37 protein-coding genes are annotated in these 42,106 nt (G+C 73.5%); 24 read left to right on the top strand and 13 right to left on the bottom strand.

What is annotated here, in order from left to right; genetic code table 11:
* Positions 1-299, top strand: a 299-nt coding sequence (locus tag ABD466_RS40655) for a BON domain-containing protein (protein ID WP_344662643.1), incomplete at its 5' end; no start/stop codon positions are given.
* A gap of 96 nt (positions 300-395) precedes the next feature.
* On the opposite strand, the gene ABD466_RS40650 is transcribed toward ABD466_RS40655, so the two are convergent.
* Positions 396-884, bottom strand: coding sequence for an Hsp20/alpha crystallin family protein (locus ABD466_RS40650; RefSeq protein ID WP_344662642.1), 489 nt, complete (start codon positions 882-884; stop codon positions 396-398).
* A gap of 141 nt (positions 885-1,025) precedes the next feature.
* Here ABD466_RS40650 and ppdK point away from each other — a divergent pair, with 141 nt between their 5' ends.
* Complete coding sequence (gene ppdK, locus ABD466_RS40645; RefSeq protein ID WP_344662641.1) at positions 1,026-3,761, top strand: pyruvate, phosphate dikinase; 2,736 nt, start codon at positions 1,026-1,028, stop codon at positions 3,759-3,761.
* A 4-nt stretch (positions 3,762-3,765) separates the two neighbouring features.
* On the opposite strand, the gene ABD466_RS40640 is transcribed toward ppdK, so the two are convergent.
* The 8 genes from ABD466_RS40640 to ABD466_RS40605 form a co-directional block, all read right to left on the bottom strand.
* On the bottom strand, positions 3,766-3,984 hold the full coding sequence (locus ABD466_RS40640) for a ferredoxin (RefSeq protein ID WP_344662640.1): 219 nt from the start codon (positions 3,982-3,984) through the stop codon (positions 3,766-3,768).
* Between the two features lie 2 nt (positions 3,985-3,986).
* Entirely contained in the window at positions 3,987-5,258 is a 1,272-nt protein-coding gene (locus tag ABD466_RS40635; RefSeq protein ID WP_344662639.1) for an NADH-ubiquinone oxidoreductase-F iron-sulfur binding region domain-containing protein, read from the bottom strand.
* Positions 5,255-6,343 (bottom strand): ferric reductase-like transmembrane domain-containing protein, encoded by a 1,089-nt coding sequence (locus ABD466_RS40630; protein WP_344662638.1) that lies wholly within the window; start codon positions 6,341-6,343, stop codon positions 5,255-5,257. The genes ABD466_RS40635 and ABD466_RS40630 overlap by 4 nt, the downstream gene beginning before the upstream one ends.
* On the bottom strand, positions 6,340-7,569 hold the full coding sequence (locus tag ABD466_RS40625; RefSeq protein ID WP_344662637.1) for an FAD:protein FMN transferase: 1,230 nt from the start codon (positions 7,567-7,569) through the stop codon (positions 6,340-6,342). Before ABD466_RS40625 ends, ABD466_RS40630 begins: the two co-directional genes overlap by 4 nt.
* Positions 7,570-7,573: 4 nt before the next feature.
* The gene (locus ABD466_RS40620) at positions 7,574-7,855 is read right to left on the bottom strand and encodes a hypothetical protein (RefSeq protein WP_344662636.1); all 282 of its coding nucleotides are present in this window, start codon (positions 7,853-7,855) and stop codon (positions 7,574-7,576) included.
* A gap of 127 nt (positions 7,856-7,982) precedes the next feature.
* A complete protein-coding gene (locus ABD466_RS40615; protein WP_344662635.1) occupies positions 7,983-8,612 on the bottom strand; it encodes a hypothetical protein in 630 nt (209 codons plus the stop codon).
* A 106-nt stretch (positions 8,613-8,718) separates the two neighbouring features.
* Positions 8,719-10,185 carry a HAMP domain-containing sensor histidine kinase gene (locus tag ABD466_RS40610; RefSeq protein WP_344662634.1) on the bottom strand — a complete coding sequence of 489 codons (1,467 nt, stop codon included), beginning with the start codon at positions 10,183-10,185 and terminating at the stop codon, positions 8,719-8,721.
* A 5-nt stretch (positions 10,186-10,190) separates the two neighbouring features.
* Positions 10,191-10,919 carry a response regulator transcription factor gene (locus tag ABD466_RS40605; RefSeq protein ID WP_344662633.1) on the bottom strand — a complete coding sequence of 243 codons (729 nt, stop codon included), beginning with the start codon at positions 10,917-10,919 and terminating at the stop codon, positions 10,191-10,193.
* Between the two features lie 359 nt (positions 10,920-11,278).
* On the opposite strand from ABD466_RS40605, the gene ABD466_RS40600 reads away from it, so the two are divergent.
* The 15 genes from ABD466_RS40600 (at position 11,279) to ABD466_RS40530 (ending at position 27,037) form a co-directional block, all read left to right on the top strand.
* Positions 11,279-11,488 (top strand): hypothetical protein, encoded by a 210-nt coding sequence (locus tag ABD466_RS40600; protein ID WP_344662632.1) that lies wholly within the window; start codon positions 11,279-11,281, stop codon positions 11,486-11,488.
* Entirely contained in the window at positions 11,485-12,171 is a 687-nt protein-coding gene (locus ABD466_RS40595) for a cytochrome b N-terminal domain-containing protein (protein ID WP_344662631.1), read from the top strand. Before ABD466_RS40600 ends, ABD466_RS40595 begins: the two co-directional genes overlap by 4 nt.
* Complete coding sequence (locus tag ABD466_RS40590; RefSeq protein ID WP_344662630.1) at positions 12,168-13,124, top strand: hypothetical protein; 957 nt, start codon at positions 12,168-12,170, stop codon at positions 13,122-13,124. Before ABD466_RS40595 ends, ABD466_RS40590 begins: the two co-directional genes overlap by 4 nt.
* Positions 13,125-13,288: 164 nt before the next feature.
* Positions 13,289-14,452 (top strand): 4Fe-4S dicluster domain-containing protein, encoded by a 1,164-nt coding sequence (locus ABD466_RS40585; protein WP_344662629.1) that lies wholly within the window; start codon positions 13,289-13,291, stop codon positions 14,450-14,452.
* A complete protein-coding gene (locus ABD466_RS40580) occupies positions 14,449-15,306 on the top strand; it encodes an FAD/NAD(P)-binding protein (protein WP_344662628.1) in 858 nt (285 codons plus the stop codon). Before ABD466_RS40585 ends, ABD466_RS40580 begins: the two co-directional genes overlap by 4 nt.
* Before the next feature lie 6 nt (positions 15,307-15,312).
* On the top strand, positions 15,313-16,128 hold the full coding sequence (locus ABD466_RS40575) for an NADH-quinone oxidoreductase subunit B family protein (protein ID WP_425558863.1): 816 nt from the start codon (positions 15,313-15,315) through the stop codon (positions 16,126-16,128).
* Positions 16,112-17,416, top strand: a complete 1,305-nt coding sequence (locus ABD466_RS40570; protein WP_344662627.1) for a Ni/Fe hydrogenase subunit alpha — start codon at positions 16,112-16,114, stop codon at positions 17,414-17,416. Before ABD466_RS40575 ends, ABD466_RS40570 begins: the two co-directional genes overlap by 17 nt.
* On the top strand, positions 17,413-18,204 hold the full coding sequence (locus ABD466_RS40565; protein ID WP_344662626.1) for a hypothetical protein: 792 nt from the start codon (positions 17,413-17,415) through the stop codon (positions 18,202-18,204). The genes ABD466_RS40570 and ABD466_RS40565 overlap by 4 nt, the downstream gene beginning before the upstream one ends.
* Positions 18,201-20,603 carry a carbamoyltransferase HypF gene (hypF, locus tag ABD466_RS40560; RefSeq protein WP_344662625.1) on the top strand — a complete coding sequence of 801 codons (2,403 nt, stop codon included), beginning with the start codon at positions 18,201-18,203 and terminating at the stop codon, positions 20,601-20,603. Before ABD466_RS40565 ends, hypF begins: the two co-directional genes overlap by 4 nt.
* A 10-nt stretch (positions 20,604-20,613) precedes the next feature.
* Positions 20,614-20,871 carry a HypC/HybG/HupF family hydrogenase formation chaperone gene (locus ABD466_RS40555; protein ID WP_344662624.1) on the top strand — a complete coding sequence of 86 codons (258 nt, stop codon included), beginning with the start codon at positions 20,614-20,616 and terminating at the stop codon, positions 20,869-20,871.
* A complete protein-coding gene (hypD, locus tag ABD466_RS40550) occupies positions 20,868-21,992 on the top strand; it encodes a hydrogenase formation protein HypD (RefSeq protein WP_344662623.1) in 1,125 nt (374 codons plus the stop codon). The genes ABD466_RS40555 and hypD overlap by 4 nt, the downstream gene beginning before the upstream one ends.
* On the top strand, positions 21,989-23,050 hold the full coding sequence (gene hypE, locus ABD466_RS40545; RefSeq protein WP_344662622.1) for a hydrogenase expression/formation protein HypE: 1,062 nt from the start codon (positions 21,989-21,991) through the stop codon (positions 23,048-23,050). The genes hypD and hypE overlap by 4 nt, the downstream gene beginning before the upstream one ends.
* Before the next feature lie 138 nt (positions 23,051-23,188).
* Positions 23,189-25,603 (top strand): phosphoketolase family protein, encoded by a 2,415-nt coding sequence (locus tag ABD466_RS40540; protein WP_344662621.1) that lies wholly within the window; start codon positions 23,189-23,191, stop codon positions 25,601-25,603.
* Positions 25,604-25,813: 210 nt separating this feature from the next.
* The gene (locus ABD466_RS40535) at positions 25,814-26,575 is read left to right on the top strand and encodes a sigma 54 modulation/S30EA ribosomal C-terminal domain-containing protein (protein WP_344662620.1); all 762 of its coding nucleotides are present in this window, start codon (positions 25,814-25,816) and stop codon (positions 26,573-26,575) included.
* 192 nt (positions 26,576-26,767) lie between these two features.
* Positions 26,768-27,037 (top strand): hypothetical protein, encoded by a 270-nt coding sequence (locus tag ABD466_RS40530; RefSeq protein ID WP_344662619.1) that lies wholly within the window; start codon positions 26,768-26,770, stop codon positions 27,035-27,037.
* Positions 27,038-27,126: 89 nt separating this feature from the next.
* On the opposite strand, the gene mgtA is transcribed toward ABD466_RS40530, so the two are convergent.
* Entirely contained in the window at positions 27,127-29,802 is a 2,676-nt protein-coding gene (gene mgtA, locus ABD466_RS40525; RefSeq protein ID WP_425558862.1) for a magnesium-translocating P-type ATPase, read from the bottom strand.
* Between the two features lie 212 nt (positions 29,803-30,014).
* Here mgtA and ABD466_RS40520 point away from each other — a divergent pair, with 212 nt between their 5' ends.
* A complete protein-coding gene (locus ABD466_RS40520; protein ID WP_344662618.1) occupies positions 30,015-30,347 on the top strand; it encodes a hypothetical protein in 333 nt (110 codons plus the stop codon).
* A gap of 27 nt (positions 30,348-30,374) precedes the next feature.
* Complete coding sequence (locus ABD466_RS40515) at positions 30,375-31,034, top strand: response regulator (RefSeq protein WP_344662617.1); 660 nt, start codon at positions 30,375-30,377, stop codon at positions 31,032-31,034.
* An 18-nt stretch (positions 31,035-31,052) separates the two neighbouring features.
* On the opposite strand, the gene ABD466_RS40510 is transcribed toward ABD466_RS40515, so the two are convergent.
* Entirely contained in the window at positions 31,053-32,768 is a 1,716-nt protein-coding gene (locus ABD466_RS40510; RefSeq protein WP_344662616.1) for a sensor histidine kinase, read from the bottom strand.
* Positions 32,769-33,023: 255 nt separating this feature from the next.
* On the opposite strand from ABD466_RS40510, the gene ABD466_RS40505 reads away from it, so the two are divergent.
* From ABD466_RS40505 to ABD466_RS40490, 4 genes are all read left to right on the top strand, one after another.
* Entirely contained in the window at positions 33,024-35,723 is a 2,700-nt protein-coding gene (locus ABD466_RS40505) for a cation-translocating P-type ATPase (RefSeq protein ID WP_344662615.1), read from the top strand.
* 69 nt (positions 35,724-35,792) lie between these two features.
* On the top strand, positions 35,793-38,045 hold the full coding sequence (gene pflB, locus ABD466_RS40500) for a formate C-acetyltransferase (RefSeq protein WP_344662614.1): 2,253 nt from the start codon (positions 35,793-35,795) through the stop codon (positions 38,043-38,045).
* Positions 38,046-38,798 (top strand): pyruvate formate-lyase-activating protein, encoded by a 753-nt coding sequence (pflA, locus tag ABD466_RS40495; protein ID WP_344662613.1) that lies wholly within the window; start codon positions 38,046-38,048, stop codon positions 38,796-38,798.
* 190 nt (positions 38,799-38,988) lie between these two features.
* Positions 38,989-39,867, top strand: a complete 879-nt coding sequence (locus tag ABD466_RS40490; RefSeq protein WP_344662612.1) for a universal stress protein — start codon at positions 38,989-38,991, stop codon at positions 39,865-39,867.
* Positions 39,868-40,128: 261 nt separating this feature from the next.
* On the opposite strand, the gene ABD466_RS40485 is transcribed toward ABD466_RS40490, so the two are convergent.
* Both ABD466_RS40485 and ABD466_RS40480 read right to left on the bottom strand, forming a co-directional pair.
* Entirely contained in the window at positions 40,129-40,386 is a 258-nt protein-coding gene (locus ABD466_RS40485; protein ID WP_344662611.1) for an SHOCT domain-containing protein, read from the bottom strand.
* 17 nt (positions 40,387-40,403) lie between these two features.
* Positions 40,404-40,754: a hypothetical protein gene (locus ABD466_RS40480; protein ID WP_344662610.1), complete on the bottom strand. Its 351-nt coding sequence runs from the start codon at positions 40,752-40,754 to the stop codon at positions 40,404-40,406.
* A gap of 235 nt (positions 40,755-40,989) precedes the next feature.
* Between ABD466_RS40480 and ABD466_RS40475 the strand changes: the two genes are divergently transcribed.
* Positions 40,990-41,892 (top strand): universal stress protein, encoded by a 903-nt coding sequence (locus ABD466_RS40475; protein ID WP_344662609.1) that lies wholly within the window; start codon positions 40,990-40,992, stop codon positions 41,890-41,892.
* Positions 41,893-42,106 lie beyond the last annotated feature (214 nt).

Raw genomic sequence — 42,106 nt, 5'->3', positions numbered from 1 at the left:
GCCTGTTCACCCGCCCGGACGCCGAGATCCGCACGGAGATCCTCGACGACGTCCTCCTCAGGACACTGTGGATCGATCCGCGCGAGATGGACGTCTCAGTGGCCGACGGAGTGGTGCGGATGCGCGGCACGGTCGAGGCGCGCAGCGTCGCCGAGTTGGTCGAGCGTGTGGTGCGGGTCACCGACGGCGTCGTGGACGTCGTCAACGAGCTCGGCTACGAGCGGGACGACACCGGTGACAAGCCGTCGCCGGGACCGCTGCACGGCGTGTTCGGGCACCGCCGGCCGCCGGGCGTGTGATCCTCCGGGCGCGCCCAGCGCCCCCAGCGCCCGCGACGCCCGGCGACAACGTGGCGGCGGCCCCCGCTCCCGGAGGCCGCCGCCACGTTCCGCGCGTCAGCTCTTCTTCGCCTTCGCCCCGTCGGTCTTCGGCCCTTCGGCACCGGCGGCGCCGTGGTGCTCGGCGGCGACGTTGATCTTCCGGGCGGCGGCCTTGGGCGGTAGGACCACCGGCACCCGCACGGTGAGGATGCCGCCGCGGTAGTTCGCGGTGATCTCCTCTTCCTTGGCGTTGGCCGGCAGCCGCACCGCGCGGCTGAACGCGCCGTAGCGGAACTCGCTGTGCCGCTTGTCGTGCTGCTCGGAGGAACGCTCGGCCAGGATGGTCAGCGTGCCCTCGGACACCACCAGCTCGACGTCGTGCTCGGGGTCGATGCCGGGCATCTCGGCGGACAGCACGTAGGTGCCGTCCTCCTCGAACCGGTCCTCGACCCGGATCGGGTGGAAGTCCAGCTTCGGACGCCACTCCAGCATCCCGAACGGGTCGAACCAGTCCCGCAGGTCCGGCAGCGGCACGATCTGGTGGCGGCGACTGATCTCGTTCATCGACGGTCCTCGCTTTCCGCGGGAGTAGGGACGGTTCCCAGACAACCCCCGCGAACAGGAGCGCATCAGGGCCGAACGGCCCGAATCGTCAGGCCCCTGCGGCCCTGGGCCGCGACCCCCGCGGAGCGTGACCGTGGCCGTATGGACAGATACGTGTACGGATTCGCCGACGGAGGTCGGCACATGGCGAACCTGCTCGGCGGCAAGGGCGCGGGCCTGGCCGAGATGACGCGGATGGAGCTGCCGGTCCCCCCGGGCTTCACCATCACCACCGAGGCCTGCCGCGCCTATCTGGAGCACGGCCGGGAACCGGACCGGCTGGCCGACGAGATCACCAGGGAGTGGGACCGGTTCGAGACCGAGGTCCACAAGCGGTTCGGGGCGGACCGGCCGCTGCTGGTCGCCGTCCGCTCCGGCGCGGAGATCTCGATGCCCGGCATGATGGACACGGTGCTGAACGTCGGGCTCGGCGACGAGGCGGTGCTGCGGCTGGCCGAGTGGTCCGGCGACGAGCGCTTCGCGTGGGACGCGTACAGCCGCTTCGTGCGCTCGTTCGGCGAGACCGTCCTGCGGCTGCCGGAGCAGCTGTTCCAGGAGGCCGAGACGCGGGTGTGCGACGCCTTCGGCGCCGGACGGAAGAACGTTCTGGACGCCGCGCAGCTCAAGGTTCTGACCTCCGCGTACCAGGAGGTGGTGAACGCCGAAACCGGAGAGGGCATCCCCGGCGACCCGCGGCGGCAGCTGGATCTGGCCGTGCGCGCCGTCTTCGACTCCTGGAACGGCGAGCGCGCCCGCGCGTACCGGCGGCGCGAGGACATCTCGGAGGACCTCGGCACCGCGGTGAACGTCTGCCTGATGGTGTTCGGGAACCTGGGACCCGATTCGGGGACCGGCGTCGCGTTCACCCGCGACCCGGCCACCGGTGCCCCGGGCGCGTACGGCGACTACCTGCAACGGGCCGTGGGCGAGGACATCGTGGCCGGGATCCGCAACACCGTGCCGCTGGCGGAGCTGGAGCGCCTCGATCCGGCCTCCTACGCGCGGCTGCGCGCGAACCTGCGGGCGCTGGAGGCCCACTACCGCGACATGTGCGACATCGAGTTCACCGTCGAACGCGGCACTCTGTGGATGTTGCAGACGCGGATCGGCGAGCGCGGCGCCGAGGCCACGTTCCGGATCGCCTCCGACCTCGTCGACGAGGGCGTCATCACCCCGGACGAGGCGTTGGGGCGGGGCACCGGGGAGCGGCTGGCCAGACTGCTGTTCCCGCGGTTCGCCGAGTCCGGGACCGACCGGCCCGCCGCGCGCGGCGTGGCCGCGTCGCCGGGGGCCGCCGTCGGCCAGATCGTGTTCGACTCCCGCAAGGCGGTCGAGCGCAGGGAGGACGGGCGGCACGTGGTGCTCGTCCGGCCGCAGACCCGGCCCGAGGACCTGCCGGGGATGCTGGCCTCGGTCGGGCTGCTCACCACCTCCGGCGGCAAGACCTCGCACGCCGCGGTGGTGGCGCGCGGGCTCGGCATCCCGTGCGTGTGCGGTGCCGACCAGCTGGACCTGGACGTCGAGGGCGGCGTGCTGACCCTGCCGGACGGGACGCGGCTGCGCGACGGCGACTTCGTGTCCTTGGACGGCTCCACCGGCGACGTGTACGCCGGCCGGATCCCGCTGGTGCCCTCGCCGGTGGCGCGCGACTTCGTGGCGCCGGCGCCGGAGTCCGGGCAGTCGCCCGCCCAACAGGATGCGGAGACGGTGCACGATGAGGCAGTGCGCGACGAGGCGGTCGTGCGCGCGGTCCGGCGGGCCCTGGACTGGGCCGACGGACACCGCCGCCTGCGGGTGCGGGCCAACGCCGACACGCCGGACGAAGCCGTGCAGGCGCGGCGGCTCGGCGCCGAGGGCATCGGGCTGTGCCGCACCGAGCACATGTTCCTCGGGGACCGGCAGCCGATCGTGGAGCGGCTGATCCTCGCCGAGACGCCCGCCGAACGCGGGACGGCCCTGGCCGAACTGCTGACGGTGCAGCGCGAGGACTTCCGCGGGATCCTGCGGGCCATGGACGGCCTGCCGGTGGTCGTGCGGCTGCTGGACCCGCCCCTGCACGAGTTCCTGCCGGACCTGACCGAGCTCTCGGTGCGCCACGCCACCGGGGACTACCGCGGCGAGGACCGGCACCACCTGCAGCGGGTGCTGGACGCGGTGCGCCGGACGCACGAACAGAACCCGATGCTGGGCCTGCGCGGCGTCCGTCTGGGCCTGACCGTGCCCGGGCTCTACGCGAACCAGGTACGCGCGCTGGCCGAGGCCGCCGCGGGCCTGAAGGCCGAAGGGCTGGACCCGCGCCCGGAGATCATGGTGCCGCTGGTCGGTGACGTCAGCGAACTGCGGCTGGTCAAGCAGGAGGCCGAACAGGTGCTGGCCGAGGTGCGGCTGGCGACCGGGACGGCGGTCGACTGCCCGGTCGGCACCATGATCGAGCTGCCGCGGGCCGCGCTGACCGCCGGCGACCTGGCGGCCGAGGCGGCGTTCTTCTCCTTCGGCACCAACGACCTGACCCAGACCACGTGGGGCTTCTCGCGGGACGACGTGGAAGGGTCCTTCTTCCCGGCGTACCTGGAGCACAAGATCTTCGCCGTGTCGCCGTTCCAGACCATCGACCCGGCCGTCGGCTCCCTGATCACGACGGCCCTGGCCGGCGGCCGGGCGGCGCGGCCGGGGCTGGAGACCGGAGTGTGCGGCGAGCACGGCGGCGATCCGGAGTCGATCCGGTTCTTCGACCGGGCGAGGCTGGACTACGTGTCCTGCTCGCCGTTCCGGGTGCCGGTCGCGCGGCTGGAGGCGGGCAGGGCGGTGGTCGAGGGGGCGGTGGTCGAGGGGGCGTGACCTTTCAGTCCTTGGCCATCCGCAGCGCGAGCACCGGACACAGTGCCACCGCTCGCTCGGCGTGCCGCAGGAGATGGGGCGGGACCGGGTTCGGGGACAGCACGGGAAATCCCCACGGGTCGCGCCCCACCATCTCCGGGAACGCCTCGATGCACAGCCCGTGCCCCTGGCAGGCGATCGGATCCACACGGAGCCGGGGGGCGGGCGAGTCGTTCCTCCTCATGATCACACCTTCTCCGGAACTCGTGCCGCGCCGGCCGGAATCGGCAGGATCGGCGCTCTGCGCAAGCCGGCACACGGCCCCTGGCCTGTGTGCCGGCGCAGGTCGTCGCCGAACTCGGTCAACGCGCTGGCGATGAGGCGCACCGCGCCGTCGGGATGGCGGCAGGCACCGCGCCCCGCGACGTACGGCATCAAGGACGCGATGACGGCGGCGGACTCACGGTCGCCTCGCAGGGAGAGGTCTGTCAGGGCGTCGGCAAGCGCTGGAAGCCCGTTGAGACAGGGCCCGCACTGTGCGGCGCTCTGTCCCGCCAAGTACGTCGCGACGCGCGCCGTCTCCGCCAGCCCGCAGGAAGTCGCCGGCAGCGCCAGGAAGACACCCGCTCCCATGGCCGCGCCCACGGACTGCAGTCCTCCCGGAGTGATCCGCGCCGAGGCGAACCGGTGGGCACGCATCCAGGCTCCGAAGTAGCCGCCGCACAGCACGGCCTGCAGGGGTTCGGCGGGACCGCCCGCCACGGCCAGGAGCTCCGCACCCGACAGGCCCAGTTCGACCTCGTACACGCCCGGGACCGCGACGGCGCCGTCCAGGGTCACCAGTGTGGTGCCCGGGGCGTCCGGTGTGCCGAGGGTGCGGAACCAGGCGGCACCGTGGCGGACGATCAGGGCCAGGTGCGCGAGGGTCTCGACGTTGTCGACCAGCGTCGGCCGCCCGCGCACGCCCTTCTCGAACGGCCTGGGAGGGGTGAAGGTCGGCAGCGCCGGGCCGCCGTTGAGCTGGTGCACCAGCGCGCTCTCCTCGCTGGCGACGTAGCGGTCCGGGACGGTGACGATCTCGATTTCCGGGCCGGGGAGACCGGCGCCGCGCCGTTCGGTCAGGGCGTGGCGCAAAGTGCTGATCACGGCGTCCTGGTTCTCGTGCACGCACAGGTACGCGTTCCGTGCCCCGACCGCCCGGGCGGCGAGGGCGATGCCGTCGAGGATCAGATGCGGCGCTTTCACCAGCAGGGTGCGGTCCTTGGTGCTCGCGGGCTCTCCTTCGCAGCCGTTGGCCACCACGACCGGTGCGCCGGACCGGCGGGATCCGGCCGCCACCGTGCGCAGCTTCCGGCCGGTCGGGAACGCCGCACCGCCCCGCCCGGTGAGGCCGGCGCGCTCGACGGCTTCCATGATCGCGACCGGATCGGCGACGGGCAGCGGGCCGTGGCAGCGCTGATGCGCGGCCAGATCGGCGGGCGAGGAGCCGGTCGCGGTGAGACGGTGTGCGGTGGTCATGCCGCACCCGCCGACAACGTGCCGGTCATCGCCGTACCGGACAGCGAGAGGTCGAAGTCCAGCGCGACGGCCTCCCCGGCCGCGTCGCGCACCGAGGCCTGGATCGTGCCGCCGTTCAGCTTGGTGACCTGGCCGGTGTAGCGCTGCGGCTGTGCGGTCGGGCCGAAGAAGACCTGGCTGCTGTCCATCGCCACGCCGCCGCCGGAGGCCGCCGTGCCCCTGATGACGATCTTGAAGGCGACGGGATCGGCACCGGTGCCGGTGACGGTCACGCTCACGGCGTCCTCCTCGGATCCGGAGTTGCTCACCGTGCCGGAGACCGGGGTCCGGAACGGGAGCGACGGAATCGTGCTGGAAACGGCCGGCCCGGCCGGGTTCGCGGTCGCCGTGGCGGACTGCGCCCGCGCCAGCAGGGCGGCGGGCGTTCCGGCCCGGGCCGCCCAGCCGGGGCGCAGCGGGCCGGTCACCGCCCACGCGCCCGCCGCCAGGACGACGACGGCGCCGGTCGCCGCCGCGACCAGCCGGGTCCGAGCGTGGTCGGGCCATCCGACCGCCAGCCGCCAGACCCCGGCGCCCAGCACGGCGGCCACGCAGACGATGGTGAGGCCCAGCACCACGGGCTGCCTGGGGTCCGAGCCCGTTCCGAGCCCGTGCACGACCGCGGCGGGCCAGCACGCGTAGGCGGCCCAGTGCACGGCGCGCCATACCCGCACGCTGATCCGCCTTCGCAGAAGGCTGGTGATGGTGACGGCCAGGAGCAGGTCGAACGCCACCGTTCCCAGACCCAGCCACAACGGCCGGTAGGAGGAGGCGAAGGGGACGACGAGCGAGAGCCAGCCGACCGGTGCGTAGGAGTCGACGACGGCCGTGCCGATGTGCAGAGCCAGGAAGGCGAGCACCAGCAGCGAGAGATTGCGGTGCACGCCGAGGGTGACCAGGCGCGGCCAGCGGTCGGAGGCCGCGCGGACCTGGACGACGATGCCGAGCACCACGCTCGCGGTGAGCAGGATCAGGGCTATGACGCCGGTGGCCCGGGTGGCGTACCACAGGGGTGCGGTCGACGTGACGACGGCGGCGGAGGTCATGGCCGACCGCCGGGGTGATCGGCGTCGTCCGGGGCCGGCGGATCGGTATGGGGGGCGGAGGCTGCCGGAGCAACGGGAACTGCTCGATCAGCGGGGGCAGCGGGGGCAGCCGGAGCAACGGGAGCAGCCGGGCCGACGCCATCGATCACGCCGACCGACCCGAGCGACGCGGCCCCGCCTCCAGCCGCCCGAGCGCCGGCCGGATCGGCGGGCCAGCCTCCGAACACCGCCACCGCTCCATCGCGGCGCACCAGGCGCGCCGGTACGTCGATCTCCCGCAGCCAGCGCGCGGCGCGCTCGCCCCGGACGATCGCGGCGGTGGCGACCGTGTTGGCTTCCAGACAGGACGCCGCGGCGACGGTCGCCGTGCGCCAGCACCCGTCGGTCGGCCGGCCGGTCCGCGGATCGACGATGTGGTGCACGACGATCCGGCCGGCGTGTCCCGGGACCGGGACCGGCCACGTGCGCACCGTCGTGCTGGAGGTCGCGAGCCCGCCGTCGCGCACGGCGACCGTCTGCCCGGGGGCGTCGTCCCCGCTGCGGTGGTCCTCGGCCACCCGCACCCGCCACCCGTCGTCCGGCGCCGGGCCGCGTACGGCGAGGTCGCCGCTCAGGCTCACCAGGACGCCACAGCCCGCCGCGGCCGCGGCGTGGTCGGCCGCACGGTCCGTCGCCAGCGCCTTGGCCGTCGCGCCGAAGTCGAGCGCGATGCCCTGCGGCACCCGGACCCGGCGGCGGTCCCGGTCCCACGTGATGGTCCGCCAGTTCGTCTGGTTCAGCCGGCCCGTGCGGTTCAGCCGGCCCGTCCGGTCAGGGCGATCCGAATGGTCGGTCGGATCCGGCCGGTCCGTCGCCGCCCGGCTCGCCGAGCCGGTCACGACCGTGTCGGCGAGCTCTGCGAAATCCCGGTCGTAACCCAGCGCCCGCAGCGCCGCACCGCAGGCCGGGTCCACATCGCCGTCCGTCGCCCCGGCCGCCCACAGCGCCGCCTCCAGCGCCTCGGCGAACAGCGGTCCCACGGCGACGAAGGCGCCCGCCGCGGCGTTGACCCGCGAGAGCTCGGAGTCCTCGCGGAACCGGCTGCACGCGGCGTCGATCGCGGCGATCTCGCGCCGGACCGCCGCCGCGGCCCGCTCGAGCGCGCCGGGATCCGTGGTCAGCACGACCGCGAGCCCGCCGAGCGCGGGGAACTCCGCACGGCCCACCGGTGCCACATCCGTGTCCATGGGCTCAGGACCCTCCTGACGTCACGTGGCTCCCGCCGCCGGTGGTCCCCGGCGCCGTCGCCGGCCCCTGGATCCCGCCGCCGGTCGACGGCGAGTTGTCGTCTCCGGTCGAGGAGCCGCCGCCGAGGGCGGGATGCGGCAGGTGCGTGGGCAGCAGGTGGGCGAACCCCGCTCCCAGGAGCACGGCGCCGGCCGCCGCGAGCGTCCCGGCTCTCCAGGTGAGGTGGTTGACCCGGGTCAGAGCACGGTCCCGGGCGGCTGTCGCGTGGCGAGTTCTGGTATCCATGGCACCGCTCCGACGTCGCTGGTCCTGTACCTTCCAGCTTGATCGGGAGGTCCTGAGGAACCGGTGAGGAACTCCTTCAGGAACGGTAAAGATCTTCGGATCGTCCGGATGGCGGCCGACGGGCCGCTCAGCGCCAGGACGACGCCAGGTGTGCCGCCAGCATGGCGAACACCAGGCCGCCGGCCAGGCCCACGGCGGTCAGCGCCCACCGCAGTCCGCTTCCCCCGATCGCCGTGGCCGTCCGGCGCACCCGCGTCAGCGGCACGTCCGCGGCCACGAGGCGCGGCAGTCGCCACAGGTAGGCCAGGACGTGGATCGTCATCGCCCCGGCCCACAGGACGAAGAACCCCTTGTGGAGCAGGAGCATCGGCAGCCCCGCCACCCGGGTGGACTTTCCGAACCCCAGGGCGATGCCGGTCGCCATCACCGCGCACGACGTCAGCATCACGAAGGGCCCCAGGACCCGCAGCACGATCATCGGCGGCCCCTTACGCACGTAGGCGGGGTGGCCGGTGTAGTACCGCGCGAACCGGTAGCAGGTGGACACGATCTTGACGCACACCGGTCCGACCAGCAGGAAGCCGATGAAGTAGTGCCAGTAGAGCAGGTTCTCGAGGCCGAGGATGGTGACGCCCTCGGCCGCGAACAGCACCAGCAGGACCGTCCCGGTGATCGCCGTCAGCCGCTCGTTCCCCTCGGGTCCGGCGCCGCCGGCGCGGGACCGTCGCCGGGGGCCGATGCTCGCTGACGTGCTCACTGGCGGGTCCTTCCGGTCATGCTTCCGAGGCCTGTGCGGCCCCAGGATGCCGGATCGACTCTTCAGAAAAGGCAAAGACGCCTCGCGAGCGGCGGCCGGGCGGCCGTCAGGGGTTCGGGCCCGCGGCGGGAAGCTCGATCTCGACGGTGAGTCCGCCGCCGGCGGTGTCCGTCAGCCGGACCTCGCCGCCGTTCGCGGTGACCAGCCGGTGCACGATGGCCAGGCCGAGCCCGCTGCCGGCGCCGCCGCTGGTCCCGAACCGCCGGAAAGCGGCCTGTTTGGCCGGCTCGCCCATCCCGGGTCCGTCGTCGGCGACCCGGATCCGCACCCGGTCCCGGCCGGCGGCGGACGCCACCACCCGCACGTGCCCGCCGGCCGGGACCGCGGCCAGCGCGTTGGCGATGAGGTTGTCGAGGATCTGCTCCAGGTCGCCCGGCGCCAGCAGGGCCCGGACCGGCCCGGCGGCGACCGCGGCCAGGGCCTGGCCGTTCTCCCGCGCCACCGGCTCCCACGCGGCCACCCGCTCGGCCGCGACGGCGTCCGCCGGCACCGGTTCCCGGCGCGGCACCGCCGCCTCGGCCCTGGCCACGGCGAGCAGGCCGTCGACGAGGCGGGACAGGCGCCCGATCTCCTCCTGCACCCCGGCGAGCTCGGCCGCGAGATCAGGGCCCTGCCACGCCGCGGCGGTCGCGGCGCCGCCCGGTCCGGTCGGCGGGCGGGTGGACGCGCCCTCGCCACCCGGCTCCCGGGCGCCCTGCTCGGAGGGCTCCGCGGCCTCCGCCGCCGCGACCTCCCCGGCCAGCACGTCCAGCCGCAGCCGCAGCGCGGTCAGCGGGGTCCGCAGCTGGTGCGACACGTCGGCGACCCATCCCCGATGCGCGTCGACCAGCGTCTGGGTGCGCTCGGCCATGCGGTTGAACGTCGCGGCCAGCCTGCGCACCTCCGCCGGTCCGGCCCCGGTCGCGGCCCGGACGTCGAGCTCACCGTCGCCGAGGCGCGCGGCGGCCGCGTCGAGCCCGCGCAGGGGACGGCCGACCCAGCGCGCCAGAGCGGCCGCGAGCACGACGCCGAGCGCCAGGCAGCCGGCGCCGGTCAGGGCCAGCCAGGTCCACATCGCCTCGACCCGGTCGTCCAGCGGGTCGGCCGAGCGGGCCAGGACCACGACCCCGGCGTCGCCGTTGTCGCCGACCGGGATCGCGGCCCGCAGCCAGTCCCCGTCCCGCCCGACCACCTGGTTCCGCTCCGACCTGGCGCGCGCGGCCAGGGCGACGGCGGCGGTGTCGCCGGCCACGACGCAGTTCGTGCCCGCCACCTCCACGCCCCCGGGGTCGTACACCGCGGCGCAGTCGCCGCGCCGCGCCGCCTCGGCCACCGCCTGGTTCATCGCGTCCGGGGGATGGTGGTCGGCCAGTGTCTCCTCGGCCGCCGCGGTGATCTGGCGCGCGGCCGAGACGGTGGTGAACCGGAACGACTCCTCCTCGCGGGACTGCATGGCCGCGCCCAGCGGGATCACGGCCGCCACCAGCAGGACCGCGACCAGGGCCGCGAAGGCCAGGGCGATGCGCCGGGACACGGCGGTCAGTCCCGCGGCGGCGCGGGCGGCGCCGCCGCGGCCCCGGGCACCGGCCCCAGCCGGAACCCGCGTCCGTAGACCGTCTCGACCAGCCCTTCGACGCCGAGCTTGCGGCGCAGCGCGGCGATGTGGACGTCGAGGACCTTGGTCGGGCCGTACCAGTTGGCGTCCCAGGCCCGTTCCAGCAGCTCCTGGCGCGACACCACCCGGCCCGGGTCGGCGGCCAGGCATTCGATGATGTCGAACTCCTTCGGGGTCAGCGCGACCTCGACGCCGGAGACGGTGACCCGCCGGGTGCGCGGGTCGACGGTCAGCGGACCGTACGCGTACGCCCCCGAGCCGGCCGGCCGGGTCCGGCGCAGCACGGCGCGGACCCGGGCCTGCAGCTCGGCCAGCCCGAACGGCTTGACGAGATAGTCGTCGGCGCCGGAGTCCAGGGTGGCGACCCGGTCGCGTTCCTCGCTCCGCGCGGTGACGACGATGATCGCCGCGTCCCCGCGCCGGTGCAGAGTGCGGCACACCTCGATCCCGTCGAGGTCCGGCAGGCCGAGGTCGAGCAGCACGACGTCGGCCGGCGGGGCGGCGAGCGCGTCGGCGCCGGTGGCCGCGGTGTCCACGGTGTAGCCGGCCCGGGCCAGGCCGCGCACCAGCGACTGCGCGATGCCGGCGTCGTCCTCGACCACGAGGACCCGGATGCCGAGTCCGAACCCGTTCGCTGCGGTGCCTGCGTCCACGGGTCCAGCCTAGAACCGCGCGGGCGCCGATCCCGCCTTCACCCCCGGCGCGTCCCGTGGCGGATCCCCCACGGGACGCGCCGGGAGCGCCACTGTCCCGAACTACGTCAGAACCCGTAGATACCCGGGGACGCCGCCACCGCCGCCCGGTCCGGCCGGGTGGCCATCAGCCGTGTGACGGATCAAACACTCTACGCGTCCGATCGTACTAGGCACAGTCGGACGGCCCGATGGCGTGGTTGTTCGCCACCATGGCGTTGACATGCGGGTTTTGTTTCATCAGACTCTCGCGGCGACGGCCGTCTTCACCTCCCCGGACCACTGTCCGGGGTGCCACCCGCCATCCGATGAGGACAGACGTGACCATCGCTCTCGCCGCACCACCCGCCACCGTCCCCCGTCCCGCCTTCGCCCCGCCGGTGAACCTCAGCGGCCAGGGCCACTACCTGCACTGGGGCTTCGTCCAGGTCTCGGTCGCCAACGTCGTCGTGATCGCGGCGATCGCGGTCGCGTTCGTGGTGGCGCTGTTCGTGCCCTTCCCCGGGTCGAAGGGACGCGACGGACGATGACCGACCAGCTCGTCGACACCACGGCGCGCCCGGAGCCGCTGCCGGAACCGGAGGCCGGCGGCTGGACCGGCGCTCTGCGCCGCCGGATCTTCGACACCATGCCCCCGGAGCGGCTGCTCCCCGACACCCAGCCCTCGTACGTGGCCTCGTGGATCTACGTCTTCGGGGTGCTGTCCCTCACCGCGCTGCTCACCGTGATCGCCACCGGGACGATCCTCGCCCTCAAGGGCGCGGCCTGGTGGCACGTGTCGGGCACCGGACACTTCGTCAACAGTCTGCACCTGTGGTCGGTGGAGCTGTTCATGACGTTCATGTCGATCCACCTGATCGCCAAGTTCTTCATGGCGGCCTGGCGCGGCCGGCGGCTCATGACCTGGATCACCGGGGTCGTGGCCTTCGGGTGCTCGGCGTTCACCGCGCTGACCGGATACCTCGTCCAGCAGAATTTCGACGCGCAGTGGATCGCGGTCCAGGCCAAGGACGGGCTCAACGCGATCGGCGTCGGCGCCTACTTCAACACGATGGACTTCGGGCAGATGCTCATCTGGCACGTGGCCCTGCTGCCGCTGGTGATCTCCGTCATCGTGGCCTGGCACATCCTGCTGGTCCGGCGCCGCGGGGTGGTCCCGCCCCTCCCCCTGCCGGGAACGGAAGCGCAGCGGGAAACGGAGGCGCAGGCATGATCCGCCGCCCGCGCGGCCCGCGCCGCCCGCACACCGAACCGGACCCGTACTCCTTCGGCTCCCGGCCGTACGACCTCGTCAAGGAGTTCGTGCTGGCCCTGGTGGCGGTCGTCGTGCTGACCCTCGTGCTCGCCGCCGCCTTCTCCTCCCCCGACGTGAAGCCGATGACCGTCGCCTCCTGGGCGAAGGCCGACCCCGGCGACTTCGCCGCCACCGCCGTGGCCGAACTCGACGGCTCCAGCGACACCGCCGGCTACGGGCCGCCCTACAACACCGCCGCGGACGGCCAGAAGCTCGGCCCGCTGGCCCTGGCCAAGGCCGCCGGCGTCACCCACCCGATCGACAGCGCCGAGGCCTTCGTGCTCAAGCCGCTGGCCGCGATCCCGCAGAACCCTGACGTCGACGCCGCGGTCGGCGCCTGGAAGTCCGCGAGCCCGGACCAGCGGTCCGGATGGACGGGCGCCTACGCCGACGCGCTGACCAAGGCCGGCGGTGATCCGGCGAAGATGCCGGCCGGCGACTACGGGCCGGTGCCCGTCCTGATCGCCCAGCTCACCCGCCAGGCCCAGTCCGGCGCCCTGGACGGCGAACTGCTCTCCGAAGGAGGCTTCTACCACTCCGACTACACCCTGCCCCTGATGTTCATGGCCGACGGCAGCGACCTGACCGCCGAAGCCCAGAGCCAGCATCTGACCGGCACCCAGTGGGGCATGATGAACGAGGCCGGCGACTTCCCCGGCCAGGTGTGGCTGGCGCCGTTCACGTTCTGGTACCAGATCTCCCCCTACAAGACGTCCGGCAACGGCGACGCGCTGGTCTGGGGCACCATGGCCGTCGTCAGCGGGATCCTGTTGTTCCTGCCGCTGATCCCGGGCCTGCGCTCGATCCCGCGGTACGTCCCGGTCTACCGGCTCATCTGGCGGCAGCACTACCGGTCCCGGGCGAGGTCCTGACCCGGAACCGTCGCACGGCTCCTCCGGCCGCCCCGGCGCAGCGAGCGCCGAGGCGGCCGGTAGGGGACTGGTAGGCGGCCGGTAGGGGGCTGGGACCTTCGGCCCTGGGGACGCCGGGTCCATGTGCTCTGACCGGTCACCCGGGACCGCGTCACGCTGCTGATATGGGCACCGCGACGAGCGCACCGACCGTCCCTCCACCGCCCCGGCGCGCGGTGATCTCCGCCGACGCGCTGGACGACCTGCTCGCGGCGCTGCGCGCGGCGGGTTTCCGGCCCGTCGGCCCGACCGTCGGCGCCGGCGCGATCGTCCTGGACGAGCTGGCCTCGGCCGCCGATCTGCCGCACGGGCGCGGGTCCGCGACGGCGCCCGGGAGCTACCGGCTCACCGAGCGCGGCGACCGCGCGGTGTTCGGGCATTCGGCCGGACCGCAGTCCTGGAAGCGGTTCCTGCATCCGGCCCGGCGGCGGCTGCTCACCGCCGACCGCGATCCGCGGACCGGCGAGACGAGCCTGCGGGCCGACGCCGAGATCCCGGTCCCCTACGCCTTCGTCGGGGTGCGGCCGTGCGACCTGGCCGCGATCAAGATCCTGAACCGGGCACTGCGCCGGGCGCCGGAAGGGGACCGCGGGCCGTTCATCGTCACCGTCGAGTGCACCGAGCCCGGCGCCGCCTGCTTCTGCGCCTCGGCCGGGACCGGTCCGGGCTGTGCCGACCGGATCGGCGACTTCGATCTGGCGCTGCTGGAGACGGACGACGAGAACGGGCACCGCTTCCTGGTCACCGTCGGCAGTGAGCGGGGGGACGCGGTCCTGGACGCGGTGCCGCGCGATCCGGTCCCGGACGGGATGCTGGAAGCGGCGCGCGCGGCGGTCGCCGCGGCCGCGGGCCGGATGGGCCGGGCCCTGCCGCCGACCGATCTGCGGGTGCTGCTGGCCCGCTCGGCCGACGCCGGTCACTGGGCCGACGTCGCCGACCGGTGCCTGGCCTGCGGCAACTGCACCATGGTGTGCCCCACGTGCTTCTGCACCTCGGTCGAGGACACCACCGATCTGACCGGCGATCACGCCGAGCGCTGGGAGTCCTGGGACTCCTGCTTCGACATCGACTTCTCGTACCTGCACGGCGGGTCGGTCCGGACCTCCACGCGCAGCCGCTACCGGCAGTGGCTGACGCACAAGTTCGGGACCTGGCACGACCAGTTCGGCACCTCGGGCTGCGTGGGCTGCGGGCGCTGCGTCGCCTGGTGCCCGGTCGGCATCGACGTCACCGCCGAACTGGCGGCCCTGGACGCCGAAGCCGCGACGGAGTCCGGGGACGCGCGATGACCGCCTCCCTGTTCTCCCTGGTGCCGGCGCGGTACCGCGTGACCGAGAACCGGCGCGAGAGCGGCGACACCCGCACCCTGAGCCTGGCCCCGCTGGACCGGCCGCTCCCCCGCCCCCGCCCGGGCCAGTTCACGATGGTCTACGTCTTCGGGGTCGGCGAGATCCCGCTGTCGGTCAGCGGCCACGCGGTGAACGGCGACCGGAGCCTCACGCACACCGTCCGCGCGGTCGGGGCCGTGTCGGCCGCGCTGTGCCGGGCCGAGCCGGGGACCGTGGTCGGTGTGCGCGGCCCGTTCGGGACCGGCTGGGAGGTGTCCCGCTCGCGCGGCCGGGACCTCTTGTTCGTCGCCGGGGGCATCGGCTTGGCGCCGCTGCGCCCGCCGCTGCTGGAAGTGCTCGGCGCGCGCCGCGAGTACGGGTTCGTCACCGTCGTCGCCGGCGCCCGGACCCCGGCGGACCACCTCTACGGCGTCGAGGACGAGTGCTGGCGCGCCCACGGGGTGACGGTGCTGCGCATCGTCGACCGGGTTCCGGAGGAACCCGGCCCGCGGGGGCCGACGGTGTGGCCGGGCCCGGTGGGACTGGTCACCGACCTGTTGCCGGAAATCCGGCTCCGCCCTGAGCGGACCACCGCCTACCTGTGCGGGCCCGAGGCGATGATGACGCACACCGGGGCCGCGCTCACCGGTCTCGGGATGGGTCCGGCCGCCATCGAGGTGTCGCTGGAGCGGAACATGCGCTGCGGCGTGGGGGTGTGCGGACACTGCCAGCTCGGTCCGGACTTCGTCTGCCTGGACGGGCCGGTGACCACCCTGGAGCACGCCGCACCGCTGCTCGCCGTCCGAGAGCTGTGAGAGGGGATGGGGAAGATGGCGTCCGGCCGCAAACGGCTCGCCGTGTTCAAGTTCGCTTCCTGCGACGGGTGCCAGCTCACCCTGCTGGACTGCGAGGACGAGCTGCTCGCTCTGGCCGGCACGGTGGAGATCGCACATTTCACCGAGGCCACGCGGACCTCGCTGCCGGGGCCGTACGACCTGGCGCTGGTCGAGGGATCGATCACCACGGCCGAGGATGCCGAGCGGATCCGCCGGGTCCGGGCGGACTCCCGGTTCCTGGTGGTGCTCGGCGCCTGTGCCACCGCCGGCGGGATCCAGGCGCTGCGGGACTTCGGGGATGTCCGCGAGTTCACCGAGGCCGTCTACGCGCGCCCGGAGTACATCAGCACCCTGGAGCGCTCCACGCCGATCGCCGACCACGTCCCGGTCGACTTCGAGCTGCGCGGCTGCCCGATCGACCGGGGCCAGCTGCTGGAGGTCGTCACCGCGTACCTGGCCGGCCGCAAGCCGCGGATCCCGGACCGCAGCGTCTGCTTCGAGTGCAAGGCCCGCGGCACCGTGTGCGTGACCGTCGCCGACGGCACGCCGTGCCTGGGACCGGTGACCCACGCCGGCTGCGGCGCGATCTGCCCGGCCTTCCGGCGCGGTTGTTACGGCTGCTTCGGCCCGGTGCGCGACCCCAACACCGCGGCGCAGATCCGGCTGCTGCGCACGCAGGGCGAGAGCCCGGAGCAGATCGCCCGGGTCTTCCGCACGTTCAACGCGGCCAGTCCCGCGTTCCGGGCGGCCGCGCGGAGTCTCGAGGAAGAAGAGGAGGGCGGTCATGACGCATCGTCATGAACGCACGCTGCGCGTGGGGTCCCTGGCCCGCGTGGAGGGCGAGGGCGCCATGCACATCCGGCTCGACAAGGGCGGCCGGGTGGAGCAGGCCAGGTTGGAGATCTACGAGCCGCCGCGTTTCTTCGAGGCCTTCCTGCGCGGCCGGGCCCACACCGAGGCGCCGGACATCACCGCGCGGGTGTGCGGCATCTGCCCGGTGGCGTACCAGATCAGCGCGTGCCGGGCGATGGAGGACGCCTGCGGCGTGACCGTCGACGGGCAGCTGGCCGAGCTGCGGCGGCTGTTGTACTGCGGCGAGTGGATCGAGAGCCACGCGTTGCACGTCCACCTGCTCCACGCCCCGGACTTCCTGGGCTACGCCTCGGGGATCGAGATGGCGCGCGACCACCGGGCGGACGTCGAGCGCGGACTGGAGATCAAGAAGGTCGGCAACGCTCTGATGGCCCTGGTCGGCGGACGGGCGATCCACCCGGTGAACGTCCGGCTCGGCGGCTTCCACCGGGTGCCGACGCGCCGGGAGCTGACGCGGTTCGCGCCGGAGCTGCGGCGGGCCCTGGACCTGGCGCTGCGGACGGTGATCTGGGTGGCGGGCTTCGACTTCCCCGACGTCGAGGCCAGGCACCGGCTCGTGGCCGTCGACGCCGGGGACCGGTACCCGATCGACGGTGGCACGCGGATCGGGACCGATGCCGGATACGGCTTCTGGACCAGCCACTTCGAGGATTACGTGTTCGAACGCCAGGTCCCCCACTCCACAGCGCTGTACGCCGAGCTCGCCGACGGCAGCACCTACCTGACCGGCCCTCTCGCGCGCTACAGCCTGCACTCGGCGACGTTGTCCGAGCAGGCCGCGACCGCGGCGCGCGCGGCCGGTCTGGGTGCCGAGTGCCGGAACCCGTTCCGGAGCATCGTCGTGCGCGCGGTGGAGACGGTCTACGCGCTCGAGGAGGCGCTGCGGATCATCGAGGCCTACGAGCCGCCGGACCGGGCCTGGGTGGCGGTGCCGCCGCGCGCCGGGCGCGGAACGGGTGTCAGCGAGGCTCCCCGGGGGCTGCTGTACCACCGGTACGACCTCGCCGCCGACGGGACCGTCCACCAGGCCCGGATCGTGCCGCCGACCTCCCAGAACCAGGCCGCGATCGAGGCCGAGCTGTGCGCGCTGGTGGAGGCGCACCGGGACCTGGACGACGCGGCGCTGACGGAGCTGTGCGAACAGGCCATCCGCAACTTCGACCCCTGCATCTCGTGCTCGGCGCACTTCCTCGACCTGCACCTGGAGCGGTCGTGACGGCCGCCGGACCGCCGGTGGTGATCGGGGTCGGCGAGGAGTTCCGGCACGACGACGCGGTCGGGCCGGCGGTGGTCGCCGAGCTGCGCCGGTCGGCGGTGGCCGGAACGCTGCCGCCCGGCACGCGGCTGGAGGTCTGCTTCGGCGAGCCGACGGAATTGATCGAGCTGTGGCGCGGGGCCGGGCTCGCGATCGTGGTCGACGCGGCCGCCGCCGATCCACGGGCCGGGCTCGCGGCGGGGGACGCGGTGCGGTGGGAGGTGTGCGGCCGGGGCCGGGAGCACCGGGAGCACCGGGAGCCGAACCGCGACCGGAGCGGGAAGCCCGCCGCGCGTCGCGACGCGTCCGCCGGGGCCGGGCGGCTGGCCGCCGGTCGCGGGTCTGGGCCCGGGTCCGGGTCCCAGCCCGGGTCCGGGTCCGAGTCCGGGTCCGAGTCCGGGTCCGGGTCCGAACCCGGGTCCGAACCCGGGTCCGAGTCCGGGTCCGGGTCCGAGCCCGGGTCCGTGGCGGTATGCCCCGGCCCCGCCGCCACCCACGGCCTCGGCCCCGGCGCGGCGATCGCGCTGGCCGAGATCCTGGACCGGCTCCCCGGCCGGCTGGTGCTGTTCGCCGTCGCGGGTGCCGACTTCGCGCCGGGTCCCGGGCTGTCGCCCGAGGTGGCGGAGGCGGTGCGGCGGGTGGCCGGGGACATCGCCGCGGAGCTGCGGGGGGAGGGTCTTTCGGCCCGGTCCGACGGGGACCTCCTGTCCTGGTCCGAAGCCGGCGCGCGGCCCAGGCTGGTCCCATGAGCAGCGATGTCGAAGAGGTCGCGCGGCACTGGCAGGTGCGCGGCACGGTGCAGGGCGTCGGCTTCCGGCCGTTCGCGTACCGGCTCGCCACCGAGCTGGGGCTGTCCGGCTCGGTCCGCAATCGGGCCGGCGTCGTCGAGATCGACGTCGTGGGCACGCCGGCGGCCCTGGCGGAGTACCGGGCCCGGCTGCTGGCCGACGCCCCGCCGCTGGCCGCGATCAGCGAGATCACCGAGATCACTGAGATCCCTGAGATCACCGAGATCCCCGAGGGCGGGCGCGGGACCGGGACCGGGGCACCGGTGCCCGACGGCACCGGGTTCCTGATCCTGGCCAGCAGCGACGACCCCGCCTCGGGACCCGCCCTCACGCCCTTCCCCGAAGTCCCGCCGGACGCGGGCATGTGCGATGCCTGCCGCGCCGAGGTGCTGGACCCCGCCGACCGGCGCCACGACTACCCCTTCACCAACTGCACCGACTGCGGCCCGCGCGCCACGATCATCGACGACCTCCCCTATGACCGGGCCCGCACCTCCATGGCCGGTTTCCCGCTGTGTTCGCGCTGCCGCGCCGAGTACCTCGACCCGGCCGACCGCCGCTTCCACGCCGAGCCGGTCGCCTGCCCGGACTGCGGTCCGCAGCTGGTCTGGCGGACCGGCCCTTGTCTGCCGGACCGGGCCGAGGCGGTCGGGCCGCAGGCTCTGGAGTTCGCGGTGCGACGGCTCGAGGACGGCGGCGTCATCGCCCTCAAGGGTCTGGGCGGCTACCAGCTGGTGTGCGACGCCACCGACGGCGAGGCGGTGGCCCGGCTGCGGACGGTCAAGCGCCGCCCGCACAAGCCGTTCGCCGTCATGGTCGAGGACCTCGCGGCGGTCCGGGCCCTGGCCTGCGTCACCGGAGCTGAGGAACGCCTGCTGTCCGGGTCCGCGCGGCCCATCGTGCTGGTCCGGCCGTGGCCCGCCGGCCGTCCCCTTCTCGCGCCCGGCGTCGCGCCGGACGCCCCGCGCCTGGGCCTGTTCCTCCCGACCACCCCGCTGCACCTGCTCCTGCTGCGCGCCGCGGGCCGGCCGCTGATCGTCACCAGCGGCAACGTCGCCGACACGCCGATCGTCATCGACGACGAGGAGGCCGCCGAGACCCTGGGCCGGCTCAGCGACGGGATCCTGGCCCACGACCGCCCGATCCGCGCCCGCTACGACGACTCGGTCGCGCGGGTCGTCCACGGCCGTCCCACGGTGCTGCGGCGCGCCCGGGGGTACGCGCCGGGGGCCCTCGACCTCCCGATCGCCGCGCCCCGGCCGCTGCTGGCCATGGGCGCCCAGCTCAAGCACACCTTCACACTGGCCGTGGGCGGCCACGCGGTGGTCGGCCCGCACACCGGCGACCTGTCCCACCTCGCCGCGCTGGAGGCCTTCGACGAGGCCGCGCGGCGCATGCAGCGCGTCCACCGGGTCCAGGCCGAGGTCGCCGTCCACGATCTGCACCCCGACTACCTGTCCACCAAGGCGGCGACCGCGTGGGAACCCGCCCGGCGTATGGCCGTGCAGCACCACCACGCGCACATCGCCTCCTGCGCGGCCGAGCACGGGATCACCGAGCCGGTCCTCGGCGTCGCCTACGACGGCCTGGGCCTCGGCGCGGACGGCACGCTGTGGGGCGGCGAAGTGCTCCTGGCGGATCTGAGCTCCTTCCGCCGCCTGGCCCGCTTCGGCACGGCGCCGATGCCGGGCGGCGAGGCGGCGGTGCGGCATCCGCTGCGCATGGCGCTGAGCTACCTGGCCGCGGGCGAGGAACTGGGCGGCCGGCGGCCGGACCGGGAACTCTTCGCCGACGTCCTGGCCGGGATCGGCGACCGGGAGCCCGAGTACGACAGGGTTCTGCGGCTGGCCCGGACCGGCACGCGGTCGCCGCTGGTCTCCAGCGCCGGCCGGCTCTTCGACGCGGCCGCCGCGCTGCTCGGGCTCTGCGACCACGCCGACTACGAGGGCCAGGCTGCGGTCCGCCTGGAGGCCGCGTCCCAGGGAGTCCTCGCCGAGCCGCTGCCCTGGCGGATCGCCGAGCGCTCGGGGCTGCGGGTGCTGGACGGCCTGACCACGCTGACCGCCCTGCTCACGCACCGCCGCGACGGCGTCCCGGTCCCGGAACTCGCCGCCGCTTTCCACGAGGCGCTCGCCCGGGCCACCGGGGAACTGGTGCGGACCTGCGCGGCCGACACCGGCGTCCGCACCGTCTGCCTGTCCGGCGGGGTGTGGCAGAACCAGCGCCTGACCGAGGCCGTGGCCGGTGAACTCGAGGACGACGGATTCCGGGTCCTGATCAACGAACGGGTGCCGACGAACGACGGCGGCATCAGCTTCGGGCAGGCCGCGGTCGCCGCGGCGCGGCTGGCGACGGGCTGAGGGGCGGACCATGTGCCTGGCGATCCCGGGACGGCTGGAGAGCGTCGAGCCGGCCGATCCCTTCCCGGTGGGGACCGCCGACTTCGGCGGCGTCCGCAAGCAGGTCTGTCTGGCGTTCGTGCCGGAGGCGGCGGTCGGCGACTACGTGCTCGTGCACGTCGGGTTCGCCATCGGCGTCATCGACGAGCAGGAGGCGCTGCGCACGCTCACGGTGCTGCGCGCGATGGGGGACGTCATCGAGACCGAGCTGGCCGGAGGCCCGTCGTGAAGTACCTGGAGGAGTACCGCGATCCGACGCTGGCCCGCCGCCTGCTGGCCGAGCTCGCCGCGGTCGCGACCCGGCCGTGGCACCTGATGGAGGTCTGCGGCGGGCAGACGCACACCCTGGTCCGGCAGGGCATCGACGAGCTGCTTCCGGCCGGGATCCGGATGATCCACGGCCCCGGCTGCCCGGTGTGCGTGACCCCGGTCGGGGTGATCGACCGGGCGCTGGAGCTGGCCGCCCGGCCCGGCCTGGTGTTCACCAGCTTCGGCGACATGCTGCGGGTGCCCGGCACGTCCACCAGCCTGCTGCGGATCAAGGCTTCCGGCGGCGACGTGCGGGTGGTCTACTCCCCCGCCGACGCGGTGCGGATGGCGGCCGCCGAACCGGACCGCCAGGTGGTGTTCCTGGCGGTCGGCTTCGAGACCACGGCCCCGGCGAACGCCGCCGCGGTGCTGCTGGCGGAGTCCCTGGGCCTGGCCAACTTCAGCATGCTGGTGAGCCACGTGCTGGTGCCCCCGGCGATCACGGCGATCCTGGAGGACCCGGAGTGCCTGATCGACGGCTTCCTCGCCGCCGGACACGTCTGCGCGGTCATGGGCTACACCGAGTACGAACCCCTCGCCGCGCGCTACCGGGTGCCGCTGGTGGTCACCGGCTTCGAGCCGCTGGACCTGCTGGAGGGCATCCTGATGGCGGTGCGCCAGCTGGAGTCCGGGCGGCACGAGGTGGAGAACCAGTACGCGCGCGCCGTCCGGCGCGACGGCAACAAGGCCGCGCAGGACACGATCCGCCGCGTCTTCCGGGTCGCCGACAAGGACTGGCGCGGGATCGGCACGATCCCGGACAGCGGCCTGGTCCTCGCTCCGGAATACGAGCGCTTCGACGCCTGGAAACGCTTCCCGGCCGGGCCCCGCCCGCCGGAGCCGGCGTCGGAGTGCGTCGCCGGGCAGATCCTCACCGGGCTGAAGGTCCCGACCGGCTGCCCGGCCTACGGCACCCGCTGCACACCGCGACATCCGCTGGGCGCGCCGATGGTGTCCTCGGAGGGCACGTGCGCGGCGTTCCACTCGGCGGGCCGGATCGCGCCACCGCTGATGACGTCGACGGAAGGACCCTTGTCATGACCGCCAGCCCGCTGTCCGTCTCGTGTCCCGCGCCGGTCGCCGAGACCGAGCACGTCCTGCTCGGCCACGGATCCGGTGGTCTGCTGTCCGCCGAACTGCTGCGGGACGTGATCCTGCCGGCGTTCGGCCCGGCCGCCGAACCGGACCGGCCGTTGGAGGACGCCGCCGTGGTGCGGCTGCCCGCCGCCGAGGTCGTCATGAGCACCGACTCGTTCGTCGTCGACCCCTTGTTCTTCCCCGGCGGGGACATCGGGTCGCTGGCCGTCCACGGCACGGTCAACGACCTGGCCATGATGGGCGCCGTGCCCAGGGCGCTCGCGGTGGCGTTCATCGTCGAGGAGGGCTTCGGACTGGACGAGCTGGCCCGGGTGTCCCGGTCGCTGGGCCGGGCCGCCGACGCCGCCGGGGTGCGGGTGGTCACCGGCGACACCAAGGTCGTCGGCCGCGGCGCCGCCGACCGGCTGTTCATCACGACGACCGGACTGGGCGTGCGCCTGCCGGCCGCGCGGCCGTCGGCGGGACGGGTGCGGCCCGGCGACGTGCTGCTGCTGTCCGGGCCCATCGGCCTGCACGGGGTCACGATCATGTCCACGCGGTCCGGGCTGGGATTCGAGACCGAGGTCGGCTCGGACTCGCAGCCGCTGCACCACGTGGTCGCCGCGGCGGTGGCGGCGGGCGGGGACGCGGTGCACGCGCTGCGCGACCCGACCCGCGGCGGGGTCGCCTCCGCGCTGAACGAGCTCGCCGCCGCCTCCGGTGCCGGCGTGGTGGTGGAGGAGACGGCGCTCCCGGTGCCGGAGCCGGTGGCCGCGGCCTGCGATCTGCTGGGGCTGGACGTGCTGCACGTCGCCAACGAGGGCTGCCTGCTGGCGTTCGTCGCGCCCGAGCGGGCCGACGCCGTGCTGGCGGCCATGCGGTCCTGTCCCGAGTCCGCGGGCGCGGTCCGGATCGGCCGGGCGGTGGCCGAGCACCCGGGGCGCGTGGTGGTGCGCACCGGGATCGGGGCGGAGCGGGTCCTGGACATGCTGGTCGGCGAGCAGCTGCCGCGGATCTGCTGACGGCCGGTTCACAGGGGCGGTAGGGACCAAGGACCCGGTACTCCGGGACCACTGCCCCATGCCGTGGGCGACTCAGGCACCGGATACTCGGGAGAGACGAAAGACTCGTATTTTCTCCCTGAAGGGCATGTGCCTGAGATGACCGATGCCGCCCTGTCCCCTTCCGCCCCGCTCTCCCGCGCCGACCTGGACCTGATCGACGGGTACTGGCGGGCTGCGAACTTCCTGTCGGTGGGCCAGATCTACCTGCTGGCCAACCCCTTGCTGCGAGAGCCGCTGCGCAAGGAGCATGTCAAGACCCGATTGCTCGGCCACTGGGGCACGACGCCGGGCCTGAACCTGATCTACGCGCACATGAACCGCGCGATCAAGGCCAGGGACCTGAACGCGATCTACATCGCAGGGCCCGGCCACGGCGGGCCCGGCCTGGTGGCCAACACGTATCTGGAAGGCACCTACAGCGAGTTCTACCCCGCGATCGGCCGGGACGAGGACGGTCTGCGCAAGCTGTTCCGCCAGTTCTCCTTCCCCGGCGGCATACCGAGCCACGTGGCGCCGGAGACTCCCGGGTCCATCCACGAGGGCGGCGAGCTGGGCTACTCGCTGTCGCACGCGTTCGGGGCCGCGTTCGACAACCCCGACCTGCTGGTGTGCTGCGTCGTGGGCGACGGCGAGGCCGAGACCGGTCCGCTGGCCGCGTCGTGGCACTCCACCAAGTTCCTGAACCCGGCGCGCGACGGCGCGGTGCTGCCGATCCTGCAACTGAACGGCTTCAAGATCGCCAACCCGACGGTCCTGGCCCGGATCCCGCGCGAGGAACTGGACCGGTTGTTCGAAGGGTACGGATACCGCCCGATCACGGTCGAGGTCACCGACCCCGAGGACCACGACGCCGCGCACCAGGCCTTCGCCGCGGCGCTGGACGACGCGCTGGACGACATCAAGCGCATCCAGGCGGAGGCCCGGGCCGGCTCCGGCGACGACGGCGCGGCCACCGCCGAACGCCCCCGCTGGCCGATGATCATCCTGCGCTCCCCGAAGGGCTGGACCGGCCCCAAGACGGTGGACGGCAAGCGCACCGAAGGCAGCTGGCGCTCGCACCAGGTGCCGTTGAGCAACCTGCACGAGGACCCGGAGCACCTGCGGCAGCTGGAGGAGTGGCTGCGCTCCTACGACCCGGACAGCCTGTTCGACGCCCGCGGCGCGCTGCGCCCGGAGCTGGCCGCGCTGGCCCCGGAGGCCGAGCGGCGCATGGGCGCCAACCCGCACGCCAACGGCGGCATCCTGCTGCGCGAGCTGGACCTGCCGGACTTCCAGGACTACGCGGTGGAGGTCAAGCAGCACGGCAGGGAGTCCAGCGAGGCCTGCCGGGTCCTCGGCGGTTTCCTGCGCGACGTGATGGCCGACAACGAGGAGCACGCGAACTTCCGCGTCTTCGGCCCGGACGAGACCGCCTCCAACCGGCTCGGCGCCGTCCTGGAGGCCACCGGCCGCACCTGGCTCGCCGACGCCGAACCGGGCGACGACGCGGACCTGGCCCCGGACGGACGCGTCATGGAGATCCTGTCCGAGCACACCTGCCAGGGCTGGCTGGAGGGCTACCTGCTGACCGGCCGCCACGGCTTCTTCTCCTGCTACGAGGCCTTCATCCACCTGGTCGACTCGATGTTCAACCAGCACGCCAAGTGGCTGAAGACGACCCGCCAGATCCCGTGGCGCCGGCCGATCGCGTCGCTGAACTACCTGCTCACGTCGCACGTCTGGCGCCAGGATCACAACGGCTTCTCGCACCAGGACCCGGGCTTCATCGACCACGTGGTGAACAAGAAGGCCGACATCATCCGGGTCTACCTGCCGCCGGACACCAACACCCTGCTGTCCGTCGCCGACCACTGCCTGCGGTCCAAGCACTACGTCAACGTCGTCGTGGCCGGCAAGCAGCCCGCGCTGAACTGGCTGTCGATGGACGAGGCGATCACCCACTGCACCCGCGGCATCGGCATCTGGGACTGGGCCAGCACCGACACCGGCGGCGAGCCGGACCTGGTCCTCGCCTGCGCCGGCGACATCCCCACCCTGGAGACCCTGGCCGCCACGGCCATCCTGCGCGAGGCCTTCCCCGAGTTGCGGATCCGCGTGGTCAACGTCGTCGACCTGATGCGTCTGCAGCCGTCGTCCGAGCACCCCCACGGTCTGTCCGACCGCGAGTTCGACGCCCTGTTCACCCGCGACAAGCCGGTGGTCTTCGCCTACCACGGCTACCCGTGGCTGATCCACCGGCTGACGTATCGCCGTACCAACCACCACAACATCCACGTCCGCGGGTACAAGGAGGAGGGCACCACCACCACGCCGTTCGACATGGTGATGCTCAACGATCTGGACCGCTACCACCTGGTCATCGACGCCATCGACCGGGTGCCCGGTCTGGCCGACCGGGGCGCGCACCTGCGGCAGCAGATGGTCGACGCGCGGCTGCGGGCGCGGGCGCACACTCGGGAGACCGGGGACGACCTGCCGGAGATCCGGGACTGGGTCTGGCCCTTCGACTGAGCCGACCGTGGCGGCGGCGCCGACCACTGCCGAGTACCGCTGAACGCAATCTCACTGAATACCGCTGAGCACTGCTGCCCCGATCGTCTCTCCGGAGACGACGGGGCAGCAGTGCTTTCGACCCGGGCGACGGGGGCCGCATGGCCCTGGGGCGGCGTGCCGTCGCTTGAAACGGTGGAGATATCCAAACAACCCGCCGGCAAGGAGTACATGGTGATCCACACAACGGTCGATACGGAGCCGGTCCAGATCCACCTCGTTCTGCGGGGCGACGTCTCGGCCGCGGACGGCGAGTACGCCCGGACCAAGGTCGCCGCGCTCACGGCCAAGTTCCGCGTCCCGATCCTGTTCGCCCGCCTGAAGCTGACCCGCGGCACCAACCCGCCCGGGCGCCGCCCGGCGCTGGCCCAGGTGAACGTGGAGGTGAACGGCCGCCCCGTGCGGGCCCAGGTGGCGGCCGAGGGCATGCGCGAGGCCATCGACCTGCTCATAGCCCGGCTGCAGACGGGACTGCACCACGCCGTCGAGGGCCGGGGCGTCCACCACGGCGGCGGCCTGCGCGACCGGGCCGCCAAGGGCGGCACCGACCACCGTTCCGCCCGGCCGTCGGAAGACCGCGAGGTGGTACGGCACAAGACCTACTCGGGGACGAGCACGACGCCGGACGACGCGGCGTTCGAAATGGAGCTGATGGACTACGACTTCCACCTGTTCACCGACTCGGCTACGGGCCGCGAGAGCGTGGTCTACCGGACCGAGGACGGCGGTCATCAGCTGGCCAGGATGGAGGGCGACGAGGCGTCCGATGTGCCACCGGCGCCGGAGCTGAGCCTCGCTGAGGCGCGGGAGCGGCTGGACGCGGGCGGTGCGCCGTTCGTGTTCTACGCCGATCGGACGACCGGGCGTGGCAACGTCCTGTATCGGCGGTTCGACGGCGACTATGGGCTGATCACACCCACGACCTCCGCCTGACGCCGCGCAAGCTGCGGGAAGCCGACAAGCCTTCGCCCTGTGTCGTCTTGGACGACACAGGGCGAATCGCTTGCCTGGTTGTAGTCCGCGCGCGTCGGTCTTTCCGGGTTGGGCGCGAGGGTCCTCCTCGCTATGAAGTTGTAATGTTGCAGGTGGCGGCATGGATGCACAAAGCACGTAGCATGATCGGCTGTGGCCGACGAAGACCTTCCCGACGACCTGATCGAGCTCAAGCTCGCGTTCTGGGCCGCCGACAGACTCTGTGCAGACATCGCCGAACGGGCTGTGCCCTCAGATCCGGGCCTGGCTGCCCAGCAGGATGCGGAACTGCACATGGCCCGCACGAAACGGGCCGCGATCGTCAGCAAGCTGTACGCCCACAAGTGGTGGGGCCAACAGCCGAACCGCCAAGCAGCCGACCAGAAGATCACTGCGGCGGCGAAGGCCCGCACCGCCACCTGATCCGCTACCGGCCGGTCAGCGTGATCTGACTGCCGACCGCGGCTGCCGCCCCGAAGGAGTCACCCCCGAGGAGGCGGCGCCTCGGCCTTCTAAGCCCTACGAACCTTCCGCGCACTGAACCAAGCAACCCGACGCCGCACATGCCGCGTCACCAGGTCCCGCCGACGGCGATGCGGCGGTGCGGTCTCGAGTCCGTAGAAGATCCTTTTGCCCATCTCGATGAGCACCAGGTAGCCCACGATCATCACGACCAGCACGGCGAAGAACCCCACGGGCAGTGCCTCGAAGCCGAGGACCGGACCGAGCGGTGAGCCCGGTAGAGCGGTGCCGACCACCACCACGCCCAGCACGGACAGGATCAGGGGCCTGCTGGCGCGGCTGTGGAAGAACGGGACGCGGCGGGTGCGGATGGCGAAGATGACCAGGGTCTGGGTGGCCAGTGACTCGACGAACCAGCCGGAGCGGAAGAGTTCGGGGCCGGCGTGGAAGACCCCCAGCATGACGGCGAAGGTCAGGAAGTCGAACAGGGAGCTCAGGGGGCCGAAGGCGAGCATGAAGCGGCGGATGAAGCCGATGTCCCAGTGCGAGGGCCGGCGCAGTTGCTCCTCGTCGACGTTGTCGGTGGGGATGGCCAGCTGGCTGGTGTCGTAAAGCAGGTTGTTGAGCAGGATCTGCGACGGCAGCATCGGCAGGAAGGACAGGAACAGGGACGCGCCGGCCGCCGAGAACATGTTCCCGAAGTTGCTCGAGGTGCCCATCAGCACGTACTTGATCGTGTTGGCGAAGATGCGGCGGCCCTCCGCGACGCCGTCGGCGAGGACGCCGAGGTCCTTCTCCAGGAGGATCACATCGGCGGCGTCCTTGGCGACGTCGGTGGCCGAGTCGACGGAGATGCCGACGTCGGCGGCGTGCAGGGCCAGCGCGTCGTTGACGCCGTCGCCGAGGAACGCGACCCCTCCGCCGGCCCGGCGCCGGACCCGGACGATGCGCGCCTTGTGCTCCGGGGTGACGCGGGCGAACACCACGGTCCGCGGCAGAGCGGCGGCCAGGGCGTCGTCGTCGAGGTCGTCGAGGTCGGCGCCGGTCAGCACGGCGACACCGTCGCCGCCGCCGCCGTCCCCCAGTCCCAGATCCCGGCACACCTTCGCCGCCACGACCGGGTTGTCGCCGGTGACCACCTTCACGGCGATCCCGAGGCCGGCCAGCCGCCGCAGCGACTCGGCCGCGTCCGGCTTGGGCGGGTCGTGGAACACCAGAAGCCCGACCAGGGTGAGCCCGGCCTCGTCCTCCGGACGCGGAGTCCGCGCCTCCTCGGCCGGACGGACGGCGACGGCGACCACCCGGTTGCCGGCGGCGAACTCCGCGTCCAGCGCGACGCGGGCCTGCGGCGGCACGTTCCGGCACCGGTCCAGAACGCGTTCGGGCTCGCCCTTGACGACCAGCGCCAGCGTTCCGGCCGCGTCGCGGGTCAGGACCGACACCAGGCGGCGCTCGTGATCGAAGGGCAGGGTGCCGATCCGGTCCAGGCCGCGGAGCCCCTCCAGCACGGACACGACCGCCGCGGACCGCCACAGCGCCTGGTCGAGCGGGTTCCCCCCGACCGCCGGCCCGCCGTCCGTCGCGTTCTCGGTGCACAGCAGGCCCCATCGCATGACGTCGTCGCGGTCGTGGCCGTCGGCCGGGACGGCGCGGGCGAAGTCGATGCGGCCCAGGGTGAGGGTGCCGGTCTTGTCGGTGAAGAGGGTGTCGACGTCGCCGAGGTCCTCGATGCACACCAGACGCTTGACCAGGACCTTGCGCCGCGTCATCCGCCGTGAACCGGCGGCCAGGCTCGTCGACACCACGGCGGGCAGCAGCTGGGGGGTGATGCCCACGGCGATCGCCAGGGAGAACAGCAGCGCGTCGATGACCGGCTTGTGGAGCAGCACGTTCATCACGAAGATCGAGGTGGTCAGCGTCCCGGCGACCCAGACCAGCAGCATCGAGAACTTCCGCAGGCCGATCTGGAACTCGGTGTCCAGCGGATGGGTGTCCAGGCCGGCGGCGATCGTGCCGAACTCGGTCCGGGCGCCGGTCGCGACCACGACGCCGGACCCGCTGCCGGCGTGGACCACCGTGCCCATCAGCGCGCACCCGGCCAGTTCGGCCAGGGGGGTCCTGGCCGGGGTCGCGGCGACCCGCTTGTCGACCGGCATCGACTCCCCGGTCAGCACGGACTCGTCGCAGGCCAGCCCGGTGACCCCGAGCAGGCGGACGTCGGCCGGCACGATGTCGCCCAGCCGGAGCTCGACCAGGTCGCCGGGGACGAGGGTGGTGACGTCCACCGGGATCCGGCGGCCGCCGCGGGTGACGACGGCCTGGTGGTGGATCTGCGAGTGCAGCGCCTCGGCCGCCTTCTCCGCCCGGTACTCGTTCACGAACCCGAGCCCCACCGACAGCACGACGATGACCCCGATGATGACGGCGTCGCCGCGCTCGCCGACGAAGAAGGAGGCGAGCGCCGCGGCCATCAGCAGACCGAGCAGAGGCGAGCGCAGCTGGTGCCACAGGACGGTGAACGGCCGGGCGTGGTGCGAGGAGACGGCGTTGGGACCGTGGCGCTCCAGGCGCCGGGCGGCCTCGTCGTCCGACAGGCCGGTCGCGGGGTCGACGGCGAGGGCGGCCAGCAGGTCGGCCTCGGAACGGGACGCCGCCGAGACGATGTCCGTCGGTGCTTCCGCCGGCGGAGGACCTGGCGAGGCGGCCGTCTCCGTCATGGTCGCCATTCTCGTCTCCTCATCCGCTCACCGACACCGACTCTCCCATCGCATCGCGTCCACGATCGCGGTGACAGAGTCCAAAGGCCCGGAGCCGGCGCCGGTCTCGGGCCGTTCGGCCCGGATCAATCGGGCGTAAAGACTCTGAATAGGGACAAAACGTGGCGGGACTCTGGAGGTGAGAACAGCACCTCCCGCAAGCCTCCCGAAAGCGACGGACCATGATCACCTCCATTCAGGACCAGGCGCCGCACCGTCCCCCCGACCCCGTGGTCGCGCATCGCACGGAGCGCGGTCTGCGCCCCGAGCACATCCAGGACGCCCACCGTGACGTCATCCTGGCCGTCCAGCGCGGTCTGGCCGCGAACTGGGAGACCGACCGGCCGCGGATCGCCGTGGTCGAGCGCAACGGCGTCGCCACCGTCTACGTCAGCACGGTCCGCACCCTGGATCCGGCCGTTCGGGCGGACGTGCGGGGCTCGGTCCGGTCCGCGCTGGAGCCCTACCTCCGGCTCGCCTCGTACACGAACGTGGTGTTCTTGTGGCGTGAATGAGGGAGGCCGCGGTTCTAGGCTGAAGGGGTGGACAGCGAGAAGATCGGTGTGTTCCTGCTGGACGACCACCAGGTGGTGCGGCGGGGACTGAAGGACATGCTCGAAGACGAACCGGACTTCGAGGTGGTCGGCGAGGCGGCGACAGCCGCCGAGGCCCTGGCCCGGGTCCCGGCGCTGCGCCCGCGGGTGGCGGTGCTGGACGTCCGCCTGCCCGACGGCGACGGCGTCACCGTGTGCCGGGAGCTGCGCAGCAAACTGCCGGATCTGAACTGCCTGATGCTCACCTCCTTCGCCGACGAGGAGGCCCTGTTCGACGCCATCATGGCCGGCGCCTCCGGCTACCTGCTCAAGCAGACCCTCGGCCCGGACCTGGTCTCCGCCGTCCGCACCGTCGGCTCCGGAGAATCGCTGCTCGACCCGCGCCTGGCCACCAAGGTGATGGCCAAGCTCCGCGCCGCCGACCAGCAGAAGGACCCGCTGGCCCAGCTGACCGTCCAGGAGCACAAGGTCCTGGATCTGATCGGTGAGGGCCTGACCAACCGCCAGATCGCCGACCGCCTGTTCCTGGCCGAGAAGACGGTGAAGAACTACGTCTCCGCGCTGCTGGCCAAACTCGGGCTGACGCGGCGGGTCCAGGCCGCCGTGATGGTCTCGGAGATCAAGTCCGGGCAGGCCCGGCACCGCTGAGCGGGAGGGGTACCGCCCTCACCGCTCCAGCGGCACCCGCCACACCAGCACCGTCCCCCCGCGCTCCCCGGGGCCGACCGTGAAATCGCCCCCGAGTCCGGCGGCGCGGTCGGCCAGGTTGTTCAGGCCGCTGCGACGCCCGCCCTCCGGCAGTCCGACGCCGTCGTCGGCGACGCGCAGCTCCAGGGAGCCCTCGACCGTCTCCAGGTCGACCTCGGCGCGGGTGGCCCCGGCGTGCCGCGCGACGTTCGACAACGCCTCGCGCACCACCGCCAGCGCGTGTTCGACCGCCTCCTCCGGCACCTCGTAGTCCACCGGGCCGGTGAAGCGCACCGACGGGGCGAAGCCCAGGGCCGCGGTGGCGTCCTGGCACACCTCCAGGACCTGGGACCGCAGGCCGGGCGCCGTCTCGGGGGAGCCGTGCTCGGACAAGGCGAAGATGGTCGAGCGGATCACCTTGATGGTGTCGTCCAGGTCGGCCACGGCCTTGCCGACCCGGTCCCGCACCGCCTGCTTTTCGGTGATCTTCAGGACCGACTGCAGGGTCATACCGGCCGCGAACAGCCGCTGGATCGCCAGATCGTGCAGGTCGCGGCCGATCCGGTCCCGGTCGGCGAACAGGGCCAGCAGGTCGGCGTCGGCCCGGCGGGCGGCCAGCTCCAGCGCCACCGCCGCCTGGCCGCCGACCTCGGTCAGCATCCGCACCGCCCCGGCGTCGAACGGCAGCGCCCCGTACCGCTTGCCCGCCACCAGCACGCCGCGGGCCCGCCCGGCGCCGCCCAGCGGCGCGATGTAGGCCGGGCCGAGGCCGAGCTCCTTCCACACCGGCCGGTCGTCCCACTCGCCGTCGGCCAGCGCGCGGCCCACGCCGCTGGTGAACGCCTCGCCGACCTCGGATCCCTCGATCGGCGAGGCCACGCCGCGGATCCGCTCGGCGCCGGTTCCCGAGGCGACCTCGGCCACCAGCTGCCCGGCCGCGGCGTCCGGAAGCGAGACCACCACCAGGTCCGCACCGGAGAGCTCGCGCAACCGCTCGACGAGCACGGCCAGCACGTCGCGGGTGTCGGCGCCGGAGAGCAGGCCGCGGGTCAGCTCGGCGGTCGCCTCCATCCGCCGCTGGCGCCGCTTCGCGTCGTCGTACAGGCGGGCGTTGTCGATCGCCACCCCGGCCGCGGCCGCCAGGGTGGTCAGCAGCGTCTCGTCGTCGGCGTCGAAGACGCCCCCGCCGCGCTTCTCGGTCAGATAGAGGTTGCCGTAGACCGCGTCCCGGACCCGGATCGGCACACCGAGGAAAGTCCGCATCGGGGGGTGGTGGTCGGGGAACCCGAAGGACGCCTCGTGCGCGGAGATGTCACTCAGCCGCAGCGGCACCGGGTGCCGGATGAGCTGCCCGAGCAGGCCCATCCCCGTCGGGAAGGGCCCGATCGCGTCGATCTCGGCCTGGCTCAGGCCGACGGTCACGAACCGCTCCAGCCGCTCCCCCGTGCTGTCGATGACGCCCAGGGCCCCGTACTGCGCGTCCACCAGCTCGGTCGCGGTGGCGATGATGGTGCTGAGCACCTGGTCCAGCTCCAGGCCGCCGGAGACCGCCAGCACCCCCTGCAGCAACTGCTGGACCCGGTCCCGGGTGGCCCGGATCTGCGTCACGCGCGAGATCAGCTCGTCGAGCAGCTCGTCGATCCGCAGCTGCGGGAGCAGTTGGCTCCTCGGCTCGCCCGGACCCCGGTCCGCCATCCCAGGCCGCCTTTCGGACGATTCGCGGGCTGATGGCCCACATCGGCCCGTCATCTCATGCATACCTTAGCCCGCCGGGGATGCCCTGACACGGCGCGGCCGCGCGACACCCGACGCCCCCGCCGCACGGGGCCGGGCCGGACAGCCCATCGCCCGCCGGGACCTACGGCCCTGCCCGCCAGCCGGGCGACGGCGGAGACTCGGAACCAGGTCCGGATCCGGACCGGTACAGACGCCAGCCGCCGGGAGGACCCCATGGGTCGCAGCACCTTCGACGCGACCACCCGGCCGGGGCCCTCCGCGCCGGGCCTGTCCACGGAGCAGGCCGCCGCCCGGTGGGAGCGGGACGGGCCCAACACGGTGCCGCCCGCGCCGCCGCTGCCGCTGTGGCGGCGCGTCGGCAGCCAGCTGCGCGACCCGCTGATCCTGGTCCTGCTGGTCGCCGCCGCGCTGACGGCCGGCACCGGCGACTGGCCGGACATGGGCGTGATCCTGCTGGTGATCGTCATCAACACCACCGTCGGGGTGGCCCAGGAGGTCCGCGCCGACCGCGCCGTCGCCGCGCTGGGCGCCCTGGCCGCGCCCGCCGCAAGGGTGGTGCGCGACGGCGTCGAGCGCTCGCTGCCCGCCGCCGGGCTCGTCGTCGGCGACCTGGTGGTGCTCGGCGAGGGCGACGTCGTCCCGGCCGACGCCGACCTGACGGAGGCGGCCGGGCTGCTGGTGGACGAGTCGGCGCTGACCGGCGAGTCCGTGCCCGTGGACAAGGCGCCGGCCCGCGACGCGGCGCTGTCGGCCGGGACGGTCGTGGTCAAGGGCCGCGGTCGCGCGGTGGTCACGGCGACCGGCGCGGACGCCGCGACCGGACGCATCGCGGCGATGCTGGCCCCCGTCAGCGCCCTGACCCCGCTGCAACGCCGGCTCGCCGACGTCGGCAAGCTCCTGGCCGCCGCGGCGATCGTCCTGAGCGCGGTCGTGCTGGCCCTGGGCCTGGCCCGCGGCCAGAGCGCCGAGCTGATGGTGGTCGCGGCGATCAGCCTGGTGGTGGCCGCGGTGCCGGAGTCGCTGCCCGCGGTGGTCACGCTGGCCCTGGCGCTGGGCGCGCGGCGGATGGCCGGGCGCGAGGCCCTGGTGCGCCGGCTCCCGGCGGTGGAGACGCTGGGGTCGGTGACGGTGCTGGCCACGGACAAGACCGGGACCCTGACCGAGGGCCGGATGGCGGTCCGGCGGCTGTGGACCCCGGAGGGCGGAACAGAAGGCGAAATAGAAGGCAGAACAGAGGGCGGAACAGAGGGCGGAACGGAGACCGCCGGCGCCGGCCCGAGCCCGGCGCTGGCGGCGCTGCTGACCGCGGCGGTGCTGTGCAACGACGCCACCCTGCGGCACGGAGACGAAGGCACGGAGGAGACGGCGCTGGGCGATCCGACCGAAACGGCGCTGCTCTCCACCGCCGCGGCGGCCGGTCTGGACCGCGACGTCCTGCGCTCCCGCACGCCGCGGATCGCCGAGCACCCCTTCGACAGCGACCGCAAACGCATGACCACCGTCCACCGGAACGACGACGGCACGGTACGCGTCATCTGCAAAGGCGCCCCGGAGATCGTGCTGACCCGCCGCATCGTGGACGCCGACCCCGTGCTGCTCCACCGAGCCGCCGAGCAGGCCGAGCAGTGGGCCCGCGACGGACTCCGCGTGCTGGCGGTGGCCGGCGTGGAGGCACGCTCCCGACCCACCGTGGAGGCGGACGAGGGCGCGCACCCGGGCTCCGGCCCGAGCGCGAACGCCGACACCGACACCCACGCCGACGCCGACGCCGCCGACCACGACGAACGCCATCTGCGCCTCCTGGGCCTGATCGGCCTCGCCGACCCGCCCCGCCCGGCCGCGGCCGCGACCGTCGCGGCCTGCCGCCGGGCCGGCATCCGCCCGGTCCTGATCACCGGCGACCACCCCGGCACCGCCCGGGCCGTCGCCGCCGAGGTCGGCATCCTCACCCCCGACGCCGCGACGGCCCCGGTCGTCGACTGCCGGGAGGGGCTCACCGAGGAGCAGGCGGCGACGGGCTCGGTGTTCGCGCGCGCCACCCCCGCCGACAAGCTCACGATCGTCAAGGCCCTGCGGAGCCGGGGCGACGTGGTCGCGATGACCGGCGACGGCGTCAACGACGGTCCGGCGCTGCGCGCCGCCGACATCGGCGTGGCCATGGGCGGCCGCGGCACCGAGGTCGCGCGCCAGGCCGCGGACCTGGTGCTGGCCGACGACGACCTGGACACCGTGGTCGCCGCCGTCGAGGAGGGGCGCCGGGTGTTCGCGAACATCCGCCGGTTCCTCGCCTACGCCCTGGCCGGCGGCGCCGCCGAGATCATCGTCATGCTGCTCGGCCCGGCGCTGGGCTTCCCGCTGCTGCTCCTGCCGGCGCAGATCCTGTGGATCAACCTGCTGACCCACGGCCTGCCCGGCGTGGCCCTCGGCGGCGAGCCTCCGGAGCCCGGAGCCATGGAGCGCCCGCCCAGGCCGCCGGCTCAGAGCATCCTGGGCGCCGGGCTCTGGCAGCGGGTCGTGCGCGTCAGCCTGGTGCTGTCGGCCGTCACGCTCGGCGTCGCGGTGTGGGGCCACCACACGGGGCGCCCCTGGCAGAGCATGGCGTTCTTCGCCCTCGGCACGGCACAACTGGGAGTCGCGATCGCCTCCCGCGCCCGGACGGGCGGCCGGGCCAATCCCCTGCTGCCGGTCGCCGTCGCCGCCGCACTCGGCCTGCAGGTCGCCGCCCTGTATGTCCCGGTGCTACGGAACCTGCTGTCCACGACGCCGCTGTCCGCGATGGAGCTGGTGACCGTCACGGCCGTCTCGACGCTCGGGTTCGCCGCCATGGCCGCCGACCGCCGCCTGCGTCCCGCCCCGGGCCCGCCCGGAAACCAGGGTCTTTCGACCCGCCGCCGCCGGGACCAAGTGGTCTAGTCCAGCACGGACCAGCGCGCGACGCTGGAGCCGGCGGTGAGGGACACCGTCGGCGAGGAGGAACAGGCCATGACCGCCACAGCAGTCGAGACCCGGACGCGAGCCTGGGAGGGCTTCGCCCCCGGCGCTTGGCGCACGGACATCGACGTCCGCGACTTCATCCAGAGCAACTACACGCCCTACACCGGCGACGCCGGCTTCCTCGCGGGCCCGACGCCGCGCACGACGGCGCTGTGGGCGGACCTGCGGAAGATGTTCGTGGTGGAGCGCGAACGCGGCGTGTACGACATCGACGTCTCCACCCCGGCGTCGATCACCGCCCACGCTCCCGGGTACCTCGACCGCGACCACGAGATCATCGTCGGCCTGCAGACCGACGCGCCGCTCAAGCGCGCGATCATGCCGAACGGCGGCTGGCGGATGGTGGCGGCGAGCCTGGCCGCCTACGGCCGCGAGCCGGACCCGAGGATCGCGGAGATCTTCACGAAGTACCGCAAGACCCACAACGACGGCGTCTTCGACGCCTACACCCCCGCCATCCGCGCCGCCCGGCGCGCCGGGATCATCACCGGGCTGCCCGACTCCTACGGCCGGGGCCGGATCATCGGCGACTACCGGCGGGTCGCGCTGTACGGGGTCGACCGGCTCATCGAGGCCAAGCACGCCGACCGGGCCGCGCTGGACGGGCGCTGGGCCACCGAGGACGTCATCCGGGACCGCGAGGAGCTGGCCGAGCAGATCAGGGCCCTGCACGAGCTCAAGGAGATGGCCGCCGGCTACGGGTTCGACGTCTCCGGCCCGGCCCGGGACGCGCGCGAAGCGGTCCAGTGGCTGTACTTCGCCTACCTGGCCGCGGTGAAGGAGCAGAACGGCGCGGCGATGTCGCTGGGCCGCGTCTCCACCTTCCTCGACGTCTACTTCGCCCGCGACCTCGCGGCCGGGACGCTCACCGAGGAGCAGGCGCAGGAGATCGTCGACGACTTCGTCATCAAGCTGCGGATCGTCCGCTTCCTGCGCACCCCGGAGTACGACGAGCTGTTCTCCGGCGATCCGACCTGGGTCACCGAGGCGATCGGCGGCGTCGGCCGCGACGGGCGCCCGCTGGTGACCCGCACCAGCTTCCGGTTCCTGCAGACCCTGTACAACCTGGGCCCGGCGCCCGAGCCGAACCTGACGGTGCTGTGGTCGGCGGCGCTGCCGCGCGCGTTCAAGGAGTTCTGCGCGCGGGTCTCGATCGACACTAGCTCGATCCAGTACGAGTCCGACGACCTGATGCGTCCGCGGTTCGGCGACGACACCGCGATCGCCTGCTGCGTGTCCGCGATGGCCGTCGGCGAGCAGATGCAGTTCTTCGGCGCCCGCGTGAACCTGGCCAAGGCCCTGCTGTACGCGATCAACGGCGGCCGGGACGAGATGACCGGCGAGCTGGTGGCCCCGGGGTTCGAGCCGCTCGCGGGCGAGTACCTGGACCCCGCCGAACTCGACGCCGCGTTCGACCGGGTCCTCGACTGGCTGGCCGAGACCTACGTCCACGCCCTCAACGTCATCCACTACATGCACGACAAGTACGCCTACGAGCGCATCGAGATGGCGCTGCACGACAGCGACGTCGAGCGCCTCATGGGCTGCGGGATCGCCGGGCTCGCGGTGGCCGCGGACTCCCTGTCGGCCGTGAAGCACGCGCGGGTTCGGGTGCTGCGCGACGCCACCGGCCTGGCCACCGACTTCGAGGTCCAGGGCGCCTTCCCGGCCTACGGCAACGACGACGACCGGGCCGACGCGATCGCCGTCGATCTGGTCGAGCGGTTCATGGCCAAGGTCCGGAAGCACCCGACCTACCGCGGCGCGCGCCACACCCAGTCGGTCCTGACCATCACCTCGAACATCGTCTACGGCCACAAGACCGGCAACACCCCCGACGGGCGCCGGGCCGGCACCCCGTTCTCGCCCGGCGCGAACCCGATGAACGGCCGTGACTCCCACGGCCTGGTGGCGGCCGCGCTCTCGGTGGCCAAGCTCCCCTACGACCAGGCGCTCGACGGCATCTCGCTGACCGCGACGATCGTGCCCTCGGCGCTGGGCCGGGCGCCGGGCGAGCGGGCGGCGAACCTGGCCGGGATCCTCGACGGCTACACCGCCTGCGGCGGCTTCCACATGAACGTCAACGTCCTGGACCGGGCCACGCTGGAGGACGCGATGGCGCACCCTGAGAACCACCCACAGCTGACGATCCGCGTCTCCGGGTACGCCGTGAACTTCGTCCGGCTGACCCGCGAGCAGCAGCTCGACGTGATCAGCCGCACGTTCCACGAGAAGGCCTGAATGGCTGCCGCGGCGGAGCGGGAGACGGTGGCGGGGGCGGTGAACAGCTGGGATCTGAGCACCGGCGTCGACGGCCCGGGCACCCGGTTCGTGGTGTTCACCGCCGGCTGCCCGCTGCGGTGCCTGTACTGCCAGAACCCCGAGACCTGGCGGATGCGGGACGGCGCGCTGACCAGTGCGGCGGACCTGGTGGCCCGGGCGAGCCGGTTCACGCCCTTCATCAGGGCCTCCGGCGGCGGCGCGACGGTCAGCGGCGGCGAACCGCTCCTGCAGCCGCGTTTCACGTCCGCGCTCCTGCGGGGCTTCCGGGACCTGGGTCTGCACACCGCTCTGGACACCTCCGGACACCTCGGGGCCCGCGCCGACGACGCTCTCCTGGACGCGACCAGCCTGGTGCTGCTGGACGTGAAGTCCTGGGACCGGTCGCTGTACCGGCGGCTGACCGGTGCCGAGCTGCACCCCACGCTGGTCTTCGCCCGCCGGCTGGCCGAGCGGGGCGTCCCGGTGCACCTGCGCTTCGTCCTGGTGCCGGGCCTGACCGACGGGGCGGCGAACGTCTCCGGCGTCGCGCGCTTCGCCGCCTCGCTGGGCAACGTCGAGCGGGTGGACGTCCTGCCGTTCCACAAGCTCGGGGCCGGCAAGTACCGCGCGCTGGGCATCCCGTTCCCGCTCGCCGAGACGCCGACGCCCACGGCGGAGCAGGTGGGCGAAGCCCGCCACCGGTTCGCCGCCGCGGGGCTGAGGGTCTACTGACGGTCTGCCAGCGGTCCGCTGGCGGTCTACTGACAGTCCGCCGGCGGGTCTGCTGACGGTCTGCCGACCGCGGCCGGGTGCGGATGGGGCCGCAGGTCCCCTCACAAGCGGGACCTTGGGCCCTGATCAGGGCGCGCTCCACCCACGACTCTGGAAGAGGACTGATTCACCGATCGGAAGGGACACGACCATGACCGGCCCGGTGGTCGTCGGCATCGACGACTTCGAGCACAGCGAACACCTGATCACGGTGGCGGCGCGCGAGGCGGAGCAGCGCGGTTCCGCGCTGTGGCTCGCCCACGCCTACCACGGCTTCGCCCCGGTGACCCAGGGTGTGCCGCCGGACTACACGCCCGAGGAGATCGTGCGCGACCTGGCGACGTCGCAGCTGACGGCGCTGGTGCCGGAGATCCGGGCCCGGCACAGCGGCCTGCACGTCGAGACCGCCGTCGTCACCGGCCCGGCGGCGCCGGCGCTGGCCGTGCTGGCGGACACCGCCTCGCTGCTGGTGGTGGGCGGCCGCGGGCGCGGCGGCCTGGCCGGGCAGCTGCTCGGGTCCGTGGCGCTGCGGACGCTGGCCCGGGCGCACTGCCCGGTGCTGGTCGTGCGCGGCGTCTCGGAGCAGGCCACCGGGCGCGTCATGCTCGGCGTCGACGTCGACGACCCGGCCACCGGGCCCGAGGTCGTGGGCTTCGCGTTCGAGGAGGCCGCCCTCCGGAACGCCGGCCTCTACGCGTTCCACGCGTGGGAGGACCCCTCGATCCTGTACACGTACGGCAGCCAGGCGTTCCGCGCCGAGCAGCGGACCGAGGCGCTCAAGCGCTGCCACGACGCCCTGGCCGAGGCCCTGGCCCCGTGGCAGAAGAAGTATCCGGAGGTCAGCGTGACCAGCGAGGTCCTGACCGGGGTGCCGACCAAGCTCCTCGTGGAGTCCACCCAGCTGGTGGACCTCGTGGTCATCGGCGCCCGGGCGCGGCACGACGGGGAGGACGGGATGCGCGTCGGGGCGATCGCGCACACGGTGCTGCACCACGCCGCGTGCCCGGTGGCCGTGGTCCCCGATCGCTGACCCGCGGGGCGATCCTTGGTGGAACGCGGTGAGTCGCGATGGATCGCGGTGGGTCGCGATGGCCCAGGCGGCTCAGATAGCCCAGATGGCCCAGCGGCCCGTGGCGGAATCGTCCGCCACGGGCCGCTGGGTTCCCGGGGTGGTTCGGCCGGATACGGATCCGCCGTCCGCGGTCGCCGACAGCTCTCTTCTCTGACCACGACAGCACACTGCGCGGCAGGCCGGGCCTGCCGCGCAGTGTGCTTGTTCCGTGGTTCCACCTCAGCGCCGCCCGGTCCGCAACACCTCCAACCGCGAGCGGTATTCGGTCTCGTCGATCTCCCCGCGCGCGAAGCGCTCGGCCAGGACGCGCTCGGCGGCGCGGTCCTCGGCCGGCACCGGCGTCCGGCGCCGGTCGGCGGTCCACAGCCGGTAGAGCACCACCGCGACCACCGCGAGCAACGCCCAGACCAGGACCGTCCCGGAGGCCATGGCGAACCAGCCCCAGGCGCCCATTCCGTGGCCGTACCCGTACATCATCGTCGTCCCACCTGCCCTCACAGTGTGCTGACCGCTTCGGCGGCGATCTCGGCGATCCGCCGCCGCTCCTCCTCCAGCCGGTCCCGCTCGGCCGTCCAGGCGGCCGTCTCGGACTTCTGCCAGCGGTGCGGTCGCCGGGCGCGCAGTTCCTCCAGCGCCAGGCGCCACTCCAGGTCCTCCACCGCGGCCTTCAGCAGCTCCGGCCTGTCGAGCACCATCCGCACCGGCACCCGGGTGCCGGCCGAGGCCAGCATCAGGTTCCAGCTCCGCGGGTCGGTGGGCTTCAACCGCCGGTGCAGCCGGATCCGCGGGCGGCTCTCGTGAACACGCCGGACCGGCGTCGGTGCGTGCTCGGGGAACGGGGTCATCTCGGTCACCTCCTGGTCGAACCGCTGCGGACGGCCCGGCGTGGCCGGCCGTCACCGTCATCGTCGCCGGAGGGCGACCGCGCACGTCAGAGCCGCACTTCCCGCTTCGTGCCGGTCCTGGGACCCGCCGCCACCGGGTCCTTCGCCTCTGTCCGCGCGGGCCCGGGCGTGGGAAAGCTGGGAGTGGACCGCAGTGGACCGCACCGGAGCATTTCCCGAGGCACTGGAGGACGCCGTGACCGCCACCGTGACCCGCCCCGTCGTCGTGGGCGTCGACGACCTCGAGCACAGCGCCCGAGCCGTGACGGCCGGCGCCCGCGAGGCCCGGCTGCGCGGGGCGCCGCTGTGGCTCGCCCACGCCTACCACTGGCTGCCGCCGGTCGTGGCCGGCGTGACGCCGGGCGGCGACACCCCCGAGGGCGCCGTCCGCGACGCCGCGACCGCCCTGCTCTCCCGGGCCGTGGCCCGGACCCACGCCGAGTTCCCGGACCTGGAGATCCACGACTACGCGATGAGCGGCCACCCCGGACCCGCCCTGGCCGACCTGGCCGAGGACGCCGCCCTGCTGGTCATAGGCGGCCGCGGGCGCGGCGGGTTCGCCGGGATGCTGCTCGGTTCGGCCGCCCTGAGCACCGTGGCCCACGCCCGCTGCCCGGTCCTCGTCGTCCGTGGCGAGCGGGAAGCCCGGCCGGCGGAGGCCGGCGGACGCGTGCTCGTCGGCATCGACGTCCTGGCTCCGACCACCGGGACGGAGGTCCTCGGGTTCGCCTTCGAGGAAGCCGCCCTCCACGGATACGGTCTGCGCGCCGTACACGCCTGGGAGGACCCCGGATCCTTCTATCCGGTCGCCGTCGGCCACCACCCCCGCGAGACCCTCGACGAGATGGACGCCGAGCGCCGACGCCGGCTGGACTCCCTCATCGCGCCCTGGCGGAGGAAGCACCCCGACACCATCGTCGAAACCCAGGTCGTCACCGGTCCGCCCAGCAAGAAACTCGTAGAGTCCAGCCGTACGGCCGACCTGCTCGTCATCGGCGGCCTGCACTACACCGGCAGCACCGGGATCCGCCTGGGCGGCCTGGGCCACACCCTGCTGCACTACGCCCACTGCCCGGTCGTGGTGGTGCCCGAAGGCTGACCGTCTCACCGGACACCCGGCGGTATCCCCACCGGGCCGAAGGTCCCTGGTCGACCGGGTCCTGCGGCGCTGCCGGACCCGGACGCCGAGACCGACGATGACGGTGTGGCCGACGACGGTCACCAACCAGGCCGGCGAGGAGAGAGAGCTTATGAGCACCGACACCACCGGATCGCTGACCTTCCTGGGCGGGGCCGGCACCGTGACCGGGAGC

Origin of the sequence: Catenulispora subtropica, from assembly GCF_039531675.1 — a bacterium.
GTDB lineage: Bacteria > Actinomycetota > Actinomycetes > Streptomycetales > Catenulisporaceae > Catenulispora > Catenulispora subtropica.
Note: the sequence above shows the minus strand (reverse complement) of the source record. Positions and strands in the feature narration are given on the sequence as shown.

Excerpts from the sequence above, each read along its gene's own strand:
- ABD466_RS40480 (WP_344662610.1), bottom strand. The coding sequence starts at position 40,754 with ATGACCCCGTTCCCCGAGCACGCACCGACGCCGGTCCGGCGTGTTCAC.
- ABD466_RS40490 (WP_344662612.1), top strand. The coding sequence starts at position 38,989 with ATGACCGGCCCGGTGGTCGTCGGCATCGACGACTTCGAGCACAGCGAA.
- ABD466_RS40510 (WP_344662616.1), bottom strand. The coding sequence starts at position 32,768 with ATGGCGGACCGGGGTCCGGGCGAGCCGAGGAGCCAACTGCTCCCGCAG.
- ABD466_RS40585 (WP_344662629.1), top strand. The coding sequence starts at position 13,289 with ATGGGCACCGCGACGAGCGCACCGACCGTCCCTCCACCGCCCCGGCGC.
- ABD466_RS40570 (WP_344662627.1), top strand. The coding sequence starts at position 16,112 with ATGACGCATCGTCATGAACGCACGCTGCGCGTGGGGTCCCTGGCCCGC.
- ABD466_RS40520 (WP_344662618.1), top strand. The coding sequence starts at position 30,015 with ATGATCACCTCCATTCAGGACCAGGCGCCGCACCGTCCCCCCGACCCC.
- ABD466_RS40640 (WP_344662640.1), bottom strand. The coding sequence starts at position 3,984 with ATGAGGAGGAACGACTCGCCCGCCCCCCGGCTCCGTGTGGATCCGATC.
- ABD466_RS40630 (WP_344662638.1), bottom strand. The coding sequence starts at position 6,343 with ATGACCTCCGCCGCCGTCGTCACGTCGACCGCACCCCTGTGGTACGCC.
- hypE (WP_344662622.1), top strand. The coding sequence starts at position 21,989 with ATGACCGCCAGCCCGCTGTCCGTCTCGTGTCCCGCGCCGGTCGCCGAG.
- ppdK (WP_344662641.1), top strand. The coding sequence starts at position 1,026 with ATGGACAGATACGTGTACGGATTCGCCGACGGAGGTCGGCACATGGCG.
- hypF (WP_344662625.1), top strand. The coding sequence starts at position 18,201 with ATGAGCAGCGATGTCGAAGAGGTCGCGCGGCACTGGCAGGTGCGCGGC.
- ABD466_RS40540 (WP_344662621.1), top strand. The coding sequence starts at position 23,189 with ATGACCGATGCCGCCCTGTCCCCTTCCGCCCCGCTCTCCCGCGCCGAC.
- ABD466_RS40535 (WP_344662620.1), top strand. The coding sequence starts at position 25,814 with ATGGTGATCCACACAACGGTCGATACGGAGCCGGTCCAGATCCACCTC.
- ABD466_RS40650 (WP_344662642.1), bottom strand. The coding sequence starts at position 884 with ATGAACGAGATCAGTCGCCGCCACCAGATCGTGCCGCTGCCGGACCTG.
- pflA (WP_344662613.1), top strand. The coding sequence starts at position 38,046 with ATGGCTGCCGCGGCGGAGCGGGAGACGGTGGCGGGGGCGGTGAACAGC.
- ABD466_RS40590 (WP_344662630.1), top strand. The coding sequence starts at position 12,168 with ATGATCCGCCGCCCGCGCGGCCCGCGCCGCCCGCACACCGAACCGGAC.
- mgtA (WP_425558862.1), bottom strand. The coding sequence starts at position 29,802 with ATGGCGACCATGACGGAGACGGCCGCCTCGCCAGGTCCTCCGCCGGCG.
- ABD466_RS40620 (WP_344662636.1), bottom strand. The coding sequence starts at position 7,855 with ATGGATACCAGAACTCGCCACGCGACAGCCGCCCGGGACCGTGCTCTG.
- ABD466_RS40485 (WP_344662611.1), bottom strand. The coding sequence starts at position 40,386 with ATGATGTACGGGTACGGCCACGGAATGGGCGCCTGGGGCTGGTTCGCC.
- ABD466_RS40575 (WP_425558863.1), top strand. The coding sequence starts at position 15,313 with ATGGGGAAGATGGCGTCCGGCCGCAAACGGCTCGCCGTGTTCAAGTTC.
- ABD466_RS40595 (WP_344662631.1), top strand. The coding sequence starts at position 11,485 with ATGACCGACCAGCTCGTCGACACCACGGCGCGCCCGGAGCCGCTGCCG.
- pflB (WP_344662614.1), top strand. The coding sequence starts at position 35,793 with ATGACCGCCACAGCAGTCGAGACCCGGACGCGAGCCTGGGAGGGCTTC.
- ABD466_RS40625 (WP_344662637.1), bottom strand. The coding sequence starts at position 7,569 with ATGGACACGGATGTGGCACCGGTGGGCCGTGCGGAGTTCCCCGCGCTC.
- ABD466_RS40505 (WP_344662615.1), top strand. The coding sequence starts at position 33,024 with ATGGGTCGCAGCACCTTCGACGCGACCACCCGGCCGGGGCCCTCCGCG.
- ABD466_RS40580 (WP_344662628.1), top strand. The coding sequence starts at position 14,449 with ATGACCGCCTCCCTGTTCTCCCTGGTGCCGGCGCGGTACCGCGTGACC.
- ABD466_RS40635 (WP_344662639.1), bottom strand. The coding sequence starts at position 5,258 with ATGACCACCGCACACCGTCTCACCGCGACCGGCTCCTCGCCCGCCGAT.
- ABD466_RS40555 (WP_344662624.1), top strand. The coding sequence starts at position 20,614 with ATGTGCCTGGCGATCCCGGGACGGCTGGAGAGCGTCGAGCCGGCCGAT.